Source organism: Actinomycetospora sp. NBC_00405 (assembly GCF_036044095.1).
Classification (GTDB): Bacteria; Actinomycetota; Actinomycetes; order Mycobacteriales; family Pseudonocardiaceae; genus Actinomycetospora; species Actinomycetospora callitridis.
This window is the reverse complement of the sequence record NZ_CP107938.1, coordinates 1758017-1814702: the sequence shown is the minus strand read 5'-3', so window position 1 is coordinate 1814702 and position 56686 is coordinate 1758017. Positions and strand designations below refer to the sequence as shown.

General features: G+C 74.3%; 61 protein-coding genes and 4 tRNA genes (2 of these 65 cut by a window edge). 39 read left to right on the top strand and 26 right to left on the bottom strand.

The genetic code is table 11. The features are described 5' to 3' along the window. Nucleotides 1–416, bottom strand: partial view of a LuxR family transcriptional regulator gene (locus OG774_RS08990; RefSeq protein WP_328308675.1) — the 5' end (the start) only. It extends 2284 nt beyond the left edge of the window; 416 of the gene's 2700 nt are visible here — the first part of the coding sequence; it begins with the start codon at nt 414–416; its stop codon lies beyond the left edge, outside the window. 205 nt (nt 417–621) lie between these two features. Between OG774_RS08990 and OG774_RS08985 the strand changes: the two genes are divergently transcribed. The 4 genes from OG774_RS08985 (at nt 622) to OG774_RS08970 (ending at nt 7166) form a co-directional block, all read left to right on the top strand. Then, nucleotides 622–2607 (top strand): peroxidase family protein, encoded by a 1986-nt coding sequence (locus OG774_RS08985; protein WP_328308673.1) that lies wholly within the window; start codon nt 622–624, stop codon nt 2605–2607. Continuing rightward, nucleotides 2604–4529, top strand: coding sequence for a serine protease (locus tag OG774_RS08980; protein ID WP_328308671.1), 1926 nt, complete (start codon nt 2604–2606; stop codon nt 4527–4529). The genes OG774_RS08985 and OG774_RS08980 overlap by 4 nt, the downstream gene beginning before the upstream one ends. Before the next feature lie 84 nt (nt 4530–4613). After that, complete coding sequence (locus OG774_RS08975) at nt 4614–6638, top strand: galactose oxidase-like domain-containing protein (RefSeq protein ID WP_328308669.1); 2025 nt, start codon at nt 4614–4616, stop codon at nt 6636–6638. 72 nt (nt 6639–6710) lie between these two features. After that, entirely contained in the window at nt 6711–7166 is a 456-nt protein-coding gene (locus OG774_RS08970; RefSeq protein WP_328308667.1) for an SRPBCC family protein, read from the top strand. An 11-nt stretch (nt 7167–7177) separates the two neighbouring features. Here OG774_RS08970 and OG774_RS08965 read toward each other — a convergent pair whose 3' ends face one another. Both OG774_RS08965 and OG774_RS08960 read right to left on the bottom strand, forming a co-directional pair. Further along, the gene (locus OG774_RS08965; protein WP_328308665.1) at nt 7178–7495 is read right to left on the bottom strand and encodes an STAS domain-containing protein; all 318 of its coding nucleotides are present in this window, start codon (nt 7493–7495) and stop codon (nt 7178–7180) included. Next, the gene (locus tag OG774_RS08960) at nt 7492–9093 is read right to left on the bottom strand and encodes an ATP-binding SpoIIE family protein phosphatase (protein WP_328308663.1); all 1602 of its coding nucleotides are present in this window, start codon (nt 9091–9093) and stop codon (nt 7492–7494) included. The genes OG774_RS08965 and OG774_RS08960 overlap by 4 nt, the downstream gene beginning before the upstream one ends. Nucleotides 9094–9184: 91 nt before the next feature. On the opposite strand from OG774_RS08960, the gene OG774_RS08955 reads away from it, so the two are divergent. Beyond that, nucleotides 9185–10027, top strand: a complete 843-nt coding sequence (locus tag OG774_RS08955; protein ID WP_442873962.1) for an exodeoxyribonuclease III — start codon at nt 9185–9187, stop codon at nt 10025–10027. A gap of 5 nt (nt 10028–10032) precedes the next feature. Here the strand turns inward: OG774_RS08955 and OG774_RS08950 are convergent, their stop codons facing one another. Further along, the gene (locus tag OG774_RS08950; RefSeq protein ID WP_328308660.1) at nt 10033–10896 is read right to left on the bottom strand and encodes an NmrA family NAD(P)-binding protein; all 864 of its coding nucleotides are present in this window, start codon (nt 10894–10896) and stop codon (nt 10033–10035) included. A gap of 146 nt (nt 10897–11042) precedes the next feature. Between OG774_RS08950 and OG774_RS08945 the strand changes: the two genes are divergently transcribed. Both OG774_RS08945 and OG774_RS08940 read left to right on the top strand, forming a co-directional pair. Continuing rightward, nucleotides 11043–12023: an AraC family transcriptional regulator gene (locus OG774_RS08945; protein WP_328308658.1), complete on the top strand. Its 981-nt coding sequence runs from the start codon at nt 11043–11045 to the stop codon at nt 12021–12023. 90 nt (nt 12024–12113) lie between these two features. Further along, a complete protein-coding gene (locus tag OG774_RS08940) occupies nt 12114–12455 on the top strand; it encodes a MarR family transcriptional regulator (protein ID WP_328308656.1) in 342 nt (113 codons plus the stop codon). On the opposite strand, the gene OG774_RS08935 is transcribed toward OG774_RS08940, so the two are convergent. Continuing rightward, nucleotides 12456–14981, bottom strand: coding sequence for a DEAD/DEAH box helicase (locus OG774_RS08935; protein WP_328308655.1), 2526 nt, complete (start codon nt 14979–14981; stop codon nt 12456–12458). Nucleotides 14982–15094: 113 nt separating this feature from the next. On the opposite strand from OG774_RS08935, the gene OG774_RS08930 reads away from it, so the two are divergent. Continuing rightward, entirely contained in the window at nt 15095–15742 is a 648-nt protein-coding gene (locus tag OG774_RS08930; protein WP_328308654.1) for a TetR/AcrR family transcriptional regulator, read from the top strand. Here the strand turns inward: OG774_RS08930 and OG774_RS08925 are convergent. Then, nucleotides 15739–16569, bottom strand: coding sequence for an alpha/beta fold hydrolase (locus tag OG774_RS08925; protein WP_328308653.1), 831 nt, complete (start codon nt 16567–16569; stop codon nt 15739–15741). The two genes, OG774_RS08930 and OG774_RS08925, sit on opposite strands and share 4 nt — an antisense overlap. A 115-nt stretch (nt 16570–16684) precedes the next feature. Between OG774_RS08925 and OG774_RS08920 the strand changes: the two genes are divergently transcribed. After that, nucleotides 16685–17083: a hypothetical protein gene (locus OG774_RS08920; RefSeq protein WP_328308652.1), complete on the top strand. Its 399-nt coding sequence runs from the start codon at nt 16685–16687 to the stop codon at nt 17081–17083. On the opposite strand, the gene OG774_RS08915 is transcribed toward OG774_RS08920, so the two are convergent. Beyond that, the gene (locus OG774_RS08915; protein WP_328308651.1) at nt 17062–17313 is read right to left on the bottom strand and encodes a hypothetical protein; all 252 of its coding nucleotides are present in this window, start codon (nt 17311–17313) and stop codon (nt 17062–17064) included. The genes OG774_RS08920 and OG774_RS08915 overlap by 22 nt on opposite strands. Before the next feature lie 128 nt (nt 17314–17441). On the opposite strand from OG774_RS08915, the gene OG774_RS08910 reads away from it, so the two are divergent. The 4 genes from OG774_RS08910 to OG774_RS08895 all read left to right on the top strand — a co-directional run bounded on the left by OG774_RS08910 (nt 17442) and on the right by OG774_RS08895 (nt 20606). After that, complete coding sequence (locus OG774_RS08910) at nt 17442–18065, top strand: class I SAM-dependent methyltransferase (RefSeq protein ID WP_328308650.1); 624 nt, start codon at nt 17442–17444, stop codon at nt 18063–18065. A 68-nt stretch (nt 18066–18133) separates the two neighbouring features. Continuing rightward, entirely contained in the window at nt 18134–19108 is a 975-nt protein-coding gene (locus OG774_RS08905; RefSeq protein ID WP_328308649.1) for an NADPH:quinone oxidoreductase family protein, read from the top strand. 6 nt (nt 19109–19114) lie between these two features. Beyond that, on the top strand, nt 19115–19915 hold the full coding sequence (locus tag OG774_RS08900) for an alpha/beta fold hydrolase (RefSeq protein WP_328308647.1): 801 nt from the start codon (nt 19115–19117) through the stop codon (nt 19913–19915). Nucleotides 19916–19928: 13 nt separating this feature from the next. Then, nucleotides 19929–20606, top strand: coding sequence for an AAA family ATPase (locus OG774_RS08895; protein ID WP_328308645.1), 678 nt, complete (start codon nt 19929–19931; stop codon nt 20604–20606). Nucleotides 20607–20643: 37 nt separating this feature from the next. Here the strand turns inward: OG774_RS08895 and OG774_RS08890 are convergent, their stop codons facing one another. The 6 genes from OG774_RS08890 to OG774_RS08865 all read right to left on the bottom strand — a co-directional run bounded on the left by OG774_RS08890 (nt 20644) and on the right by OG774_RS08865 (nt 22563). Further along, nucleotides 20644–21426: an IclR family transcriptional regulator gene (locus OG774_RS08890; RefSeq protein WP_328308643.1), complete on the bottom strand. Its 783-nt coding sequence runs from the start codon at nt 21424–21426 to the stop codon at nt 20644–20646. A 103-nt stretch (nt 21427–21529) separates the two neighbouring features. Further along, nucleotides 21530–21670, bottom strand: a complete 141-nt coding sequence (locus tag OG774_RS08885) for a hypothetical protein (protein ID WP_328308641.1) — start codon at nt 21668–21670, stop codon at nt 21530–21532. Between the two features lie 98 nt (nt 21671–21768). Then, nucleotides 21769–21840, bottom strand: a tRNA-Val gene (locus OG774_RS08880). A 1-nt stretch (nt 21841) separates the two neighbouring features. Continuing rightward, nucleotides 21842–21913, bottom strand: a tRNA-Cys gene (locus OG774_RS08875). A 57-nt stretch (nt 21914–21970) separates the two neighbouring features. Further along, nucleotides 21971–22043, bottom strand: a tRNA-Gly gene (locus OG774_RS08870). 94 nt (nt 22044–22137) lie between these two features. After that, nucleotides 22138–22563, bottom strand: a complete 426-nt coding sequence (locus tag OG774_RS08865) for an SsgA family sporulation/cell division regulator (protein WP_328308639.1) — start codon at nt 22561–22563, stop codon at nt 22138–22140. A gap of 301 nt (nt 22564–22864) precedes the next feature. On the opposite strand from OG774_RS08865, the gene OG774_RS08860 reads away from it, so the two are divergent. The 6 genes from OG774_RS08860 to OG774_RS08835 all read left to right on the top strand — a co-directional run bounded on the left by OG774_RS08860 (nt 22865) and on the right by OG774_RS08835 (nt 25933). After that, nucleotides 22865–23437, top strand: coding sequence for an RNA polymerase sigma factor (locus tag OG774_RS08860; RefSeq protein WP_328308637.1), 573 nt, complete (start codon nt 22865–22867; stop codon nt 23435–23437). Further along, complete coding sequence (locus tag OG774_RS08855) at nt 23434–24312, top strand: anti-sigma factor domain-containing protein (protein ID WP_328308635.1); 879 nt, start codon at nt 23434–23436, stop codon at nt 24310–24312. Before OG774_RS08860 ends, OG774_RS08855 begins: the two co-directional genes overlap by 4 nt. Continuing rightward, nucleotides 24309–24797 (top strand): TIGR02611 family protein, encoded by a 489-nt coding sequence (locus tag OG774_RS08850; RefSeq protein WP_328308633.1) that lies wholly within the window; start codon nt 24309–24311, stop codon nt 24795–24797. The genes OG774_RS08855 and OG774_RS08850 overlap by 4 nt, the downstream gene beginning before the upstream one ends. A 26-nt stretch (nt 24798–24823) precedes the next feature. Next, nucleotides 24824–24895, top strand: a tRNA-Val gene (locus tag OG774_RS08845). 190 nt (nt 24896–25085) lie between these two features. Continuing rightward, nucleotides 25086–25451, top strand: a complete 366-nt coding sequence (locus OG774_RS08840; RefSeq protein ID WP_328308632.1) for an ArsR/SmtB family transcription factor — start codon at nt 25086–25088, stop codon at nt 25449–25451. Beyond that, entirely contained in the window at nt 25448–25933 is a 486-nt protein-coding gene (locus tag OG774_RS08835; protein WP_328308631.1) for an SRPBCC family protein, read from the top strand. Before OG774_RS08840 ends, OG774_RS08835 begins: the two co-directional genes overlap by 4 nt. Nucleotides 25934–26079: 146 nt before the next feature. Here OG774_RS08835 and OG774_RS08830 read toward each other — a convergent pair whose 3' ends face one another. Beyond that, on the bottom strand, nt 26080–26526 hold the full coding sequence (locus OG774_RS08830) for a winged helix-turn-helix transcriptional regulator (RefSeq protein WP_328308630.1): 447 nt from the start codon (nt 26524–26526) through the stop codon (nt 26080–26082). A 101-nt stretch (nt 26527–26627) separates the two neighbouring features. On the opposite strand from OG774_RS08830, the gene OG774_RS08825 reads away from it, so the two are divergent. The 5 genes from OG774_RS08825 (at nt 26628) to OG774_RS08805 (ending at nt 29329) form a co-directional block, all read left to right on the top strand. Further along, nucleotides 26628–27017, top strand: a complete 390-nt coding sequence (locus OG774_RS08825) for a tautomerase family protein (RefSeq protein WP_328308629.1) — start codon at nt 26628–26630, stop codon at nt 27015–27017. Between the two features lie 41 nt (nt 27018–27058). After that, nucleotides 27059–27349: an ArsR/SmtB family transcription factor gene (locus OG774_RS08820; RefSeq protein WP_328308628.1), complete on the top strand. Its 291-nt coding sequence runs from the start codon at nt 27059–27061 to the stop codon at nt 27347–27349. Further along, on the top strand, nt 27346–27738 hold the full coding sequence (locus OG774_RS08815) for a VOC family protein (protein WP_328308626.1): 393 nt from the start codon (nt 27346–27348) through the stop codon (nt 27736–27738). The genes OG774_RS08820 and OG774_RS08815 overlap by 4 nt, the downstream gene beginning before the upstream one ends. Nucleotides 27739–27794: 56 nt before the next feature. Next, a complete protein-coding gene (locus tag OG774_RS08810; RefSeq protein WP_328308624.1) occupies nt 27795–28166 on the top strand; it encodes a hypothetical protein in 372 nt (123 codons plus the stop codon). A gap of 380 nt (nt 28167–28546) precedes the next feature. Next, complete coding sequence (locus tag OG774_RS08805; protein WP_328308622.1) at nt 28547–29329, top strand: GAF and ANTAR domain-containing protein; 783 nt, start codon at nt 28547–28549, stop codon at nt 29327–29329. Here OG774_RS08805 and OG774_RS08800 read toward each other — a convergent pair. Next, on the bottom strand, nt 29326–29955 hold the full coding sequence (locus OG774_RS08800) for a VOC family protein (RefSeq protein ID WP_328308620.1): 630 nt from the start codon (nt 29953–29955) through the stop codon (nt 29326–29328). The two genes, OG774_RS08805 and OG774_RS08800, sit on opposite strands and share 4 nt — an antisense overlap. A gap of 107 nt (nt 29956–30062) precedes the next feature. Between OG774_RS08800 and OG774_RS08795 the strand changes: the two genes are divergently transcribed. After that, nucleotides 30063–31643, top strand: coding sequence for an MFS transporter (locus OG774_RS08795; RefSeq protein WP_328308619.1), 1581 nt, complete (start codon nt 30063–30065; stop codon nt 31641–31643). 38 nt (nt 31644–31681) lie between these two features. After that, nucleotides 31682–31921 (top strand): hypothetical protein, encoded by a 240-nt coding sequence (locus OG774_RS08790; RefSeq protein ID WP_328308617.1) that lies wholly within the window; start codon nt 31682–31684, stop codon nt 31919–31921. A gap of 10 nt (nt 31922–31931) precedes the next feature. Here OG774_RS08790 and OG774_RS08785 read toward each other — a convergent pair whose 3' ends face one another. From OG774_RS08785 to OG774_RS08750, 8 genes are all read right to left on the bottom strand, one after another. Beyond that, complete coding sequence (locus OG774_RS08785) at nt 31932–32288, bottom strand: MarR family winged helix-turn-helix transcriptional regulator (RefSeq protein ID WP_328308615.1); 357 nt, start codon at nt 32286–32288, stop codon at nt 31932–31934. A gap of 356 nt (nt 32289–32644) precedes the next feature. Beyond that, nucleotides 32645–33484 (bottom strand): hypothetical protein, encoded by an 840-nt coding sequence (locus OG774_RS08780; protein WP_328308613.1) that lies wholly within the window; start codon nt 33482–33484, stop codon nt 32645–32647. 41 nt (nt 33485–33525) lie between these two features. Beyond that, entirely contained in the window at nt 33526–34695 is a 1170-nt protein-coding gene (locus OG774_RS08775; RefSeq protein WP_328308611.1) for a hypothetical protein, read from the bottom strand. Next, the gene (locus tag OG774_RS08770; protein ID WP_328308609.1) at nt 34692–35204 is read right to left on the bottom strand and encodes a CvpA family protein; all 513 of its coding nucleotides are present in this window, start codon (nt 35202–35204) and stop codon (nt 34692–34694) included. The genes OG774_RS08775 and OG774_RS08770 overlap by 4 nt, the downstream gene beginning before the upstream one ends. Before the next feature lie 128 nt (nt 35205–35332). Further along, entirely contained in the window at nt 35333–36808 is a 1476-nt protein-coding gene (locus tag OG774_RS08765) for a lanthionine synthetase LanC family protein (protein ID WP_328308607.1), read from the bottom strand. Continuing rightward, the gene (locus OG774_RS08760) at nt 36805–37635 is read right to left on the bottom strand and encodes a polysaccharide deacetylase family protein (protein WP_328308604.1); all 831 of its coding nucleotides are present in this window, start codon (nt 37633–37635) and stop codon (nt 36805–36807) included. Before OG774_RS08760 ends, OG774_RS08765 begins: the two co-directional genes overlap by 4 nt. Before the next feature lie 12 nt (nt 37636–37647). Next, on the bottom strand, nt 37648–37827 hold the full coding sequence (locus tag OG774_RS08755; protein WP_274197092.1) for a hypothetical protein: 180 nt from the start codon (nt 37825–37827) through the stop codon (nt 37648–37650). 38 nt (nt 37828–37865) lie between these two features. Then, a complete protein-coding gene (locus OG774_RS08750) occupies nt 37866–39212 on the bottom strand; it encodes a glycosyltransferase (RefSeq protein WP_328308599.1) in 1347 nt (448 codons plus the stop codon). A gap of 272 nt (nt 39213–39484) precedes the next feature. Here OG774_RS08750 and OG774_RS08745 point away from each other — a divergent pair, with 272 nt between their 5' ends. Beyond that, on the top strand, nt 39485–40129 hold the full coding sequence (locus OG774_RS08745) for an MOSC domain-containing protein (protein ID WP_328308597.1): 645 nt from the start codon (nt 39485–39487) through the stop codon (nt 40127–40129). A gap of 25 nt (nt 40130–40154) precedes the next feature. Then, nucleotides 40155–41339 carry an MFS transporter gene (locus tag OG774_RS08740; protein WP_328308595.1) on the top strand — a complete coding sequence of 395 codons (1185 nt, stop codon included), beginning with the start codon at nt 40155–40157 and terminating at the stop codon, nt 41337–41339. Nucleotides 41340–41371: 32 nt separating this feature from the next. Here OG774_RS08740 and OG774_RS08735 read toward each other — a convergent pair whose 3' ends face one another. Continuing rightward, nucleotides 41372–42085, bottom strand: coding sequence for an IclR family transcriptional regulator (locus tag OG774_RS08735; RefSeq protein WP_328308593.1), 714 nt, complete (start codon nt 42083–42085; stop codon nt 41372–41374). Next, complete coding sequence (locus OG774_RS08730) at nt 42082–42564, bottom strand: hypothetical protein (protein WP_328308591.1); 483 nt, start codon at nt 42562–42564, stop codon at nt 42082–42084. The genes OG774_RS08735 and OG774_RS08730 overlap by 4 nt, the downstream gene beginning before the upstream one ends. 74 nt (nt 42565–42638) lie before the next feature. Between OG774_RS08730 and OG774_RS08725 the strand changes: the two genes are divergently transcribed. From OG774_RS08725 to OG774_RS08715, 3 genes are all read left to right on the top strand, one after another. Further along, nucleotides 42639–43724, top strand: coding sequence for a mandelate racemase/muconate lactonizing enzyme family protein (locus OG774_RS08725; RefSeq protein ID WP_328308589.1), 1086 nt, complete (start codon nt 42639–42641; stop codon nt 43722–43724). A gap of 105 nt (nt 43725–43829) precedes the next feature. Beyond that, the gene (locus OG774_RS08720; RefSeq protein WP_328308587.1) at nt 43830–45008 is read left to right on the top strand and encodes an iron-containing alcohol dehydrogenase family protein; all 1179 of its coding nucleotides are present in this window, start codon (nt 43830–43832) and stop codon (nt 45006–45008) included. Between the two features lie 323 nt (nt 45009–45331). Continuing rightward, nucleotides 45332–46483 (top strand): fatty acid desaturase family protein, encoded by a 1152-nt coding sequence (locus OG774_RS08715; RefSeq protein ID WP_274192267.1) that lies wholly within the window; start codon nt 45332–45334, stop codon nt 46481–46483. 70 nt (nt 46484–46553) lie between these two features. Here OG774_RS08715 and OG774_RS08710 read toward each other — a convergent pair whose 3' ends face one another. Further along, a complete protein-coding gene (locus OG774_RS08710) occupies nt 46554–47762 on the bottom strand; it encodes a PucR family transcriptional regulator (RefSeq protein WP_328308585.1) in 1209 nt (402 codons plus the stop codon). A gap of 149 nt (nt 47763–47911) precedes the next feature. On the opposite strand from OG774_RS08710, the gene OG774_RS08705 reads away from it, so the two are divergent. From OG774_RS08705 to OG774_RS08670, 8 genes are all read left to right on the top strand, one after another. After that, on the top strand, nt 47912–49177 hold the full coding sequence (locus OG774_RS08705) for an alpha/beta hydrolase (protein WP_328308583.1): 1266 nt from the start codon (nt 47912–47914) through the stop codon (nt 49175–49177). Nucleotides 49178–49196: 19 nt separating this feature from the next. Continuing rightward, a complete protein-coding gene (thrS, locus tag OG774_RS08700; RefSeq protein WP_328308581.1) occupies nt 49197–51317 on the top strand; it encodes a threonine--tRNA ligase in 2121 nt (706 codons plus the stop codon). Further along, nucleotides 51317–51889 carry an HIT family protein gene (locus tag OG774_RS08695; protein WP_328308579.1) on the top strand — a complete coding sequence of 191 codons (573 nt, stop codon included), beginning with the start codon at nt 51317–51319 and terminating at the stop codon, nt 51887–51889. Before thrS ends, OG774_RS08695 begins: the two co-directional genes overlap by 1 nt. Then, nucleotides 51874–52569 (top strand): phosphatidylinositol phosphate synthase, encoded by a 696-nt coding sequence (pgsA, locus tag OG774_RS08690; RefSeq protein WP_442873961.1) that lies wholly within the window; start codon nt 51874–51876, stop codon nt 52567–52569. The genes OG774_RS08695 and pgsA overlap by 16 nt, the downstream gene beginning before the upstream one ends. Continuing rightward, nucleotides 52566–53513, top strand: coding sequence for a phosphatidylinositol mannoside acyltransferase (locus OG774_RS08685; RefSeq protein ID WP_328308577.1), 948 nt, complete (start codon nt 52566–52568; stop codon nt 53511–53513). Before pgsA ends, OG774_RS08685 begins: the two co-directional genes overlap by 4 nt. Nucleotides 53514–53853: 340 nt before the next feature. After that, nucleotides 53854–55059: an ROK family transcriptional regulator gene (locus tag OG774_RS08680; RefSeq protein WP_328308575.1), complete on the top strand. Its 1206-nt coding sequence runs from the start codon at nt 53854–53856 to the stop codon at nt 55057–55059. A 221-nt stretch (nt 55060–55280) separates the two neighbouring features. Next, a complete protein-coding gene (otsB, locus tag OG774_RS08675; protein ID WP_328308573.1) occupies nt 55281–56105 on the top strand; it encodes a trehalose-phosphatase in 825 nt (274 codons plus the stop codon). A gap of 73 nt (nt 56106–56178) precedes the next feature. Continuing rightward, on the top strand, nt 56179–56686 hold the beginning of the coding sequence (locus OG774_RS08670) for a glycoside hydrolase family 65 protein (RefSeq protein ID WP_328308571.1). The gene runs 2210 nt beyond the window's last position; the window shows 508 of its 2718 coding nt (coding positions 1–508); the start codon lies at nt 56179–56181; its stop codon lies beyond the right edge, outside the window.

Sequence of the window (56686 nt, the reverse complement as noted above, 5' to 3'; positions counted from 1 at the left end):
TCGTCGACGACGACGAGCAGCCCCTCGTGCTCGCCGACGGCCTCCAGGAGACCCAGGACTGCCGCGCACACCGCCAAGGGACCCGAGGGACGTCCGGCACGGCGGGCGACGCTCACCTCGAGCGCCTCGCGCTGCACCTCGGGGAGCGCGGGCAACCGGTCCGCCACGGGGTGGACGAGGTCGGCCAGGGTCGCGAACGGGAGGTGCGACTCCTCCTCGCTGCCGGCGACCCGCACCGTCCGGACCGCGGCCCGGGCGGCCACGCGCTCCAGCAGCTCGGTCTTCCCGATCCCCGGCTCGCCGCGCACGACCGCGACCCGCTCCGGCCCCCCCGCGACGAGCCCGCAGAGCGCGTCGAGCTCGGTCTCCCGCCCGACGAAGGGCGGCGCCGCGAGCGCGTCGGTCGCTGCGGTCATCGGCACTCCCCGTAGTGGTGTCAGCGGGGCGGAGGTGGTGGGTGAAACACAGGATGCCGGGGCGGTCGGGAGGTGCAGTGCCGCCTTTCGGGTCGAACCGGGGGCTTTCCCCTGTGCTGGGGAAGGGTTTTCTAGGCCGTTCGCAGGAATGCGCGCGGAGTGGACGACAGTGCGCGATCGAGCGGTCACGCGGTGGCGGAACCGGATGATCGATCCGTCGGGCTACGCCTCTCCCAGGGTGCCCGGAAAGGCGCGGACAGCGACTCCCGTCCTGCGGCGAGGGAGTTTCCCCCGCTGCCGCCGGCGTGCACGGAGAGGAATCGTCGAAGGCGGACAAGAAGGGGGACACGATGTTGATACGTGTGCTGTCCGACTCGAGCCGGAGCGGCCGTGCGCTGCCGTCGGATGCCTCCAGGGCGACGCCGAGAGCCCGGCGCCACGCCCACGCCATCACGAAGGTCCCAGGAGGAAACGCATGAGCGAGCACACCGCGATCCGACGGGTCGTCACGCAGCTGCGGCACGGCGGACACGCGATCGTCGACACGGCACCGGGAGCGACCGAGGCCGTCGACGCCGGGTCGGTTCGACTCAGCGATGTCGCCCAGGAGGCGCAGATCGCCAAGGTCGACCTGGCCACGGCGCTGGCGCTGGCCGGCGTGACCGACTTCGACTACCTGTTCCCGGAACTGGTCACCGATCCCACCAAGCTCCTGCCGGCCGGGACGCCGGAAGTCGCGGCGGTGACGGTCGAGGCGCTGAACGACCTCGGCAACGCCATGATCGAGCAGGGGGCCCCTGCACCGAACACGTCGATACCCCCGATCCACACCTACTGGGGACAGTTCGTCGATCACGACCTCACCGCGGCGACCGACAACGACAAGGTCATCGGGATCGACGTCACCCCGCTCACGCCGATGCCGCCGGAGGGCGTCACCGCGCTCCTCAAGAACCACCGCGATCCCGCGCTGAACCTCGACTCGGTCTACGGGGACGGGCCGTTCGCCCCCCTGAAGCCGGGTGAGGTGGCAGTGCCCTACCAGGAGCAGGACCGGGCCAAACTGAAGCTCGGCACCCTGACGGCGACGAACGGTGCGGCCGGCGTCCTGATCCCGCCGGAGGACGATCTCGATCGCGACCTGTTCCGCGTCAACCGGGTCGCCCAGATCGGCGACGGACGCAACGACGAGAACCTGGTCGTCGCACAGCTGCACGTCGCCTTCCTGCGCTTCCACAACAGCGCCGTCGACTGGGTACGTGCCAACGAGCCCGACCGGGTCCGGGTCGGCGACGTGTTCGCCAGGGCGCGGGAACTCACACGCTGGACGTACCAGTGGCTGTGCGTGAACGACTTTCTCGCCACCGTGCTCGATACGGATGCGGTGGACAGTGTGCTCGCGAGCGAGGACGACCTGCTCGGCCTCGAGGGGCGCGCGCGGCCCTACATGCCGATCGAGTTCTCGGTCGCTGCGTTCCGGTTCGGCCACAGCATGATCCGCGGTGCCTACGACTGGAACCGCAACTTCGGGGACCCCGGCACGAACGTCGCGCCGCGCTCGACGCTCGAGCAGCTCTTCCAGTTCACGGGCACCGGCCAGTTCCTCGGCGCTCCGACCCTGCCGGACAACTGGCCCGCCGAATGGGACCGGTTCGTCAGCATCGACGCCGCCTTCCCGATCCGCTCGGCGCGCCCGATCGACACCTTCCTCGCCGGACCCCTGGCGGACATGGTCAACCAGATCGCCGGCACCTCCGTCACGCCGGACAGCGACCTGGGAAAGCTCCTCAAGCACCTCGCGCGCCGTAACCTCCTGCGCGGGTACCGGCTCAGCGTCCCGACGGGCCAGGCGGTGGCCGGGGCCCTGGGCATTCCGGCGCTCTCGGTGCAGGAACTCACCGACGCCCTCGACCCGGCAATCCGGGCCGCACTCGACAAGGGCGGCTTCGTCGACCGGACCCCCCTGTGGTTCTACATCCTGCGCGAGTCCGAGGTCCGCACCGGCGGGAACGCCCTGGGACCGGTGGGCAGTCGCATCGTCGCGGAGACGATCATCGGACAGCTGAGGAAGGACCAGCGGTCCTACCTCAACCAGACGGCGTGGACACCCGCCGCGGGCGTGAGGCTCCCGGACGGTTCGTCGGTGAACTCGATCGAGAAGTTCCTCCGCTTCGCAGGGGTCCTCGTATGAGCACCCTCCGCGATCAGCAGGAGGCCGCAGCCGCCCGCTTCGCCGACCGGGCACCTGAGAGGGCGGAGACGGAGCGCAAGCAGGAGGCGTTGGGCACGCTCGTCGCCGACGACCCCGACCAGATCGAGGCCCGGGCGGAACGGCTCCTCGGCGACGCCGTCGGGTCGCGGGCGGTGCGGCAGGCCGCCCGGCACGAGGGCGTTCTCGAACGGATCATCGCCGAGAACGACCTGCAGCCGAGCCTCTTCCTCGGCCGCGGGACGGCGACCGCCGAGTCCGTCGGCCGGATATCGCTCGCAGACGGCGGCGCGGGGACCGGTTTCCTCGTCGGCCGGCGGCTCCTGCTGACGAACAACCACGTCCTGCCCGACGCCGCCTCCGCGGCCGGCGCGTTCGTGGAGTTCGACTTCGAGCTGGGGCCGGACGGCAGGCCGGAGGCGCCGGCCGCGTTCGACCTGGACCCCGGCACGCTGTTCCTCACCGACGCCGAGATCGACGCGAGCCTCGTGGCCGTCGCGGCGGCCCGCGGCGTGGTCGCCGGTGACAAGTACGGCTGGAACAAGCTGCTCAAGCAGCAGGGGAAGATCGTCATCGGCGAGGCCGCGAACGTCATCGGTCATCCCTCGGGGCGCCGGAAGGAGATCGCGGTCCGCCACAACCGGCTCCTCGACCAGCTCCCGGACTTCCTCCACTACGAGGCGGACACCGAGCCGGGCAACTCCGGATCGCCGGTGTTCAACGACCAGTGGGAGGTCGTCGCGCTCCACCACTCCGGCGTCCCGCGGACGAACGACGCCGGCCAGTGGCTCACGACCGACGGCGCAGTGTGGGACCGCTCGATGGGCGACGCCGCGGTCGCCTGGGTGGCCAACGAGGGCGCGCGGATCTCGGTGGTGCTCACGCGGCTGCGGGCACTGGCGCGCACGCCCGCGCAGACGGCGCTCCTCGACGAGCTCGGCGCCGAGGCGCTGGTCGGGGCAGGACCGACGGAGGGCGCACTGCGGACGACGAGGACGGCCCGCGAGAGCACCGGCCGCACCGGCATCCGGGCCGTCCCGGAGACCCCACCGCACCTGGTGTTCCTGCACGGCCGGTCCCAGCAGGGCCGTGACCCGCTCGTGCTCCGGGCGGAGTGGGCGGGTGGCCTGGCCCGCGGACTCGGTGCGGTCGGGCGCGCGCCGCTCGACCCGGCGCGGGTCTGGTTCCCCTTCTACGGCGACGTCCTCGCCGAGCTGGCCGGACCGTCCGCGGTCGAGCGGACGGTCATCGAGGACGACGGCGCGCCGGCGGCCGTGCGCGCGGCACCGTCGTCCACGTCGGCCCGCGCCACCTACGCCGCGCTGATCGAGGACGCGGCGGGCCTGGCCGGCTTCCGGGCGCAGCCGTCCGGCGAACGGGAAGGCCTCGGCGACCTGGTCGCCGGACTGCAGCCGGCCCTCTCCTGGCTGGCCGACAAGAGCCGTCTGGACGACCTGTTCATCGCCGTGCGGTTCCGCGACGTGGCGCTCTATCTCGAGGACGACGCGACGCGGAGCCGCATCCTGAGCACGGTGCTCGAGACGTTCCCGGCGTCGGGACCGGTGACGCTGGTGTCCCACAGTCTCGGCACCGTGGTCGCGATGGACCTGCTGACGCGCCTACCGGCAGGTGTCGAGGTCCGGCTGCTCGTCACCGCGGGCAGCCCGCTGGGCATGGACTCGGTGAACAAGAGGCTCCTGCTCGGCGGACCGCGCCGTCCGGACGTCGGGCGCTGGATCAACGCCTGGTGCCCGGCGGACGCCGTCGCGATCGGCGCGCCCCTGGCCCCCGTCTGGGGCGGGGTCGAGGACGTGCAGACGGCGAAGACGGGCGAGAGCGCGCACTCGATCGTCGAGTACCTCGCCGACCTCCGGGTGGCGTCGGCGATCGGCGACGAGGCGTAGGCGATCCACGGCACGTACCGACGAGCACCGGCACGCCGCCACGGTCCGCCGTGGCGGCGTGCCCCTCATCAGGGGAGATTCGCCGTGCCCGACGAGACGGAACAGGGTCGCTGGGATCCGGTCTTCGGGCTGCCGGACGTCGCGATCCACGCCACGGTGCTGCCCACCGGGAAGGTCCTCGCCTGGGGGCGCCGGAAGGACCCGCACGGAGGGATGGATCAACAGGGCTGCGCGCCGTTCGTGTGGGACCCGGCGACCGGGACGACCACGTCCACCGAGGAACCGCGCCGCGGCGACGACACGACGCCGGTCAACCTGTTCTGCTCCGGCCACACCCTCCTCGCCGACGGACGCCTCCTGGTCGCCGGCGGTCACATCACGGATGGCGACGGCCTCGACCAGGCCTGCGTCTACGACGCCACGGACGACTCGTGGACGGCCCTGCCTCCCCTGCGCAGCGGGCGCTGGTACCCGAGCGCCATCACGCTCGCCGACGGGCGGGCGCTGGTCATCTCGGGCAGCCACCAGGCCGGCCCGAACCAGCCCGTCGAGCCCGTCCCCGAGATCTGGGACGGGACGTCCTGGCAACCGACACGGGACTTCATCGGTCTGCCGCTCTATCCACGGGTCCACCTGCTGCCGGACAACCGGATCGCCATGTCCGGCTCGAACCCGTTGACCAAGCTGCTCGACCTGACGGGCCCGGGGGAGTGGACGCCACCCCCCGGACCGGACATCGCCCGTGCGAAGAGCGAACGTCAGTACGGGCCGGCGGTCATGTACTCACCCGGCCTGGTCCTCTATCTGGGCGGCGGCAACGACCTGGCTGACGACCGCCCGACGGCCGACTGCGAGAAGATCGACCTCACGGCGCCGTCCCCGGCGTGGGAACCGGTGGCGAGCATGGCCTTCCGGCGTCGCCACCACAACGCCACGCTGCTGCCCGACGGGACGGTGCTGGTCACCGGAGGCACGGGTGGCCCCGGCTTCAACGACGTCGCCCCCGGTGCGCCGGTGCACAGCGCCGAGCTGTGGGACCCGGTGACGGACACCTGGACGACGCTCGCAGCGGAGGACGTCGACCGCTGCTACCACTCGACGGCGATCCTCCTGCCCGATGCGACGGTGCTCAGCGCGGGCGGCGGAGAGTTCGTGATCGGCGTCCAGCCCAACGACCCGGCGGACACCCACCGCGACGCGCAGATCTTCCACCCGCCCTACCTCTTCCGCGGTCCGCGCCCGGCCATCGACGCCGCTCCCGACGACCTCACCCCCGGGGAGACGTTCACCCTCACCACGACCGGAGCGCCCACCGACACCGTGACCCTCCTGCGGCTCGGGTCGACGACGCACACGCTCGACGCCAATCAGCGGTTCCTCCGACTCGCCTCGTCCGGCGACGGGCAGGAACGTGCCGTCACGGTGCCCGCGAACCCGGCCGAGTGCCCCCCGGGCCACTACGTGCTCTTCGCGCTCAGCGCCGACGGGGTCCCCTCGACGGGCCACATCGTCCGGGTCGGCGTGGTCAGGCCCACCGGTCACCGGGACGAGACTTCGCCTGGGGGACGTCGCGCCCCGCGGGCCGAGAGCGTCAGGACCGGCACCGTCGTGACGGTCGGACTCACGGCGCAGTGCCCCTACGGGCTGGGTCCGTGCTGGGGCGGCGCGTACTCCGCCCTGAGCCACCTGGAGGACGTCGTCCACGTCGATCCCGTGCCGAACCAGACCGACCAGACCGCGCAGGTGTCGCTGGCCCATCAGGGCCTGCCCGACCTGTCCCGCTGGCCGGAGCAGTTCGCGAACTGGGCCAACGCGAGCTACGTCGTGCGGGGCGTCGAGGTGTCGATGACGGGCACGCTCGTCGCGACCACACACCTCGGCGTTCCGGCTCTCGACCAGCCGCTGCCGCTCCGGCCGATGGCCCGCGGGATCCAGCTGGCGTGGGATCTCCGACGCCGGCGACGACGTCCCCTGACGTCCGACGAGCGAGGGGCCTACGCGCGGCTCGTCGACGAGCGCCCCCGCGGCGAGGTCACGGTCACCGGCCCCCTGCGCCTCGTGCGGGGCCGCCCGGTCCTCTCGGTGCGCGTCGTCGACGCCGGGTCGTGAGGCCGGGCAGCAGCGGGGCGATCGTCCGACTACGGTGCGACCGTCCCGCTGCCGCCGTCTGGAGGAACCCCCATGGCCGACGACGTCGTCGTCACCCGCACCGTCGACGCGCCGCCCGAGCGGGTGTGGGAGCTCGTCGGGGACCCGGCGCGGATCGGGGACATCTCGCCGGAGTGCCACCGCGTCGACTGGGTCGGCGGCGCCACCGGGCCGGAGCCGGGCGCGCGGTTCAAGGGCCACAACCGCAAGGGCCTGCTCCGCTGGTCGACCGACGGCACGGTCGTCGAGTACGACCCGCAGCGGGCCATCAGCTGGGACGTCACGCTGCTCGGCCAGCCCGTCGCGCGCTGGGGCTTCCGTCTCGTCCCCGAGGGCGGGCGGACCCGCATCGAGCAGTACTGGCAGGACCGTCGCAGCCCGATCGCCAACGTCGTCGGCCGCGCCCGGGCCTGGGACGTGCCGGGGGCGAACCGCCGCGGCATGGAGCGGACGCTCGACACGGTCCGCCGCTCGGTCGAGACCGGCTGAGCGGGGACGGCTCAGCCGTCGAGCGCCGCCACGCCCTCGAAGCCCGAGAGCTGGAGCACCCGCCGGGTCAGCGAGCCCGGCGGGGCCAGCACGGTCATCTCGATCTGCAGCACCTCGAGCCGGGCACCCAGGGCGAACAGCACGCGCAGGCCCGCGCTGTCGAGGTAGGCGAGGTCGGCCAGGTCGAGCGTGACCCCCGAGGTCTCGTTCGTGATGGCCGCCGTCAGCTGCTCCTCGACCTCCAGCGCGTTCTCGAGGTCGATCTCGCCGCCCATGACGATGCGGACGGCCGAGCCCTCCGGGTGGACGACGACGGACGCGGCGGTCATCGGCTGCTCCCCGTGAGGTGACGTCGGAAGACGACCGTGGTGCCGCCGGGCCCGGCGGTCACGTCCATGTCGTCGCTGCACTGGCGGATCAGCGCGGTGCCCCGCCCGCGTTCCTGCCCGCGTGCCGGGCGCCATCGCCCGTTGTCGCGCACCGTCGCCACGACCGTCGCCCCCTCCAGCTCCATCTGCACGACCAGCGTCCCGCCGGCGGGCCCGTACGCGTGCTCCACGACGTTGGAGCACGCCTCGCCGGTGGCGACGAGGATGTCGGCCGCGTCCTCGGGCGACGCCCCGGCCGCCGCGAGCCACCGGCGGACCGAGGAGCGGACGTCGGACAGGGTGCGCGTCACGGCCGGCACGACGATGCTCAGCGGCACCACCGACGGCGTGCCGAGACGGTGGGCGACGAGCATCGCCACGTCGTCGCCCACCGGGGTGGCGCCGATCATGCGGTGCAGCACCCCGCTGCACACCGACTCGGAATCCTCGGCGCGCACGACCTCGCACAGCGCCTCCAGGCCGGTGTCGAGCGGGCTCCCGCGCCGTTCGACGAGACCGTCGGTGTAGAGGAAGAGCAGGCCGTGGTCCGGGAGATCGATCGTCGTGGTGCGGCGCGGGGGGCCGACGGACACCCCGACCGGCAGGTCGATCGGCAGGTTGAGCAGCGCCGATTGCTCGCCGGGCTGCGCGATGATCGGCGGCAGGTGGCCTGCGCTCGACAGCGACACGCGCTCCAGCGACGGCTCGAAGATCGCGTAGAGGACCGTCGCCATGACGTTCTCCTCGAAGTGCTGAACGTTCCCGTCCAGGCGCTCGAGGACCTCCGCGGGGTCGTCCTCCTCCAGGGCGAACGCGCGCAGGGCGCTGCGCAGGCGGCCCATGATCACGGCGGCCTGCAGCCCGCGCCCCACCACGTCCCCGATGACGACGCCGAGGCGCCCGGAGGGCAGGGAGAAGACGTCGTACCAGTCCCCGCCGAGACCGCCCGCGTCGCCGGGGATGTACCGCGCCGCGAACTCGATCCCGGTGACGCGCGGCAGCGCGCCGGGCATGAGACTGCGCTGGAGGGCCGATGCCGCCGCGCGGTCGAGGTCCGACAGACGTGTGCGCGTGACCAGGGCGATCCGGTCGGCTGCGGTCTGCAGCAGGTCCGCGTCGTCCATCGTGAAGCGCCTCGGTGTGAGGGTGCCGACGTGCAGGACGCCCAGGACCTCGCCCTCGGCCACCAGGGGCACGCCGAGCAGCGAGCGGATGTCCTTCTCCCGCAGGATCGGGTTGAGGACGTTCGAGTGGTCGACCTCATCGATGATCACTGGTCGGCGCTCGGCGGCGATGCGCCCGGCGAACCCCTTCCCGACGGGGATGCGGACGCCCTGGCGCACCTCCTCCTCGATGCCGCGCGCGGCGGTGGCGACCAGGTACGTCGAGGAGGGGTCCAGCAGGAGGACGGCCGAGGTGTCGGCGTCGAGCAGGGCACGTACCCGGTCCAGGAGCTCGTCGAGGAGATCCGCGACGTCCAGGTGGGCGAGCGTGGTGTCGGTGATCTGCTCGATCCGCCGCAGCCGGTCCTCGTTCGTCACGGGGGTGGTCGCGGCCATGCGGGAACGCTAGTACCCCGTCCGACCGCACGGAACGGACACCGTCGGGTTCCCCCGCTCGCCGTCGGGGGGCCCGGCTAGCGTGGCGGGCGTGCGACTGGCCACCTGGAACGTGAACTCCGCCAAGGCCCGGGAGCCCCGGCTGCTGGACTGGCTCGACGAGCGAGCGCCCGACGTGGCCTGCCTGCAGGAGACCAAGCTGTCGGACGAGGCGTTCGCCGAGAGCTTCGCCGCCCCGCTGGCCGAGCGCGGCTACGCCGTCGCCCACCACGGGGAGGGCCGCTGGAACGGCGTGGCACTGCTGTCCCGCGTGGGGCTCGACGACGTCGTGGAGGGCCTGCCCGGCGCCCCCGGCTACCCCCACCAGGAGGCCCGCGCCGTCTCCGCCACCTGCGGCGGGCTGCGGGTCACATCGGTCTACGTGCCCAACGGGCGTGACCCGGACGATCCGCACTACCTCTACAAGCTCGAGTGGCTCGCGGCCCTGCGCGACCTCGTCGAGGCCGGCGACCCGGACGCGACGGTGGTGGCGGGCGACTTCAACATCGCCCCCACCGACGAGGACATCTACTCCGTCGAGGCGTTCGCCGGGTCCACCCACGTCACCCCGCCCGAGCGCGAGGCGCTGGCGACGCTGATGAAGACCGGCCTGCACGACGTCGTCCGCGAGCGCTGGCCCGAGGACCGGGCGTTCAGCTACTGGGACTACCGCGGCGGCGCCTTCCACCAGGACCGCGGCATGCGGATCGACCTCGTGCTCGCGGGCGGCCCGGTCGCCGCCCGCCGGGCCGCCGCCTGGGTGGACCGCAAGGCCCGCAAGGGCACCGGTCCGTCGGATCACGCGCCCGTGATCGTCGACCTCGACGAGGCCCCGAACGGCGACCTCGGGCCGGTCGTCCCGCCGCCGTCGCTGGGGCGCTCCCGCAAGAAGTAGGCCGGTCACGCCACCGGGACGGCGCGGCGGGCCCACTCGTCGATCGTCGTGGGGGTCTCCAGCACACCGACCCCGTGGCGCTGCACGACGCCGCGGTTGAACGCCGCGTTCATCGCGAGGTTCTCCTCGGTGAGGTCCGCGGGCAGTCCTGCCTCGACGAGCACCGCGCGCATGACGTCCTCGGGCGGGCGCTCGTAGCGCAGGCCGGGCCGGCCGATCGCCGCGCCGAGCCGCGCGACGGCCTCGGACACGGTGAGCTCCTCGGGCCCGGGCAGCTCGCGCACGCCGGCGGCGTCCGGGTCGCGCAGCAGCGCCGCGGCGGCGTCGCCGATGTCGGCGGTGGCCACCATCGGCAGCGCGACGTCCGGGTCGATCGTGTCGTGGTGCACGCCCGTCGCGAGCATCGGCGCCAGCGCCGGCAGGAACGACTCGAAGAACAGCCCGGGGCGCAGGAGCACCACGGAGGCGTCGAGCGCGGCGAGCCGCTGCTCCTGCTCGTGGAGGGTCTCGAGGAAGCCGGTGCCGGCGGACAGCTCGGCGCCGAGCGAGCTCAGCGCCACCACGTGGGGGACGGCGGCGTCGGCCAGCGCGCCCGCGATCGCGGTGCCCACCTGCTCCTGCTGGGCGCGGTAGCCCGGCGCGGCGAGGTCGAGGGGCATGAGGACGTAGGCGGCGTCCGCGCCGCGCAGGGCCTGCGTGAGCGCGGCCCGGTCGGTGATGTCGGCGACGTGCGGCTCGGCGCCGCGGGCGACCGCGTCGCCGAGACGGCCGGCGTCGCGCCCGACGGCCCGCACCGCCTCCCCGCTCTCGCGCAGACGACCCACGACGCGTCCGCCGGTGTTCCCGCTGGCCCCCAGGACAGTGATCATGATGACGTCTCCTCCGTGCTCGGTGATCCGGTGCGTCCGACTCTGGGCCGGTCCCGTCGGACGAACCATCGCCGTGGCGCCGGTTCTCCTGCTCGATCGTCCGATCTCGTGGACGGTCAGCTCGCCGATGCCGGAGGCTGGGCACCGTGACCGTCGCCGACCATCCGCCCTGGACCCCGTCCGACGCCGTGGGCGCGGCCCTGCACGTCCTGCGGATGAGCGGGACCTTCTACTGCTCGTCCGACCTGCGCGGGCCCTGGGGCCTGCGGCTGCCCGAGACGCCGGGCTGCCTGTGGTTCCACGTCGTGACCTCGGGGACCGCGACGATCGTCGTCGGCGACGAGGTGGTGACGCTGTCCCCGTCCGATGTCGTGCTCCTGCCGCGCGGCGAGGGGCACGAACTGCGCTCGACCGATCCGCCGCCCCGCTCGCCCGCGCCGAACGTCCTGACGCTGCCGCACACCTGGTACGGCGAGCGCTACGCGACGATCTCCTACGGCGGCGACGGCGCGCCGACCACCATGATCTGCGGCGCCGTCCGGCTCGAGCACCCGATGGCCGAGCGGCTCGTGGCCCTGATGCCGGACATCGTCCACGTGCCGGTCTCGCCGCTCACCGCGCGCCTGCACGACACGTTGCGGCTGATCGCGCTCGAGGTGGAGGAGACCCGGCCCGGCGGCGAGGCCGTGATCACCCGGCTCGCCGACGTCCTCGTCGTGCAGATGCTGCGGGCCTGGCTGTCGCACGACCCGTCGGCCCGCACGGGCTGGCTCGGCGCGCTCGCCGACCCCGACATCGGCCGCGCGCTCGCCCTCGTCCACGCCGACCCCGCCCACGAGTGGACCGTGGCCGGCCTCGCCCGCGAGCTCGCCCTGTCCCGGTCGACCTTCGCCGCCCGCTTCACCGCCCTGGTCGGCGAGCCGGTCATGGCCTACGTGACCCGCTGGCGCATGCTCGTCGCCCACGACCGCCTCCGGGCCGGCGACACCACCGTCGCCGCCGTCGCCGGCGCGATGGGCTACCGCTCCGAGGCCGCGTTCAGCCGCGCCTTCCGCCGCGTCGTCGGCGCCTCGCCGGGCTCGGTGCGGCCGCGGGCCCGCGACGAGGTGGAGCTTCTCGGGGCCTGACCCCCCACTCGGAGACCGTGTCCTGAGGACACGGTTCGTCTTCGTCGGAACCGACCCCGGAGCGAGCCGCGGTCGGCGACGCTGGACGGCGTGCGTCGGGCGGCCGAGGAGGAGGACGCGACGGACGAGCTCGTCACGCTGCTCCTCGACGACCTCGGTCCGGCCCTGCAGTGGTACCGCGACGAGGTGGCCCGGACCCTGGGGCTGTCCCCGAGCGAGGTGCTGTGCCTCGAGGTGTGCCGGCGGCACGGCTCGATGAGCAGCGGGCGCCTCGGCGAGCGACTGGGCCTCACACGCAGTGCGGTCGCCAAGATGCTGCGCCGGCTCGAGGAGGCCGCTCGGGCGATGGCCGACGCGACCATCGAGCGTCGGCTGCTCGCCGAGCGTCGCCGGGCCCGCGAGGCCGGGCCGACGCCGTGGTGGGCCCGCTGACTACACCGTCGACATCGGCCCCGCGGCCGTGACGTGCACGGCGGCCGCGCCCAGCTCGTCGGACGCGTCGAGGTCGACCTCGGCGGTGATGGCCCAGTCGTGGTCGCCCTCGGGGTCGTCGAGGACCTGGCGGACGTGCCAGGTCCGCCCCTGCACGGTGACGCGGTAGAACGCCGGGCCGCGGGCGTCGGGACCGGAGCCGAGGGTCGGGTACTCGGCGAAGTAGGCCTCCATCGCGTCGGCCCACCAGTCGACCGACGGGCCGTCGTCCTCGAGCTCCGCGAGATCGGCGGGGGAGCGCCGGGCGAACAGCTCCACCCGGCGGAACATCTCGTTGCGCACCAGGACACGGAACGCCCGCTCGTTGCGGGTGACCGGCGGCGGGCCCTGGTCGACGGGGCGCGCATCGTCCCCGGCCGCGTCGAGCTCACTCGGGTTGGCCAGGTTCTCCCACTCGTCGAGCAGTGACGAGTCGGTCTGACGCACGAGCTCGCCGAGCCAGGCGACCAGGTCGTCGATGTCCTCGGTGCGCGCGGCCTCGGGGATCGTCTGGCGCAGCGCGCGGAAGGCGTCGGTGAGGTAGCGCAGGACGAGGCCCTCGGACCGGGCGATCTTGTAGTACGAGACGTACTCGGTGAAGTTCATGGCGCGCTCGTAGAGGTCGCGCACCACCGACTTCGGCGAGAGCTCGTGGTCGGCGACCCAGGGGTGCCCCGTGCGGTAGGACTCGTAGGCGGCGCCCAGGAGCTCGGCCAGCGGCTTGGGCCAGGTGACGTCCTCGAGGAGCTCCATGCGCTCCTCGTACTCGATGCCCTCGGCCTTCATCGCCTGCACGGCCTCGCCCCGGGCGGAGTTCTCCTGGGCGCGGAGGATCTGCTTCGGGTCGTCGAGGGTCGACTCGACCACCGAGACCATGTCGAGGGCGTAGGTCGGCGACTCGCGGTCGAGCAGGTCGAACGCGGCGAGCGCGAACGGCGAGAGCGGCTGGTTGAGCGCGAAGTCGACCTGGAGGTCGTCGACGAGCCGAACGGTCCGCCCGGCGGCGTCGGGCTCGGGCAGGCGCTCCACGACGTCGGCCTCGAGCAGGCCGCGGAACAGCGCGATCGCCCGCAGGATCAGGCGGCGCTGGGTGGGGCGGTCGGCGTGGTTGTCCTCGAGCAGGTGGCGCATCGCGGCGAAGAAGTCCCCCGGGCGGGACGCGACCTGCAGGAGCATCGCCGTCGACACCCGGAACTGGCTGGTCAGCGCTTCGGGCTGCGCCTCGATGAGCTTCTCGAGGGTCTTCTCCGACCACGACACGAACCCCTCGGGCGGCTTCGCCCGCACGACGCGCCGCTGCTTCTTGACGTCGTCGCCGGCCTTCGCGAGCCGCTTGGCGTTCTCCACCTCGTGCTCGGGGGCCTGGACGACGACGTAGCCCGCGACGTCGTGCCCCGCCCGTCCCGCGCGCCCGGCGACCTGGTGGAACTCGCGGGCCCGCAGGTGGCGCACCCGCTGGCCGTCGAACTTGGTCAGCGCGGTGAAGAGCACGGTGCGGATCGGGACGTTGATCCCGACGCCGAGGGTGTCGGTGCCGCAGATGAGCTTGAGCAGCCCGGCCTGGGCGAGCGTCTCCACGAGGCGCCGGTACTTCGGCAGCATCCCGGCGTGGTGCACGCCGATGCCGTGGCGCACCAGCCGCGAGAGCGTCTTGCCGAACCCGGCGGTGAAGCGGAAGGCGCCGATGAGCTCGGCGATCCGCTCCTTCTCAGCCTTCGAGGAGACGTTGAGGCTCATCAGGGCCTGCGCCTGCTCGATCGCCGCGGCCTGGGTGGTGTGCACGACGTAGACCGGCGCCTGCTGCCCGGCGAGGAGCTCGGTGATCGTCTCGTGCAGCGGCGTGCGCGCGTAGCGGAACGACAGCGGGACGGGGCGTTCGGTGTGCGCGACGACCGCGGTCTCGCGCCCCGTGCGCCGCGTCAGGTCCTCGGCGAAGAACGAGACGTCGCCGAGCGTCGCCGACATCAGCAGGAACTGCGCCTGCGGCAGCTCGAGGATCGGCACCTGCCAGGCCCAGCCGCGCTCCGGGTCGGCGTAGTAGTGGAACTCGTCCATGACGACCTGGCCGACCTCGGCGCCGGGGCCCTCGCGCAGCGCCCAGTTCGCCAGCACCTCGGCGGTGCAGCAGATGACCGGGGCTTCGGGGTTGACGGCTGCGTCGCCGGTGAGCATCCCGACGTTGGCGTAGCCGAGCTGGGCGCCGAGGGCGAAGAACTTCTCCGAGACCAGCGCCTTGATCGGCGCCGTGTAGACGCTGCGCTCGCCACGGGACATCGCGCTGACGTGGGCGCCGAGCGCGACCAGCGACTTCCCCGAGCCGGTGGGCGTGGAGAGGATCACGTTCGATCCCGAGACCAGCTCGATCAGCGCCTCGGACTGGGCCGGGTAGAGGTCGAGCCCGCGCTCGGAGGCCCAGCCCGCGAACCCCTCGTAGAGCTCGTCGGGGTCCGCGCCGGGAGCGGGCAGGAGCGCCGTCGAGGTGGTCACCGGTCCATTGTCCGCGATCGCACCACGACCCGGTGGACGGCGGCCGGGTTACGATCCGTCACCTCGGGACGGCGACCAGAGGGCCGGCCGTGGGGCGAGGAGGAACGCGGCACGTGACCGAGGGTGGCGAGGTGGCGGCTGCGGCACCCCTCGGGCGACGCGCAGCGACCAAGGCCCGGACCCGGGAGGCGCTCCTCGAGGCCGCGCGCCGGGTGTTCGCCGAACGCGGGTACGGCCCCGCGTCGGTCGAGGAGATCGCGAAGACGGCCGGCGTGTCGGTCGGGTCGGTCTACGTGCACTTCGCGAGCAAGGAAGCGCTGTTCACCGCGCTGGTCGAGGACCAGACCTCGGTGGCGGTCGACCTGAAGTCCACGATCGTGTCGGGCGACCCGCAGGAGACCTTCGCCGCGCTCGACCGCCTCGTCTCCGACGTCGCCGACTCGCGCGAGGAGGCCCTGCTCGACGCCGAGGTCTGGCTCTACGCCGTGCGGCACCCCGAGTTCGCCGACCGTCTCGCGGAGCACGAGGTGCGCCTCGCCCGGTTCGCCACCGACGTGCTCTCCCGCGACTGGGAGAACCTCGACCCGGCCGTGCGCGACGCCGTGCGGGACGACGAGTTCGTCGTCGTCGCGGCCGCGCTCTACCACGGGCTCATCCGGCTGCGGCGCGTCCTCGGCGAGGACGCCGTGCGGGCCGACCTCTTCAGCCGGGCCCTGCGCCTGATGCTGCGGCTCCCGTCCGCCGACGAGTCCCAGCGCTAGCCCGACCCCGGCAGGACCGACCGCAGCACGGGCTCGAAGGCCACCGCGTCCTCGGCGAAGCCGATGTGGTCGCCCGGGAACAGCGTCGGCTCGAGGCCCAGCGCGTCGGCCAGTGCGCGGGAGCTCCGGTCGCAGAGCTGGCCGGCGGAGTCCCGGCCGATCCCCACGACGATCCGCGTGCGCCCGGTGCGCAAGGAGTCGATGTCCGGACGGAAGTGCGTCGTCGGCCGCAGGAGGTGGGCGTTCTGGAAGTCGCCGTCGGCCTGGGCGGCCGGGTCGGGCTCGCCGCCGAAGACCATCTGGATCATCTCCTCGGGCATCTCGATGGCCGCGTTGGCGAGGAACGCCCGCCAGGAGCCGAGGTGGTCGCCCGCGAACCAGCGCTCGATGACGACGTCCTCGCCGGCGTGGCGGTCGTCGCGGTCTTCCAGGAGCTCGACCAGGGGCGGCTCGTGGGCGACGACGGTGTCGACGAGGTCGGGGTGGCCCTGCGCCAGCGCCAGGGCGGTCACGGCACCGCCGCTGGAACCGAGGACGGTGACCGGCCGCCGCGCCCCGTCGGGGTCGACGTGCCGGACGAGGGCCGCGACGTCGTCCGCACGCGTGGCCAGCGTCGGGGTGGCGTCGGGGTCGCCGACCGGGCTGCGGCCGATCCCGCGGGTGTCGGTGGTGAGCACCGTGTGGTCGACGGCGAGCAGGTCGGCGAGGCCCGCGAACGCGTCGGCGCCCATGGGCGTGCCGAGCAGCACCACGAGCGGGCCGTCGCCCCGGACCTCGTGGTGGAGCCGGGCCCCGGGGACGTCGAGGGTGGCGGTGAGGGTGTGCACGGGTGACCTCCGGGGTGCTCGTGGACGGCGGCGTCGGAACGTTCGTGGGGGAGACGGACGCCGCGCCCGGAACTCATCGGCGGGTGCCGATGATCGACGAGGGGTACACGACGCCATGCCCTCCTCCCGCTCGCGACGTTCCCGCGACCTGACCTGGTTCCCCCGCCTGCTCGGCGTGGCCACCGCCGGCTACAGCGTGGCGATCATCGCCCGCCCCGAGCTGTTCACGAAGCCCACCGCGCTGCAGGCCGAGGGGGCGCCGCTGCCGACGGCCACCGCGATCGGGGTGCGTGCCCTCGGCGGGCGCGACCTCGCGTGCGGGCTGGCGATGGCCCTGGCTCCGGCGGGCAGGGCGCTGCGGACCGCCGTGGCCGTGCGCGTCGGGTCCGACGTCGTCGACCTGGTCCTGCTCGGGACATCGCTGCCGGAGCGCACCGCGCGGGCCAAGGCGGCCGGCGTCGCGGGGGCGTGGGGCACGCTGTGCGCCCTGGGCTACCTCGCCGCGGGCGACTGATCGGCCGGCACCTCGCTGAGCCGCAGGTGGTAGACGCCGGCGGAGGGGGTGAGCGGATGCAGGTCGTAGACGTGGACGACCTTCGGGCCGTCGTGGAGGTGGGTGTGCGTCACCGTCGGCAGCGGGGTGCCGTGGCGTGCCTCGCGCACCTCGACGCGTCCGTCGAGCGGACCCCCGACGTAGAGCAGCACGGCGTCCTCGTCGGCCGGCCCACCGGGCGGAACGGTCATGAGGACCTCCTCGGGCGGCGCGTCGGTCGGCGGTGCGGCTGTGACGCCTGTGTCGGCGTGGCGTTCAGGGTAGGGAAAGCACGGCCCCTCGCGCAGCGTCTGCGCGGCGTCACTTTCCGGAGCCAACGATGACCGCCGGTGACGGCATCCGGGAGTGGACGACGCCCGGCCGTCCTCCGCTGGTCCCCGAGGTCACCCTGCTGCTCGCCGAGGACATGCACCGCACGTGGTCGGCGATCGACGAGGAGGCGCCGCCGTTCTGGGCGTTCGCCTGGGTCGGCGGCCAGGCCCTCGCGCGCCACGTCCTCGACCACCCCGACCTCGTCCGGGGCCGCCGGGTACTCGACCTCGCCTCGGGGTCGGGGCTGGTCGCGATCGCCGCCCTGCGCGCGGGGGCCACGGCCGCGATCGCCTCGGACACCGACGCGCGGGCCCGCGCCGCGATCGTGCTCAACGCGCAGGCCAACGACGTCGAGATCGACGTGGTCGGCGACGTGCTGGACGCCGACGAGCCCCTCGACGTCGACGTCGTGCTCGCCGGCGACGTCTTCTACGAGCAGCCCATGGCCCGGCTCGTCGAGCGCTTCTGCGACGAGGCGGTCGCGGCCGGCGTCGACGTCGTCGTCGGCGACCCCGGCCGCGAGTACCTGCCGCGGCGTCGCGTGAGCACGCTCGGGAGCTACGACGTCGTCGGGACCCTCGACCTGGAGGGCGGCGAGATCACCCGCACCACGGTCTACCGCTTCACCTGACATCCCCGCCGCGCTCCTGTAGAACCGTCACGGCTGACGGTCCGGTCGGCCGGGAACGGGAGGTCGCGGTGCGCGCGGTACAGGTCGTCCGGCTCGACGGGCCGGACGCGGTGGAGGTCGCCGAGGTCGACGAGCCCACGGTCGGCGACGGCCAGGTGCTCATCGACGTGGAGGCGGCCGGCGTCGTCTTCCCCGACCTGCTGCTCAGCCGCGGCGAGTACCAGATGAAGCCCGACCTGCCCTTCCTGCTCGGCAGCGAGGTCGCGGGCACGGTGCGCGAGGCGCCGGACGGCTCCGGCTTCAGCGCCGGCGACCGCGTCGCCGCGATGCCGGTGCTCGGCGGGTTCGCCACGACCGTCGCCGCCTCGACCGAGCTGGTCTTCCCGCTGCCCGACGCGGTGTCCTTCGACATCGGCGCCGGCCTGCCGATGAACTACCTGACCGCGCACTTCGTGCTCGAGACCCGCTGCCACCTCGCCGAGGGCGAGACCGTGCTCGTGCACGGCGCCGCCGGCGGTGTGGGCGTCGCCTGCATCCAGTTCGCCAAGGCGCGCGGGGCGACGGTGCTCGCCGTCGTGTCCTCCGAGGGCAAGGCCGAGGTCGCCCGGGCCGCCGGGGCCGACCACGCGGTGCTCGTCGACGGGTTCAAGGACGCCGCCAAGGAGATCACCGGGGGCGCGGGCGTCGACGTCGTCGTCGACCCCGTCGGCGGCGACCGGTTCACCGACTCGTTGCGCTCCCTCGGCGACGACGGCCGTCTCGCGGTCGTCGGCTTCACCGCGGGCGACATCCCCACCGTCAAGGTCAACCGGCTGCTGCTGAACAACATCTCGGTGGTCGGTGCCGGCTGGGGGGCGTACGCCTCCAAGCGGACGGGTTTCATGCGCCGGCAGTGGGACGCGATGCTCGACGACATCGCGAAGGGCCGCCTCGCCCCGCCGATCAGCGCGACCTACCCGCTGGCCGAGGCCGCGTCGGCGATCAACGAGCTGGCCGAGCGGCGTGTCACCGGCAAGGTGATCGTCCACCCGCGGGAGCACTGAGGCGCCGTGGAGCTCGCGCACACCCGCACCGGGACCGGGGAGCCCGTGCTGCTCCTGCACGGGATCACGCACCGGCGCCAGGGCTGGGACCGCGTGGTGCCGCTGCTCGCGCAGGAACGGGAGCTCTGGGCGGTCGACCTGCCCTCCCACGGGGACTCGCCCGACCTGCCCGGCGACTACCGCGGCGACATCGCCCCGCTCGCCGACGCGGTGGAGGCGTTCTGCACCGCCCAGGGCCTCGACCGTCCCCACGCCGTCGGGAACTCAATGGGCGGCCTGGTCGCCCTCGAGCTCGCCGCCCGGGGCACGGTGCGGTCGGCGACCGCGCTCTCGCCCGCCGGGTTCTGGTCGCGGGCCGAGCGCGTGTACGCCCGCGCGATCCTCGGCGGGGCCCACGCCGCGCTGGCCGTGATCCCCTCGCAGCGCCTCGAGCGGATGCTCGCCACGCCGATCCTGCGCACCGCGCTGCTCGGCCTGCTGCTGGCCCACCCGTCGCGGATCGACCCCGCGGAGGTCGGCGCCGACCTCCGGGGCCTGAGCCACCCCCGCTCGTCGTTCGCGACGATGCTCGCCCACTTCGACACCTGGATCGCGCCGGCCCGTTCGGCGGTGCCGACGACGGTCGGCTGGGGCTCGCGGGACATGCTGCTGCCCCGCTGGCAGTCCGGGCGGCTGCGCCGCGCCCTGCCCGACGCCGCGGTCTACGTCCTGCCGGGCTGTGGGCACGTCCCGATGGGCGACGACCCCGCGCTCGTCGCGGACTTCATCCTCGCCGCGACGCGCCCGCGGGCGAGCCGCGCCGCCTGACGGGCCCCACGGTGTGCCGACCCTCTACCTGACCCGCGGGCTCCCGGCGTCGGGCAAGACGACCTGGGCGCGGGCTCTCGTCGCGTCGCGGCGCCCGGGGCGGATCGTGCGGGTCAACCGCGACGACCTGCGACGCAGCATGGTCGACCCCGACTACGCCGCTCCGGTCGACGCGGTCGAGCGGGTGATCTCCGCCGCGGAGCGTCGGCTCGTGCAGGGCATGCTGCAGGACGGGGTCGACGTCGTCGTCGACTCCACGAACCTGCGCGCGGCGGTGGCGCGGAGCTGGCTGGCGCTGGCCGAGGAGTGCGGGGCGGAGTGGCACGTCGAGGACGTCGTCGCCGACCTCGAGGACTGCGTGCGCCGCGACGCCGCCCGTCCGGAGCGCGAGCGCGTGGGGGAGGAGCGGCTGCGCGACCTGCACGCCCGCTTCGTGGATCCCACGACGGGGCGCCCGGCCCCGCTCGCCCCGCCGCGTCGTCCCCTCCCCGAGGCCGAACCGTGCCAGCATGGACCCGTGGCCCACGAGAACGAGTGGTACTTCTGCCTCAAGCACCATCAGGTGGAGCCGTGGGACGGCTGCCGCGCCGCCGATCGCCTCGGTCCCTATCCGGACAAGGAGACCGCCGCGCACGCGCTCGAGATCGCCGAGCAGCGCAACAAGGCGGCCGACAAGTACGACGAGAGCTGACACACCCCAGCGCCGGTCACCACGGCGCCGGTACGGGCTACCGGTACCAGCCCCGGTGGGCGACGCGGGCGACGTCGGTGACGTCCGCCGCGAGCCGGTCGAGCTCGTCGCGCAGGCGCGTGGCGGGCAGCGCCACCGCGATCGCGGCGCTCACCCGGCCGCCGGGATCGGCGATCGGGGCGCACACGCACGCGAATCCCGTGGCGTACTCCTCGCGGTCGACCGCGAATCCGTCGCGCCGCACGCACGCGAGCTCGGCGTCGTAGGCGTCGGGCGAGGTGATCGTGGCGGGGGTGTAGGCCCGCCAGCGGCGCGGGTCGAGGCGGGCCCGGCGCCCCGGCCGGTGCGCCACGAGGACCTTGCTGGCCGCCAGGGCGTGCGCCATCGACGGCGGGACCCGCGGCGGCAGCTCGGGGACGCGACCGAGACCCTGGTGCCCGCGGATGTCGACGACGTCGATGTGGTCGTCGTCGGCCCACTCGACGAGATAGGTCCAGGCGCGGGTGCGCCGGTAGAGATCGCTGACGGCGTCCGAGAGGACCTCGGGCAGCTCCCGCCGCGGCACGGTCGGGACGGGCCGCAGGCGGTAGCCGCCGGAGGCGGTGCGTTCCACGTGGCCGGCCCGGAGCAGTCCCTGGACGACCGGGGTGCTCGACCGGCCGAGGTGGCCGTTCAGATCGGCCAGACCGACACCTTCGGGGTGAGCGGCCAGCATGCGCAGGACACGGAGCGTGCCGGGCGCGACGAGACCGGAGGTCCCGGTGGCGGGCCGTTCGGTCGGCATGTCGCCCGACCGGGGGAGCGGCACATCGATCGTCACGTCGAGTGATATTAGTGAATCGGACATCGAGAAGGAACCGAGCTTTCCTGAGGGAAGCCTGGCACGTCCCGAGCCGGTCGACCTCGGGCTGGTCGGTCCCGAGCTAGTCGACCTCGAGCTGGGCGCCGCAGGACGGGCACCGCGTGGGTGGGTCCTCGTCGGCCAGCCGCCCGCACTCGCCGCACACCCGGTGCATCCAGCAGGCCGGGTCGCCGCCCAGGTCGTCGTCGGGCACATCGGTCACAGCGGCCTCCCGGACATCGGCCTCCCGGACATCGGCCCCGGACATTCAGAAAGCCCTGGCCGTCGACCATTCCAGGTCGCTGACCAGGGCTTCTGGGGTGGGCGATACTGGGATTGAACCAGTGACCCCTACCGTGTCAAGGTAGTGCTCTCCCACTGAGCTAATCGCCCGAGGCGCAGGCGGGAATCGAACCCGCGTACAGGGCTTTGCAGGCCCTTGCCTAAGCCACTCGGCCACTGCGCCAGGCATCCGGAGGTCGTCCGGCTCACCCTGGAGAAGTTGATGCCGAGGAGCCTCCCGAGCGGACGACGGGACTCGAACCCGCGACCCTCACCTTGGCAAGGTGATGCGCTACCAGCTGCGCTACGTCCGCGTGTGGCCGGCGGGATTCGGGGTTCCGACCCGCCGTTGCCGACGAAGAGAACACTACTGCACCGTGCGCCCCCCGCTTCCCGCGGGGGGGTCTGTCAGCTCGGATCGCTCGAGAGCAGCAGGCCCAGCGCGTGCTCCAGATCCAGCCAGTCGTCCTCGGCACCCGGGGCGACGATCTCGTGGGTGCGGGTGAGGAACTCCGACACCTCACGGCTCGCGGCACGGAAGGTGGCGTGGCCCGAGGGGGAGCTGAGCTCGATCTCGATCGACTCGGCATCACCGTCGGAGGGGCGGATTCGGACGTCTCCCGCGCCCGAGGCGCCGAGCAGTCCCTCGGTGAGGAGGTCCCGCGAGAACACCCACTCCACCCATCCGGCGCGGCCGGTGCGGAACGCGGCCTGCACGGCGTACGGGTCGCGAGTGTCGTAACGCATCTCGACCTGGACGGGCACGGGCGGGTTCGGCGGACCGACGAGGTCGAAGACCGCCGTCGAGCGGATCGTCGTGTGGTCGTTGAGCATGTGGCTGCCTTTCGCACGCTGCTGTCGTTCGGGGAAACGACTGGCAAGCGACCCTGTGACGGCGGTTCACCCGGCTCACGCATGCATCACACCGGACGGGCAACCACAGGGTGACTTACCCGGTTCGGTTCCGTAACGAACCACCCACCCCGGCCGGGCGTCGGTGCCTGCCCCGGGAGCACTAGCCTGACGCCTGTCTGACCCGGACATACACACCCGAGGAGAGGGTCGACCAGTGACGGACGCGTCGCGAGGAGTCCCAGAGGCGGCTCCGGAGCGTGACGACGACGGTCTTGCTGGTGTGACCGATGCCACATTGCTCGAACAGATCGGCGAGCGCAGTGCGGAAGCCCTCGCGCAGCTCTACGACCGGTTCGGGCGCCCCGCGTACTCCCTGGCCCGCCGTATCTGTGTCGACGAGTCGCTGGCGGAGGACGTGGTGCAGGAGGCGTTCCTCGTGGTGTGGCGGGACCCCGGACGGTTCGACCCGGACCGCGGCGCGGTCTCGAGCTGGCTGCTGACCCTCGTGCACCACCGCGCCGTCGACGCGGTGCGGCGCGAGGCGACCCGTCGCAAGCGGACCGTGCCACCGAGCCCCGACGGCGAGGAGTGGAACGTCCCGCCCGGGCCGGGAGCCGACCAGGCGGCCCTCGGGGCGGTCGTCGCCGGGAAGGTGCGTGACGCGCTCGGTCAGCTGCCCGCCGACCAGCGCGAGGCGCTCGCCCTGGCGTACTTCGGCGGCTACACCCAGCGCGAGGTGGCGAGCCTCGTCGGGATACCCCTGGGGACGGTGAAGTCCCGGATGTTCGCCGGGACCCAGAAGCTGCGAGCCCTCCTGGGCCCGCACGTCGAGGTGGACGAGGAGGGACGATGAGCGACCGGGCCGTCCCCGACTCCCACACCGGTGCCCACGACGCCCTTGCGGTGGGCTGGGCGCTGCACACCCTCGATCACGACGAGGAAGCGGACTTCGCCGCCCACCTCGAGACCTGCCCGACCTGCCGGCAGACGGTCGACGAGACGCTGGAGACGCTCGGCGAGCTCGCCGAGGCCGTCGTCCCGGTCAGCCCGCCGCGCCACCTGCGCCGCCGGCTGCTCGACGCCGCGGCGGCCGAGTCGGCGGCGACGGGCGAGGGCGTCGATCTGCCCGAGCTGACCGGAGCCCCGGTGGCGGAGCCGGCGGCTCCCGAGCCCGCGCCCGCGCCCGCCGTCGAGGAGCGGGACGCGACCGTCGTGCCGCTCTCGCCCCGGCGGCGGGCCTCCCGCTGGCTCGCGGTGGCCGCGGTGGCCCTGGTCGTCGCGGCGGTCGGGGGCCTCGCCGTGGCCAACCAGTCCCTGCGCACCGAGCGCGACAACGCCGCCGCGGCGGCGGCCCAGGCCGAGCGCGACGCCTCCGTGGTCGACGTGCTCCGGGACGCGGGCACCCCCGGCGTCACGCACGTGACGCTGGCCAGTCCCGACGGCGCACTCGTCGGGCTCGTCGTCGACGACGGCAGCGGCGCCCGCGTGCTCACCAGCGGGCTCGGCGCCAACGGGGCCGACGAGATCTACGTGCTCTGGGGCCTCGCCGACGGGACACCGCGGCCGCTGGGGACCTTCGACGTCACCCAGCAGACCCCGGCCGTGAGTTCCGTACCCTCGACGACGGCGGCGGTCCCGTTCGCCGGTTTCGCGGTGTCGATCGAGCCGGGCCGGACGGCGCCCGCCACGCCGACCCGAGTCGTCGCGAGTGGACAGGTGGGAACGTGAGCGAACCGGCCGAGCAGTCGACCGCCACCGCTGACAAGGCGCCCACCGAGGGTCCGACCACCGTCACCGCGCCGCCCCGGCACCGCACCCTCCGCGCGCGACTGCGGCACTTCCGCGCCCGCGTGCGCGGCAACCCGCGCGCCAACCTGATCTGGCGCATCGTCGTCGGCGTCCTCGGCGGCCTGGTCCTCGTCGCGGGCATCGTCGCGATCCCGTACCCGGGCCCCGGCTGGCTGATCGTGTTCGCCGGCCTCGGCCTCCTCGCCACCGAGTTCACCTGGGCCGGCCGGGTGCTGCGCTTCGCCCGGCACCACTACGACCGCTGGATGGAGTGGGTCGGACGGCAGAGCATCGTCGTCAAGTGCCTGCTCGGCCTGCTCACCTGCGCCATCGTCCTGGCGACCCTCTGGCTGCTCGGCGCCCCGTACCTCGTCGCCAAGCTGGTGGGTCTCGGCCACTGGACCTGGCTGCAGAGCCCGCTCTGATGATGGTCTAGGCTCGTCGAGGCCGCGGGCGATTAGCTCAGGGGTAGAGCGCTTCGTTCACACCGAAGAGGTCACTGGTTCGATACCAGTATCGCCCACGCACCAAGGCCCTGGTCACAGGCTCGCGAGAGCCGCCGACCAGGGCCTTCGTCATGCCCGGCGAAGATCGAGGCAGCGTCCGGGCAGCAGGGGCAGTCACGGTGTTGCTCCTCCGTCGTCGCTGAGGGCGGCGAGGATGCGGCCGGCCGAGGCTCGACATCCTCATCGGTTCGTCGTAGCTTACGGTTCGTGACAGCTTACGGAGATGCGGGACTCGGGTTGCTGGGCGACCCGATGCGTCGCGCGATCTTCGAGACGCTGGCACGCCGGCCCAGCTCGGTCGGCGATCTCGCCGAGCGGCTCCCGATCAGCCGGCCGGCCGTGTCCCAGCACCTCAAGGCGCTCAAGGACGGCGGTCTGGTCGTCTCGCACGCCGAGGGCACGCGGCGCATCTACCGCCTCGACCCGGTGGGTGTGGCCGCGATGCGGAGCTGGCTCGACGGCGTCTGGGAGCACGCTCTCGCCGACTTCCACAAGTTCGCCGAGCAAGCCGCCGCCGACGAAGCGGCCGGCGCCCATCACTCCGCCGAACACCCCACCGAGGAGCAACCATGACCACACCGATCCCGGCGATCGAGGGCAAGACCACCGTCAACGTCAGCCGTGAGAAGGCGTTCGCGCTGTTCACCGGTCACTTCGGCGCGTGGTGGCCGCGGCAGTACCACATCGGATCGTCCGAGGTCGCCGACGTGATCCTGGAGCCCCACGAGGGCGGACGGTGGTTCGAGCGCGGGGTCGATGGCTCCGAGTGCGACTGGGGCCGGGTGCTGGCCTGGGAGCCCACGGAGCGGGTGGTGTTCACCTGGCAGATCGGCGGGGACTGGCAGTTCGACCCCGACCCCTCGCACGCCAGCGAGATCGAGGTCCGCTTCCACGCCGACGGTCCCGAGCAGACCACCGTCGAGGTCGAGCACCGCCACTTCGAGCGTCTCGTCGGCGGCGAAGGTGTCCACGGCGCCATCGAGCACGGCGGCGGTGGCTGGGTCGCGCTGCTCGCTGCCTACGCGCAGACGGTGGCCGGGGAAGGGACGTCGTGACGGGTGCCGACCCGATGCGCGTCGCGCACGGCGAGGGCCTGCTGCGCTGAGCCGTTCGACGTCGCCTGCGTCGGTCGGCATCGCTGAGCCCGGGTCAGCGACCCACGCGACGACGTCGACGCGATCCACCTGGCAGGGACGCTCGTCTACCAAGCACCGGGCTCGAACTCCGCGGTCATCTCCCGCCAGGCGATGGGCTCCGCGCAGTGGCTGCAGGTCACGCGCGCCTCGGCCGGGTGTCCGCAGGTGCGGTGGATCAGGCGCACCGGCGCGACGTCGTTCTTGTACGTGTCGCCCCAGCTCATCAGCGTCACGAGGACGGGGTAGAGGTCCGCGCCCTTGCGGGTGAGGCGGTACTCGTGGCGCGGCGGGCTGTCCTGGTAGGGGACGCGGTCCAGGACGCCCTCGGCGGTGAGCAGCCGGAGCCGGTCGTTGAGGACGTTGCTGCCGATGCCCAGCTTGTCGCGGAAGTGGTCGTAGCGACGCTCGCCCCGGAAGCACTCGCGCAGGATCATCATCGTCCAGCGCTCGCCGATCACCGACCACGTGCGGGCCACCGAGCAGTAGACGTCCTGCAGATCGTCGTGCTTCACGAGCGCCAGGGTAGGACACGTTTCGAGTCCCAGCAGGTTGCGCGCCCGTCGGACCTCTGTCACGGTCCGACTCGAATCGAGTCCGACCCGTGGAGGATGACGTGCCCTTCTACCAGTTCACCGTGCCCACCGGCGGAGCGACGCTGGACCACAAGGCCGAGGTGGCCGCCGCGATGACGAAGGTCCACGCCGAGGTCACCGGCGCCCCGGGGACCTACGTGCAGTGCTCGTTCACCGAGGTCGCGCCGGGCAGCGTGTTCGTCGCGGGCGAGGCGGTGGAGGGGCCCCGGATGGTCGGGCTGATCCGGTCCGGGCGCTCGCCCGAGGTGCGCGCCAGGCTCATCAACGGTCTCGCCGACGCCTGGTGCGCGACCACGGGCGACGCCAAGGAGGACCTCGGCATCTTCATCGTCGAGATCCCGGGCGCGAACGTGATGGAGGCCGGCGTGATCCTCCCCGAGAGCAGCGAGGACGTCGGCGCCATCCTCTGAGTCCTTGACAGGCAAGTCGCGACTTGCCTAATGTTCTCGCCGTGGGCGACGTCTTCAAGGCCCTGGCCGACCCCACCCGGCGCACGATCCTCGACGAGCTGACCGACCGGAACGGTCAGACGCTCTTCGAGCTCTGTGGCCGCCTGACGATGAAGCACGGGCTCAGCTCGACGCGGCAGGCGATCTCGCAGCACCTCGACGTGCTGGAGGCCGCCGGCCTCGTCGAGACCACGCGCGAGGGCCGGTACAAGTTCCACCACATCAACACCGGGCCGTTGCGGACGATCGTCGAGCGCTGGCTCGCGGGGGACAGGGGAGAGGAACCGACGTGAGGATCCACATCGCGAGCGTCTTCGTCGACGACCAGGAGAAGGCGCTGCGGTTCTACGTCGACGTCCTGGGGTTCACGACGAAGCACGACATCCCGCTGGGCGGCGAGGACCGCTGGCTCACCGTGGTGTCCCCGGAGGACCCCGACGGCACCGAGCTGCTGCTGGAGCCCGGCGGGCACCCGGCGGTGCAGCCCTTCAAGGACGCGCTCGTCGCCGACGGCATCCCCTTCACGCAGTTCGCCGTCGACGACGTCAAGGTCGAGTACGACCGGCTGCGCGCGCTCGGCGTCACCTTCACCCAGGAGCCCGTCGACATGGGCCCGGTGACCACCGCCGTGCTCGACGACACCTGCGGCAACCTCATCCAGATCGTCCACCAGTCGGGCTGAGTCACCCGGGAATCCGCTCGTCCGCCCGGGCGTGCACTGCCACCCTCGGCGGGTCGATGGACATCGACTGGAACGCCGAGATCGCGGCGCAGCTGCGGACGCACTGGTCGCGACAGCTGCGCCCTCGGCTCGACGGGCTGACCGACGCCGAGTACTTCCGGGAGCCCGTCGCCGGGGCGTGGACGGTGCGGTGGAGTCGTGACGACGCCCGGTTCGTGAGCGACGTCGTGATCCCGCCGCCCGAACCCCCGCCGGTGACGACGATCGCCTGGCGGCTCGCCCACGTCAGCGCGCTCCTCGAGATGGGGCTCGAGAGGTTCGGTGGTCCCGCCGTCGCCTGGACCGCGGTCACCCCGCCGGCCCGCCCGGAAGTCCCTTCGAGGGGTGGACCACCGCCGCCATCGTCCTGCACACCCAGCGCGAAGTGATCCACCACGGCGCGGAGATCGCCCTGCTGCGCGACCTGTACGGGGCCGCGTGACGGCGCTCGTCGTCCGGGCCGGGCGTTCGGGAAGCAGTCCCACGATCGGACGCACGGCGCGGACGAGGTCGGCGGACGTCACGCCGGCGTCCCAGGGTGACCGTCACTCGCTGTACCAGTAAAGTAGCGGCGCCGCGGTCGAGCAGACGGCCGCTTCGTGGATCGGGGCGCAGGCGAGGCCGGCGCTTGCCAGGTCTCTCCGCGCCGACGGTCCCCGGTACCCCGCCCGGGACGGGTCGTCGGCGCGCGCGTCCGAGACCGGCAGTGCGGTACGTCGTCCGGTTGCCGCCCCGCCTCTCGTAGCGACCGCAAAGGTGGGGCAGCACGGTGTACCCGGGGCAGGCTGATCAGCTCGTCGTCGCTCTGCGCAGAGCAGCCCGGACCCTCCTGGACCGACGCAGCATCCGGGATCTCCAACAGACGCTGTCGGAGATCGTCTCGGCGGCCGTGGAGACGGTGCCCGGCGCGACCGCCGGCGGCCTGTCGGTGACGGAGGACGGGATCGTCGACTCCCGCAACCCGACCAGCCGCGGCATCTCCGAGCTGGACCGGCTGCAGGGCGAGCTCCACGAGGGTCCCTGCGTCACCGCCCTCGAGTCCCCGGCCGAGGACGGCGCGGTGATCGCGGAGGACCTCGCCGGGGTCGACGCGCAGCGGTGGCCCCGGTTCGCACCCGCGGCGGTGGCGGCGGGCTACCGCTCGATGCTCTCCACCCAGCTCACGACGAACGGGCGGATGCGCGTCGCGCTCAACCTCTACGCCGCCGAGCCGGGCGTTTTCGACTCCGAGGCGCGGCTGCTGGCGGGCCTGTTCGGTGTCCAGGCCGCGATGCTCCTGCACGGCAGCGAGCAGGCCGTCCACCTCGGCCGGGCCGTCGACAGCCGGGACGTCATCGGCCAGGCCAAGGGCGTCCTGATGGAACGCTTCGGGGTCGACGAGACCGAGGCGTTCCAGATGCTCGTGGAGTCGTCCCAGAGCACCAACCTCAAGCTCATCGACGTCGCGCGCTGGCTCCTCAGCGAGGTCGCGCGCCGCGGCACCCGCCGGGTGTCCGCGGACTCCGCCGGCCTCGACGCCTCGTCGGTCGGGCAGCACCCGTCGGGTGGCTAACTCTCCAGCACCACGGGGCCGTCGGGCGTCCGGATCTCGGCGCGCAGGAGCGGCGGTCCGTCGGCGACGGTGACGCAGCCCGAGAGCCCGAGACCCGCGAGCCGGCGGCGCAGCGCGGGAGCGTCGGGCGTCACGAGGACCAGGCGCTCGAGACGGACGCCGGCGTCGGGGATCCCGTCGGTGGGGTGGGCCCCGTCCCAGGCGATGAGGCTCGGGACCAGCCCACCGCCGGGGATCTCGCCGTCGGCCGGCACCGTCAGCGTCCACGACAGCGCGTCGCGGGAGAGCCGGAGGCGTTCGCCGTGGTCGTCGGGGCCGGGCGGGAGGACGGCGGGGCGGGCGACCCAGTGCAGCAGCCGCGGGCCGTCGGCGAGGCGCGCCCGCACGGCAGGGTCGTCCAGCCCGAACCACCGGGGCCGACCCGGCGCGGGGGCGTCGGGATCGACGGCGATCAGCTCGAGATAGGTGCTCCCGCCGAGGCCGAGCAGGGCGTTGTGGGTGCCGAAGCCGGCGTGCCGACCGCCCGCTCCGAGCCGGACCCCGAGCTGCTCCTCGAGGGCCGGCACGCCGTGGGCGAGGTCGGAGGCGGCCACGACGAGGTGGTCGACGACGGGTGTGGCGGGCACGGGGGCGACGGTACGGCCGCCGATCTAGTATCTCTACAGTACGGTGTGGTTGTTTTCTAGGATCAGACGCTGCTACGTCCTCCCCGTTCCCACCCGAGGAGGACCCGATGGCCCCGCCCGCGACGACCGGACGCCGAGCCTGGATCGGGCTCGCCGTCCTGGCGCTGCCGACGCTGCTGCTCTCGCTCGACATGAGCGTGCTCTACCTGGCGCTGCCCGCCCTGTCCGCCGACCTCGGCCTCGGGCCGACCGCACAGCTCTGGGCGATGGACGTCTACGGCTTCATGATCGCGGGCTTCCTCGTCACGATGGGCACGCTCGGCGACCGCATCGGGCGTCGCCGGCTGCTGCTCCTCGGGGCGGCGGCCTTCGGCGTCGCCTCGGTGATCGCCGCGTTCTCGAACGGCCCCGCGATGCTGATCGCGACGCGCGCACTGCTCGGGATCGCCGGGGCCACGCTCATGCCCTCGACGCTCGGGCTGATCCGGACGATGTTCCCCGACCCGCGGGCCCGGGGGACGGCGATCGCGATCTGGATGAGCTGCTTCATGGGCGGCATGACCATCGGTCCGCTGATCGGCGGCGTGCTGCTGGAGGCGTTCTGGTGGGGCGCGGCCTTCCTCATGGGCGTGCCGGTGATGGCGCTGCTGCTCGTCCTCGGGCCGGTGCTCCTGCCCGAGTCGCGCGACACGGGCGCCGGGCGCCTCGACCTCGTCAGCGTCGCGCTCTCGCTCGGCGCCGTGCTGGCCGTCGTCCACGGGCTCAAGTCGCTGGCGGCGACGGGCCCGGAGCTCGGGGCGCTCGCGTCGCTGGTGGTCGGCCTCGTGGTCGGCGCCCTGTTCGTCCGCCGTCAGCTCCGCCTCGACGACCCGCTGCTCGACCTGCGGCTGTTCCGCCACCGCGCGCCGGCGGGCGTGCTGGGCATCGGGCTCGGTGGCGGCGTGGTCATGGCCGGCACGTTCCTGCTGCTCACGTTGTACCTCCAGCTCGTCGCGGGCCTCTCGGTGCTCACCGTCGGCCTGGTGCTCGCGCCGCTGCAGGCGGCCATGGTCGTGGCCTCGCTGCTCGCGCCGCGGCTGGCGCGGTCGATCCGCCCGGCGCGGGTGATGGCGGGCGGCCTGCTGATCGGCGCCGTCGGCCTGGCCGTCGTGGGGCTGCTCGGTGCCGGGGAGGGCGGCGGCACCGTGGTCCTGCTCGGCGGCTTCCTGCTCGCCTCGGTGGGGATCGCGCTGCCCACGGCGCTGGGCACGGATCTCCTCGTCGGCTCGGTGCCCGAGGAGAAGGCCGGCTCGGCCGGCGCGCTGTCCGAGACCAGTGGCGAGCTCGGCATCGCTCTCGGCGTCGCGACGCTCGGCAGCCTGGCGACGGGGGTGTACCGCGACGACCTGGTGGTCCCGCCCGGGACGCCGGCGCCGCTCGCGGACGCCGCACGGACGGGCATCACCGAGGCGATCGCCGCGGGCCCGACCCCCGAGCTGTTCGACGCGGTGGGGACGGCCTTCACCGCCGGCCTCGGGTGGGCGGCCACCGGCGGGGCGCTGGTGTTCGCCGGTCTGGCGGGGCTCGCCCTGGTCGCGTTCCACGAGGTGCCGGTGACCGCGGCCCCGGACGTCGAGGCCCAGAAGACCCAGAAGACCCAGGAGGCCCAGGAGGCCCAGGAGGCCCCCGCGCTCGCGCCGGCGGCCTGAGCGGGGTGCGGTCGGGAGCGCCGCGTACGGTGCTGCGCATGCCGGGCATCGCGTGGCCGCCGAACGACACCGACCGAAACCGGTTCCTGTGTCGCCTGCAGATCGCGGTCTACGCCGCGGCCGCCCTGTACTTCGGGGCGTTCGCCCTGGCCACCGGGGCCTTCGTGCCCTGGGCGATCTTCACGGTCGCGCTGGCCGCGGCGCTCGTGGCGGGCGCGGCGATCCTGCTGATGAGGGCGCAGCGCCAGGACGGTCAGCGCCAGGGTCCGGGGCGCTGAGCCGGGCGGATCAGCCGGACGGCCCCGCGGAGGCGACGGTCTCCCATCGCCGGGACAGGGCGTCCAGGTGGACGAGGAGCTGATCGACGTCCATGGCGTGCTCCGCCATCAGCTCCTGCTCGAGCTCGCGTGCCCGGCGGTGCACCCGGGCCAAGGCCTCCCGTCCGTCGTCGGTGAGCCCGAGCAGCTTGCGCCGCCCGTCCGCAGGCGCCTGCGTGCGCGCGATGAGTCCGCGGTCCTCGAGCCGCCGGCACACGTCCGCCATGGTGGAGCGGTCGAGCGCGACGGTGTGGGCCAGAGAGCCCTGATCGAGTTCCGGGTGGGCGTCCACCGTGATGAGCACGGCGTACTGAGGTCCGGTGAGCACCGGATCGACCCTGCGGGCCCAAGCGGCGGTGTAGGCCTGGTGGAGGCGCCGGGCGAGATAGCCCGGCGCGTGGCGTATGGCGTCAGGGGTGGCTGGGCCACCCTCCGGAATCGTCCCGTCCCCCTCGCGTGACATTCGTCCACTCTGACACAACCGAGTGACACACAACTCGGTATGACGTGCGAGGAGGGCGACGAACGGTCGACCGATTCAGTTCACCGGACGTTCGGTAGGTTTTCCTCGACACGCTCGGTGGCCCCGGGGGTGAGGGTCCCATCCCGTGGACGGCATCGCGGAATGGACCCGCTCGGTCCGCTGCCGGACCAGCGACCTCACCGAGTAGCGCACCGAGTCGCTCAGCGGATGGTCCGCGGTGCCTGGCTGGGGAACAGCAGGCGCACGTCGTCGATCGTCACCAGTCGCAGGTGGATGACCTGCTCGACGACCGCGATGCGCCAGCCGCGCGTCTTGTCGTTGAGCCGCAGACCGCGCAGCCAGCGCTGGGCGTGCCGGAACGCCTCGCTCTGCGTCTTGGGACTCGGCGCGGGACGGCCCTCGGCGCGGTGCCACTCCGCGATCTGGTCGGCGTCGCCGTGCACCTCGCGCGACGCGTTGCCCGCCCCGGCGGTGGCGGCGGCGATCAGCGTCGGCCCGCAGGCCGCGACCAGCACCGACCACCACGTCTCGGCGGTGGGCAGCGAGGTGTCGATGGTGCGGCCACCGGCGAGGCCCCCGCTGGTGGTGACGCCCGCGGCCGCGGTGGGGGCGAAGCGCAACAACGCGAGGGTCAGCTCCTGGCCGTCCGGGAACCACAGGCCCAGCGAGGAACGGTCGTCGCGGACGAGCAGGCCGTTGCCGGTGCGGATGCGGTCCTTGCCGGGGACGCCGGGCACGAACAGGGTCAGCAGGCCACCGTGCCGCTGCCGGTTGATGATCAGGTAGGCGTCGTCGCGGACCTCGATCTCGACGGCCAGGCGTGACACGCGGTCGTCGGGCACGGCGACGTGCCGCGCGGCGCCCGCGCCCTCGTCGCGCCGTCGACCGGTGCCGTCGCCGCGCCCGATGGTGACCCGCTCGCCCCACGGGACCGACTGGGCGCGCTCGGTGCGGACGTCGAGCACGGTGAGCCCGCCGAGGGCCATGCGCGGGGTCCCCGGAGAGGGGGCCTGCGGAGCGCGGGCGACCGGTCGAGTCACGACACCTCCCGTCCACCGTGGGCGGGAGGGCCGTGCTGCCCCTAGCCGCCCCCGTCGCGGCGGGGATCCGCCGGCCGACCCCAGGATACGCGGGGACGGGCGCGGGTCTCCTCGTCGCGGGGACCGCCGACCGGGGTCGGGGCGCGGCCGCGCGCGGCGTCCCGGGCGGCGTCGCGGGCCATGCCCGCGACCCGCTGCACGAGCGTCGCCCCGGGCCGGGATCCGGGCCGGGGACCCGCGGTCGGGGTGACCACGGTCGTCCGTGTCCCGGGCTCGCCGGTGTGCTTCTCGGTGTGCCCCTCGGCGTGCCCCTCGGCGTGCGGGGAGCGGGCACCGCCTGCTCCCCGGGACCCCCCGACGGTGTCCCGGGGAGCCCCGGCCGGCCCCCGCGCCTGAGCCGGCCGAGGTGGGGGCGGAAGAGCCCGCCCGGGCCGGCCGCCTGCCCGCGGCACGGCCGGGCGAGGCCCGGGTGAGGACGGCGGACGGCCGGAGCCGTCGGCCGCGACGGGGGGCGGCGCGATGGCTGCCGCCGGCGGGGACGACAGCGACGACGGGGTCGGGTCCACCGCCGAGGCCGTCGCCACGGGTGTCGCGGCGGGGCGCGAGAAGGCCGCGGTGACGAGCACGCGCCCGACCGGGACGTCGGCCCCCGCGAGCAGGTGCAGGAAGGTGCGCTCGGCGAGGCGGCGCGCGTCGGTGTCGCGGGCGTGCTCGAGGTAGCCCGAGAGCAGCTCGTCGGCGAGCACCTCGAGCGGCCAGCGGGAGGCCACGTCGGCGAGGTCGTCGGGGTGGAACTCCACCCACAGGTGCGGGGCCGCGACGCGCTGGCCGCGGGGCGTCCACACCAGCGACTCCTCGGACGCGAGCCGGCGGGCGGCCGCGCGGATCAGCCCGTCGCCGTGCACCCAGGGCCGGCCGAGCAGCCCGCGCACGGCGCGACGCACCCGGGCCGAGGCCGTGGGCGGGGCGAGGTCCGTCGTCGGCAGCGCCTCGAGCACCGGGGACGAGCCGTCGCCGCCGCGCGGGCCGCGCCCGGTGGAGGACACGACCATCCACCCCAGCCCGGCGGTGCCGGCGACGAGGACGAGCACGAGCAGGGCCATGACGAACGAGCCGGAGGCGAGCCAGGTCAGGAGCAGGAGGCCGACGGCGGCCGCGCCGACGAGGCGGGGCCAGGTGAGGGTGGAGCGGGCCGTGGTCTTCGAGGTCATCGCGCACCCCCGTCGGCGAGCGTGGCGTTCCCGGAGGGGAGCAGCGTGAGCGGGTTCGGCAGGTGCTGCGCGGCGGCGCCGAGCAGGGAGCTGTCGCGGGCCGCATCGCCCAGCCCGGTGGGGCCGAACGCGGACACGACACCGACGGCCAGCACGAGCAGCATGAGCGCGAGGGCGCCGTGGGCGACGACGCCGAGGGCGCGGTCCGGCAGACCGGGCCGGCGGAACCCGCCGCCGCGACGTGCGGCGAGGGTCTCGCCGAGACGGCGACCCACACCCCAGCCGACGAGGGCGCCGACGAGCGCGGCGCCGATGATGATCGCCCCGCGCGAGACCGTCGCGTCGGGCGCGACGAGCAGCGGGACCAGCCAGCGGGCGAGCGCGCCGGCGATGAGCACGCCGGCCACGGCGCCGGCGGCGCGCAGGACGAGTCCGGTGCCGCCACGGCGCCAGCCGCGCAGCGCGGCGATCAGGACCACCGCGAGCACCACCAGGTCCACGACGGTCACGGGAGCCTCCTCGATGTCGGTGCACGTCCCGGGGTCGCACACACGACTCCGGCTGACATCGAGTCAACCCCCGCGGACACCGGCCCGGCGGCGGACGATCGGGAACTAATTTCCCGCCGCGGGCCCGCCTATCCGGTGGCCGGGCCCTCCAGCGGCACGAGGACCTCCTGCATCCCGGGGCTGTCGACGGGACCGCCGGCGAGCCGGCTCAGGAAGCCGATCACCCCCGCGGAGCCCCAGTGCCACGAGGGCTCGCGGGCCAGGGTCCAGGTCCCGTCCTGACGGGTCGCACCCCAGTGCCCGTCGGGGGTGGCGACGGCGAGCAGCCAGGCGCGGGCGTCGCGCGCCGCCGCGATGAACTCGCCGTCGCGGGTCACGCGGCCCAGGGAGTCGAGGAACCAGCCGGTGCCCGCGGCGCCGCTGTTCGTCGAGGCGTGGACGGTCCGGCTGCCCTCGTACTCGGCCCACGCGAGGCCGACCGGCTCGTCCAGGGCGACACTGACGAGCCACCGGCCCGCGCCGCGCGCCCGCTCGAGGTGGCGGGGGTCGCCGAGGATCGCGTGGGCCTGCAGCGACACCCAGCCGATCCCGGCCGCGCCCTCCTCCATGCCCGTGGCCCTGTTCGGGTTGTCCGGCGTCAGCGCGGCCGACCCGGCGCCGAGCAGTATCGGCCAGGTGAGGCCTCCGCCGGCGGGTTGCGCGGTGCGGTCGAGGAAGCCGAGCGCGGCCTCCGCGTCCCGGCGCCAGCGTTCGTCGCCCGTCGCCTGGTACATCCGCAGGAAGACGAACGCCGCGCCGGCGGTGCCCGAGAGGAACCCGGTGTTGCGCCGCGGCTCGTCGGCGCGCTCGGGCAGCCCGCCGTCGTCGTCGAGGCGGCTGGACAGGTACGCCGCGCCCCCCGCGGCGTGGGCGGCGAGCTCCGGGTCGCCGGTGCGCTCGGCCATCACCGACAGCGCGTAGACGATGCCGGCCTGGCCCTCGCCCATGCCGTGGCGGTAGGAGGGCGGCTCGCTCCCGCCGTCGACCCAGGCCCACCGGCACATCTGCGGGCACGGCAGGCCGTCGACGCCCTCGGCGCGGTCGAGCACCCAGCGCAGCGAGTCCCGGGCGCCCGCGCGGTAGCGGTCGTCGCCGGTGGCGTCGCCCAGGCGCCACAGCACCTCGGCGACGCCGGCCGCGCCGTCGTCGAAGGAGGTGTAGGCGCGGGCCGCCGGCCCGTCGGGGTTGACGTAGTCGGGCACCCGGCCGCCGCGCGAGGCGCCCAGCAGGAAGTCGCCCGCGGACCGGGCCCCGGCGAGGTGGCGCTCGCGGGCCGCCGGGTCGGGAGTGGCCGCGGCGAGGGCGAGCAGCCCGTGCGCGATCCCGGCCGCGCCGACGTCGCGGTCGGTCTGGCGGTTGGGTGCCTGGATGGCGCTGGTCCACGCGAGGGCGTCGGGCGGCCCGCCGGCGCCGAACGGGTCCGGCACACCGTCGGCGACGAGCCGGTCGGCGAACGCGTCGGGGAGCGGCGACGGCGTGGGCGCGGACGTCCTCTGGCTGGCAGGGGCCTGCGCGCACGACACGGCGAACAGGGCGGCGGCGAGCAGGATCAGCAGTGCCCTCACCGGGGGACCACCGCGGCGAGCGAGCCCCGGTTGACCGCGGAGGGCACCGGCGACGGAGCGACCACGCCGAACGTGAAGCCCCGGGCGCGCAGCTCGTCGATGGCCTGCGGCAGGTACTCGAGCTGGTTCGGCGGGCACTCGAGCGTGTCGCCCGCGTCGTGGAGCAGGATCATCGCCTGGTCGGTGGCCTCGGTGACCAGGAGGTCGACGAGGGCCTGCGGCCCCGGGCACTCGAAGTCGCCGGGCCGGTCGGAGGTCCACTTCCAGTGCACCCCGCCACCGAGACCGAGCCGGGCCAGGGCGGCGTCACCGGCGGCCGAGCCCTGACCGAACGGGTACCGGAACAGGTTCGGCCGCTGGCCGGTGATCTCGGTGAGCACCTCGTTGGTCCGCACGATCTCGCTCTCGGCCTCCTCGGGGGTCAGGTCCGGGAAGTAGGCGTGGTCCCAGCCGTGGTTGGCGACGACGTGGCCCTCCGCCTGCACGCGGCGCACCAGATCGGGGTACCGCTCGGACTGGTCGCCCTGCAGGAAGAAGGTGGCGGGCACCCGCTTCGCGGCCAGGACGTCGAGGACGTACGGGGTCAGCTGCGGCGACGGGCCGTCGTCGAAGGTGAGCGCGACCCGGGGCCCGGCTGCCGTCCCGGTCGTCGGCGGCAGCGCCCGGTCGAGCGCCGTCGGGACGTAGCGGGGGCCGACGAGCGCCCTCTCGCGCTCGGAGCTCGTCGCGACGACCGACGAGGCCACCGAGATCACCACGGTGCCGAGCAGCGCGAGGAGGAAGAACAGCAGCGAGCGGACGTTGCGACGCCGGTCGTCGAAGGACACGCCTGCGCGACCTCAGCGGAACGGACGCAGGCTGCGGCGCACGATCCGCACCACCAGCAGCAGCGTGAACAGCACGGTCACCGCCATGAGCACCGCCGCGATCGCGTTGATGCCCGTGGCCGCGGCCAGCGCGAAGCCGGTGGTGCCGCCACCGACCGCGCTCGTGAGGTACATCGAGTGCTCGCCGTACATCCGTCCTCTTCCCGATTCTCTCGACGATCCCGATCCGACTACCAGGCCTGGCGGCGGGCGTTCAGACACCGCCACGCCGAGACCACCGCGCACAGCTCCAGGAAGAACCCGTAGAAGTCCTCGACCACCAGCACCGCGCACAGCACGACGTCGCGCCACCCGCGGTCGGGGACCCGCCACATGGACGTCATCCGCTCCAGCCACATCACGCCGAGCGGGATGAGCCCGATCAGCGCGTACCGGAACGGCACCGCGTAAATGATCATCAGCGCGAGCATCGTCAGGAACAGCACGCGGAAGAACACGCTGAAGCCGAACAGGATGTAGGACAGGCAGTCCAGCCGCGTCGAGGTGGACCAGCCGCGCTTGAGGCACTCGTCCATCCCGCCGCGTCCCCACCGCATGCGCTGCACCCAGAGCTCGCGGAACGAGGCGGGCGGGGTGGTGTAGACGTGCGCCTGGCGAGCGGCGGCAACGCGGAAGCCGCGCGCCTTGAGCTCCAGGGTGAGCGCGTAGTCCTCGATCAGCGACGTGCCGTCCCACGGCTCGCCGGCCTCGCGGTGGGCGGCGACGGCCTCGAGCGCGACGTTGCGGTACATCGCCGCGGCGCCGCTGGCGACCGAGACCCTCCAGCGGCGCAGGTCGCGCAGGTCGTCGTACCGGGTGTACTCGAGGCGCTGCAGCCGCCAGACCAGGCCACGGCCCGGCGTCGCCCAGTACCGGGCGCAGACCGCGCCGAGCACGGCGTTGCCGCGCAGCTCGTCGGCCATCGCCGCCACCGTGTCCGTCAGCAGCACGGTGTCCGCGTCCATCGTCAGCACGAGGTCGGCGCCGCGCGCGGTCTCGCGCCAGCCGTGGTTGAGCGCGCCGGCCTTCTTGTCCGGGTTGTGCGCCATCTCCACGACCGTCACCGGGTAGCGGCGGGCGATCTCGGCCGTGCGGTCGGTGCAGTTGTTGGCCACCACGACGACCTCGGCGATGTGCAGCCACTCGGGGACGTCCTGCGCGAGCAGGCCCTCCACCGTGGCCGCGATGCCCGCCTCCTCGTTGTGGGCCGGCACCAGGACGCTGACGGTGGTGACCGCCGTGGCGGCGGCCGTCGCGCGGCGGCTGCTGCGGCCGGTGCGGGGCGAGGGGGGAGCGGCCGTCGCCTTCGCCTTCGGTGCCTCGGCCTTCGCCCTGGGTGCTGCGGCGGGCGTGGGGGAGGGCGCGGGCGCCGGCGCGATGGTGGTGCGCAGCGTGATGGTGGCCGCGTCGTGGTCCGAGGAGCGGCGAGCCGGGCGGGTGCGGAGACCCACGGGACGGGTCACCGGGTCGGCGGGGTCGGAGGTGCGCGGCGACGTCGCGCCCGCTGGTCCGATCCGTACGGCCTGGTTGCTCGCCACGTCACCTCACTCGCGTCACCGTGTACCCACGTCCGTGGTCGCTGCTCACCCGATCGGTGGGCGACCTGTCAGAGATACCGTACACAGACGGGATTTCGTTACACCATCGTGAGAAATTGGATGTCGCTTTGACGCCGGAGTGTCACTCACCTGCGCTTTCGTCGCCTCGATCAGCAGACGGCTGAGAGCCGGTTCCGGCGTTCGGCACAGCGACGGCGGCCGGGCCGGCGGGCGTGAGCCGCCCCACCCCGGTCCGGCCTACCGTGGGCGCGGTGATCGGCATCGAGATCGTCGGCTTCGTCGTCTCGAGCGGCCACGCGTACGAGGGGCGCCCGGGCGACGGCCCCGTGGCGGTGCCGACCAGCACGCCCGAGGTCATCGAGGTCCGCGCGGGGTTCGGGGTGGTGGGCGACCGCTACGCGGGGCAGGCCGCGCACCGGGACGCCGCGGTCACCGTGCTCGCCATCGAGGCGCTCGATGCCGTCGCCGCCGAGCTCGGCGTCCCGCCGTTCGATCCCGTCGCGGCCCGCCGCACGATCCTCACCCGCGGGCTGGACGTCGAGGCCCTGCGCGCCCGCGAGTTCGCCCTCGACTCGGGCGACGGGCCGGTGCGCCTCGGCGGGGGCCGTCCCGCGGCGCCGTGCGCCTGGATGGACGTGGTGCTCGCCCCGGGCGCGCACGCCGCCCTCCGCGGGCGCGCCGGGGTGCGGTGCGCCGCGCTGGGCTCGGGGACGTTGCGGGTGGGGCCGGCGACCGTGACCGTCACGGACGGCGACGGCGACCGGGAGGACGACGACGTGCTCGACGCCGCCCGCGCCGGCCTCCCGCGTCGGGTGCGACGGCCGGCCGCGAACCGGACGTGCCGTGACGGTCCGGACACGACGACGGTGGGATCGGTCTCGACCACGGGTCCGTGATCGCGTCCTGCGGCACGGTCGTGCGGTGAGCGCCGACGTCTCGACCGCCGAATCCACCACTGGGATCGGGCGCGCCCGCACGCTGCTGCTCGCCGTGGTGTGCGGCGCCGCGGTGGCGAACATCTACTACGCGCAGCCCCTGCTCCACACGATCGGCGGGGAGTTCGGCGTCGGCAACGGCACCGCCGCGCTGCTCGTCACGGCCTCCCAGGTGGGGTACGCGCTCGCGCTCGCCTTCGTCGTCCCGCTCGGTGACCTGCTGGAGCGCCGGCGGCTGGTGAGCCTGCTGCTGCTCGGGTGCGCCGTGGTGCTCGGGCTGGCCGCGGCGGCGCCCGGGTTCGCGCTGCTCGCCACGGCCGTCGCGCTGGTCGGGGTGACCTCGGCCGTCGCGCAGGTCGCGGTGCCGCTCGCGGCGCAGCTGGCCGGCGACCACGAGCGCGGTCGCGTCGTCGGCACCGTGATGAGCGGCCTGCTGATCGGCATCCTCGGGGCACGGACGGTCGCGGGGTTCGTGGCCGAGGCCGGCGGGTGGCGCTGGGTCTTCGCGCTCGCCGCCGGCGTCATGGTGGTGCTGGCCGTGGTGGTGCGCCTGATGCTGCCGGTCGTCCCGCCCACCGAGTCGACGAGCTACCCGCGCCTGCTGGACTCGGTGCTCGGCCTCGTGCGCCACGAGCCGGAGCTGCGCCGGCGCATGCTGCTGGGCGCGGTCGGCATGGGGTGCTTCACGATCCTGTGGACCTCGGCCGACTTCCTGCTCTCCGCGCCGCCCTACGGCTTCGGCCCGGCGGTCGTCGGCCTGTTCGGCCTCGCGGGCCTGGCGGGGGCGGCGATGGCGCCGCTCGCGGGCCGGCTCGCCGACCGCGGCCACGGGCGGCTCGTCGTCACCCTGGGGCTGGTGGTGCTCGTGGCCAGCTGGGCGCTGCTCGGGCTCGGCGGGGCGTCGATCGTGGCGCTGATCGCGGGCGTCGTCGTGCTCGACCTCGCCCAGCAGAGCCTGCAGATCAGCCACCAGAGCGTGATCTACGCGCTCGCCCCGCAGGCCCGCAGCCGCATCACCACCGCGTACATGACCTCGGTGTTCATCGGCGGCACGCTGGCCTCGGCGGCGACGTCGGTCGTCTACCCCGCGGGCGGCTGGATCGGCGTGTGCGTCCTCGGCGGCGCCGTCGCCCTCGTCGGCCTCGGCGTCTGGTTCCTGCCCCGTACGTGAGCGGAGTTCCCGGCCATGGCCGGGAACTCCGCTCACGGGGAAGAGAGGTGCGCGGAGAGGTCGCTCGCGGCCGCGGCGGTGGCGGCGGCGTGGGCGGCGAGGTGGGGGCGCAGGCGCGGCGCCGGGCCGGAGACGGTCAGCGCAGCGACGATCCCGCCGTGGAACCCGCGCACCGGGGCAGCCGCGCCGGCGAGCGTGGGGTCGAACTCGCCGTCCACCACGGCGTGACCCGCGGCGCGCACCCGCGCGAGGACCTCGGGATCGGCGCCGACCGCCCGGGCGGCCGCCTCGTCGCGCTCGGAGAGCAGTACCCGGCCCGTCGACGTCGTCGCCGCCGGGATGTCGTCGACGTCGAAGCGCGCCCGCGCGGGCCCACCGGCGGCGTCGGCGGTCAGCAGCGTGGCCACCCGGGCCCCGTGCAGGCGGCAGAGCGACGCCTGCTCGCCGGTGCGCGCGGCGAGGGCGATCAGCGCGGGGCGGGCCAGCGCGACCAGGCGGGCCTCGGTGGTGCGGGCGGCGAAGGCGTAGAGCCGCCAGCCGAGGGCGTAGCGCCGGCTCGCCGGGTCGCGCTCGACGAGGCCCTCCTCCTCGAGGGCGGCGAGGGCCCGCGACACCTGGCTGGGCTGGCGACCGGTCTCCTCGGCCACCCGGGCCACGCCGAGCCCGGCCGTCAGGGCCTCGGGCGAGGACAGCACGTCGAGCAGCTCCATGTCGCGGCGCAGCCCCGCCGAGCGGGGGCGGGTCATGACGCCGGTCCCAGCGACGCCGACCCCAGCATCACCAGCGCCACGACCCCGCCGAGCGTCCAGGCCGCGGTGCGCCACCGGTTGGTGCGCGTGAGCCGGGCGTGCACCGTCGGGTCCCACCCCTGCGCCAGCCGCCGGTGGCACGGCACCGAGACGGCAACGGTCACGCCGACCGTGGCGGCCCCGCACAGCCCCGCCGCGAGCGCGAGCACGAACGGGACGCCGGGCGGCTGCCACACGAGCAGCACCGCGCACGTCAGCCCCTGCACCGCCCAGGGGCCGCTGACCAGCAGACCCATGATCCGCGTGTGCCGGTCGTGCACCGCCACCCAGTCGCCCCCGACCATGTCGGCGAACCCGGGGTAGACGAGCAGCTGGATCACCCAGACCAGCCCGACGCAGAACCAGACGGCGGCGAGGTGCAGACCCAGCACGGCCATCCCCAGCAGGCCCGTCCCCAGCAGCGGAGTTGCGCTCACCGCACGGATTCTTGCTCCACCCGTCGGCGGCTCCTCTACTGACCCGCGCCGGACCGCGAGGGGGACAGGCCGACGTGAAGATCACCGACATTCGTCTCGAGCACCGCGAGACCGTCCTCGACCCGCCCTGCCACGCCGCCTGGGACCCCGAGCCCCGCACCCGGTTCGACGCGACGATCGTCCGCGTCGAGACCGACGAGGGCGTCGTCGGCGTCGGCTCGGGCGACACCATGGCGGGGTTCGACGGCTACCGCGAGCTCTTCCTCGGCACCGACCCGCTCGCCACCGAGCTGCAGGTGCGCCGCATCGAGTCGATCGGCTTCCACGCCGGCCGGTTCTGGCCGCTCGAGTCCGCGATCTGGGACATCGTCGGGCAGGTCGCCGGCCTCCCCGTCGCGACGCTCTTCGGCGGCGTCACCGACCGCGTGCCCGTCTACGCGTCCTGGTGCTCCGAGCAGCCGCCCGGGCGCCGGGCGGAGGACGCCCACCGGCTGGTGGAGGACGGCATCCGCGCGGTCAAGATCCGGGCTCACCCGCAGCGCCTGCGCCAGGGCGTCGCCGCCGTCGCCGCCGTCCGCGAGGCCGTCGGCGACCGGCTCGACATCATGGTCGACCTCAACCAGGCCTGGCGGATGGGCGGCGACGTCACCGAGCCGCTCGAGCTCGCCGAGGTCCGCCGCATCGTGCGCCGCCTCGCCGAGTACGACGTCGCCTGGGTCGAGGAGCCGCTGCCCTACGCCGACGTCGACGGCCACCGCCTGCTGCGCGCGGACAACCCGGGCGTGCGGATCGCGGCGGGGGAGATGCTGGACTCGCTGCCGCAGACCCTGGCGCTCCTCGAGGCCGACGCGCTGGACGTCTACCAGGCCGACGTCGTGCTCGCCCTCGGGATGACGCGGTCCCGCCAGCTCGCCGAGGCCGCCCGCGCGCGGCACCGCCGCTTCACCCCGCACACCTGGACCAACGGCCTGGGCCTGCTCGCGAACCTGCACGTCGCCGCGGGCGTCGGTGCCGGTCCCTACCTGGAGTTCCCCGACGACCCGGCCGGCGGCTGGACCCCGGAGCGCCGCGACTTCCTGCTCGCCGAGCCGCTGCGCCCCGACCCCGACGGCATGCTCGTCGTGCCCGAGGTGCCCGGGCTGGGCGCCGTGCTCGCCTGACGGGCACCCCCGAGACGGCGGTCCCGGCTCCGACCCCCCCGCGGAGCCGGGATCGCCACCCACAGACAGAAACCCCGCGACACCGCCACCCGCACGAGGAGTCCCGTGACCGGCACGGCCGACCGCACCGACATCCACGCCCCCTGCGCCGGCGTCGCCGCCGGCACCGCGTTCCTGTCCGGCCCCGGGCCGGTCGTCGACTTCGGGCCCGGCGCGGTGGCCCGGATCCCCGGGCACCTCGCCGCGCTGTCCGCGCGGCGGGTGCTCGTGGTCACCGACCCCGGCCTGCGCGCCGCCGGGGTCGTGGACGCCGTCGTCGGGCCGCTCGCCGCGACCGGCGCGGTCGTCGAGGTGTTCGACGCGGTGCGCGGCAACCCGACGGTCGCCGTCGTCGAGGACGGCGCCGAGCACGCGCGGGCCCTGGGCCTCGACGCGGTGCTCGCGCTCGGGGGCGGGTCGAGCCTCGACGCCGCCAAGGGCATCGCGCTTCTCGCGCCGTCGCCCGGCGCCCGGGCCGACGGCAGCGGGGTGACGCCCGCGGCGGGGCTCCCGCTCGTGGCCGTCCCGACCACCGCGGGCACGGGGGCCGAGACGAACGGCTTCGGGGTGCTCGAGGACCCCGCGAACCGGCAGAAGGTCTACTGCGGCGACGCGAGCGTCGTGCCCCGGGTCGCCGTGCTCGACCCGGAGCTCACGCTCGGCCTGCCCGCGGCGGCCACCGCCGCGACCGGCGTCGACGCGCTGGTGCACGGCATCGAGTCGCTGGCCTCGCGGGGCCGGGACCCGATGTCCGAGGCCTTCGCCGCCGAGGCCGTCCGCCGGGCGTGGGTGTGGCTGCCCGTGGCGGTGGCCGACGGGAGCGACCCGCGGGGGCGCGCCGAGATGCTCGTGGCGGCGCACCTGGCCGGGCAGGCGCTCACGCGCAGCGGGCTGGGCCTGGTGCACGGGCTCGCGCACGCCCTGAGCCTGCACACCGGCGCGGTGCACGGGCCGGCCCTGGCCGCCGTGCTGCCCGAGGTCGTCGCCTGGTCGCTCGACGCCGACCCCGCGGGGTGGGGGCGCGCCGCCGAAGCCGCAGGCCTGCCCGGGCCCGCCGCCCTGCCCGACGCACTGGGAGGACTGCTCGAGCAGGTCGACACGCGGGTCTCGGTGGCCGACCTGGGGGCGGCCCCCGACGACCGCGAGGCCCTGGCGCGCACGGCGCTGGCCGACCCGGTCAGCCGCAACGCGCCGCGGCACCCGGCGTCGGTGGCGGAGCTCGTGGAGCTGCTCGGACGCTGCTGAGACGCGGCCGGGAGACCGCCCGGACGTGGGCGAGGTCACGGATCCGGCGGCCCGGCAGCGGTGTAAGGCCCGGCTTTGAGGTCATGCAACAGGTTTCGCCCCGGAGTCCTCACTCCTCGCGTAGCCCGTGCGTCGGCGCGGTCCCTACCGTCGGGGACGTGATCAGCAGCGGGCCGACGGGCGCTCGCCCAGCTCCCCCCGGACTCCCGTAGGACAGAGGAGGCCTCGTGACCACCCTCGAGACCATTCCCGAGCACATCACCCGCATCAACCAGGCCAAGACGCCGATGGGTCCCGGCCGCCCCGGGGCCAGCACGGCGCACATCACGCCGTCGACCGAGCACCTGTCGACCGAGGACATCGAACGCCTCGGTGCCGAGCTCGAGGTCCTGCGTGACCAGGTCATGTCGTCGCTCGGCGACGACGACGCGCGGTACATCCGCCGCGTCATCCGTACCCAGCGTGGCCTCGAGGCGGCGGGACGCGTCCTGCTGCTCGGCGCGCTGTTCCCGCCGGCGTTCCTGGTCGGCACCGCGTCGCTGGCCCTGGCCAAGATCCTCGAGAACATGGAGATCGGCCACAACGTCCTGCACGGCCAGTGGGACTGGATGCGCGACCCGGAGATCAACTCCACCACCTGGGAGTGGGACCACGTCTCCACGGCCCGGAGCTGGCAGCAGACGCACAACTACCTGCACCACACGTACACCAACGTGCACGGCAAGGACCGGGACATCGGCTACAACGTGCTGCGGGTCGACCCCGACCAGCCGTGGGAGCCCATCTACCTGTTCCAGACCTTCACCAACGCCGGCCTCGCCATGATCTTCGAGTGGGGCATCGCGGCCTTCGACCTCGAGATCGACCAGGTCCAGCGCGGTGAGAAGACCTGGGCCGAGAAGATGCCCGAGCTCAAGGCGATGGGCCGCAAGGCCGGCAAGCAGGCCCTCAAGGACTTCGTGGTCTTCCCCGCGCTGTCCGGGCCCTCGTTCGTCCCGGCGCTGGTCGGCGGCCTGCTCGCCAACCTCGTCCGCAACGTCTGGTCCCACGCGGTGATCTTCTGCGGTCACTTCCCCGTCGAGGTGGAGACCTTCGACGAGGAGCGGCTCGAGAACGAGACGCAGGCCGAGTGGTACGTCCGGCAGATGCTGGGCTCGGCCAACATCGAGGGCTCGAAGCTCCTGCACATCATGACCGGGAACCTCTCGCACCAGATCGAGCACCACCTGTTCCCCGACATGCCCTCGAACCGCTACGGCACCATCGCGCCGCAGGTCCGCGACCTGTGCCGCCGCTACGGGCTGCCCTACCACGCGGGACCGATGTGGAAGCAGTACGGCGGCGTGCTCGCCAAGATCGCCCGCCTGTCGTTCCCCGGCGGCCACAAGGGCCTCGCCAAGCGGCGCCTGCGGGCGCTGCCGTTCGGCCGCCGGCGCGCTGAGTCGCTCGACGCCGCCGCCCCGGCCGCGGCCTGACGGTCTGGTTGCAGCGAACGCGCTGTTCGCTGCTTCTATGCGAGCAAACGCCCCGTTCGCGCCGGGTGGCTCAGCCCTCCGCGAGGGCGGGCCCCCCGGCGCGCAGGGCGAGGGCGACCTCGAGGCGGCCCACCGGGTCGTCCAGCACCCCGGCGAACGCCTCCTTGAGGCGCGCGAGCCGGTAGCGCACGGTCTGCGGGTGCACGTGCAGGCGCGTCGCGGCCTCGCCGACGTCGCCGTGTGCGTCGAGCCAGGCCGTCAGCGTGGTCACCGCGCGGTCGCGGGCCGCCGACGTCATGCGCCGCAGGGGCTCGAGGCGCTGCGCCACGAGGTCGGCGGTGAGCGTGACGTCCGCGTGCAGGAGCAGGGCGAGCATGTGGTCCTCGGAGCGCACGAGGCCCTCGTCGCCCAGGTGGCCCTCGAGGTGCAGGGCCCAGGTGGCGCGGGCGCGGGTGACGGTGCGCGGCACCTGGTCGGGCTCCACCGTGGGCCCGAGCACCGCCGTGGTGCCGCGCAGCGCGTCGGCCACGACCTCGAGCCGCCCCGGTCCCTCGGGATCGGGCAGGAAGACCACGCCCAGGCGGTCGACGACCGACCCCGCGACGTCCGGGGGCAGGCGCCGGCACACCAGCGGCAGTGACTCCTCGCTGGTCACCAGCGCGGCGACCGTCTTCGGCGTCGACCAGCCCGCCTCGCGGGCGAGCGCCTCGAGCTCCGCGCCGTCGGGGGCGGGCGTCCGGCACAGGCGCTCGACCAGGGCGTGCTGCCGCGCCTGGCGTGACCCCGCGGCCAGCGACTGCTCGTAGGCGTAGCCCGAGACGGACGCCGCGGCGAGCTGCTCGATGTAGGCGAAGAGCGCCTCGGCGAGGCGGAAGATCGACTCGGCCTCGAGCCCGTGCTCGCCGCTCGTGCCCGCGATGCGGCGCCACAGCACCCGCGAGCCGATGCGGTAGGCGCTCTGCAGGGCGTCCATGGTGCGGCCGTGGCGGTGCTCGACGCGGCCGAGCTCGAAGTAGACCGTGGTGTCCGGCAGGGCGGCGTCGGTGCCGAGCAGGTCGAGGAACTGGTCGAGCGCCACGGAGACCCCGAGCCGGATGCGGCGGCCGAACTCGCCGTTCATCGACAGCGCGTACTCGGCGACCTCGGCGCGCACCTCGGCGATGATCTCGTCGCCGGTGCCGAGGACCACGGGGCGCAGCCGGTCGCGGGCCGTGTCGGGGACGTCGGCCCAGGGGTGCCGTCGCGGGGCGTCCGACGCCGCGCACACACCGTCGCTCACGCGCCCAGTGTCGCAGGATCGGGCGAAGACGCCAGGAGGGACGATGGCGGGCCCCGTCACCTTCTCTTCCGCCTCGTGCCTGCCGTGTCCTGCGCGACTCGCCCGGGCCGTGGCGCGGGCCCCGTCGGGCGGAGGGCCAGGATGGTGGGGTGCACCGGTCCGCGCAGGCGCTCCTCGCGGCGCTCCGGGCGCCCGGCGCCCGGCCGGCGCTCGCGGTCGGCGCGGTCGCCGCCCTGATCGCGGGCGCGGGCCTGGGGCCGCTGACCCGGCGCTGGCCGGCCGCGGTCCTGGGCAGCCTGCTGTCCTCGACCGCCACCGAGACCCCACGCGCCACGGCCGTGCTCCTCGGCTCGGCGGCGGCCGTCGCCGCCCGGCGCGGGGCGCTGTGGAACCCGGCGGGGCAGGCGGGGCTCGCCGTGACCGCGGGCGCGGTCGGGGTGCTGCTCACCCTGGACCGCCGGGCGCACGCCGACTCCGAGGTCCTCGCCGAGGCGCTGCGCGCCGAGATCGGCCCGGTGGAGCTCCCGGCGCGGGCCGGCGTCGTGCGCTCCGTGCTCGCGCGCCACTGGTACGCGACGGCCCGCGACGTCGCCTACGGCCCGGACCCGGTGGCGAACCTGCTCGACGTCTGGCGCGACCCGCTGCTGCCCGCCGACGCCCGGGCGCCGGTGCTGCTGCAGATCCACGGTGGGGCGTGGTCGTCGGGCAGCAAGGCCGCCGACGCCCACCCGCTGATGGCGCACATGGTCGAGCGCGGCTGGGTGTGCGTCAGCGTCGACTACCGCCTCGGGCCCGCCGAGCGCTGGCCCGCGCAGATCGTCGACGTCAAGCGCGCGCTGGCCTGGACCCGCGCCCACATCGCCGACCACGGCGGCGACCCGGCCCGCATCGCGATCACGGGCGGGTCGTCCGGCGCCCACCTCGCCGCGCTCGCCGCGCTCACCCCCGGGGCCTGGCAGCCCGGGTTCCCGGACGCCGACACGTCGGTCGCCGCCGCCGTGTGCCTCTACGGCATCTACGACCTGACCAACGACGACGGCAGCGGCACCCTCGACGAGCTGCTGGCCGAGACGATGATGCCCACCGCGCTGGTCGACGACGCCCACCCGTACGTGGCCGCCTCCCCGGCGGCGCGCGTGCACCCCGACGCCCCGCCGTTCATGGTGCTGCACGGCTCCGCCGACGCGATCGTCGTGCCCGCGCAGAGCCGCGCGTTCGTCAGCCGGCTGCGGGCGGTGTCGACGGCGCCGGTGGTGCACGCCGAGCTCGCGCACGCCCAGCACGGCTTCGACCTCGTGCCCACCCCCCGCACCCTCGCCGCCGTGCGGGCGATCGCGGCCTTCCTGGAGGCGGTGGTGGGGCGGGGGACGCCCCGCTCGGGCCGGGCGGACACGGTGCTCGCGGGCGCTCGATAAGCTCGACGGACCACCCTCGATGTTTCGGAGATCCGCCGTGTCCTCGCCCGCCCCGCCCCGCCCCGCCGTCGTCGACAGCGTCCGGGTGACGGCGGGCACCACCGCCGGCCAGGCCGTCCGCGACGCCGGGCTGCCGCTCGCCGGGCACGAGGCCGTGATCGTCGTCCGGGCCCCCGACGGTGTGCTCAAGGACCTCGCCTGGGCGCCCGAGGAGGACGTGGACGTCGACCCGGTGCCCGCCGACACCGAGGACGGCCGCGCCGTGATCCGCCACTCGGCGGCGCACGTGCTGGCCCAGGCGGTGCAGCAGCTCTTCCCGGACGCCAAGCTCGGCATCGGGCCGCCGATCACTGACGGCTTCTACTACGACTTCGCGGTCGAGCGCCCGTTCACGCCCGAGGACCTCGAGGCCCTCGAGAAGGCGATGCGCAAGATCGTCAAGGCCAAGCAGCGGTTCGTGCGCCGCGAGTATGCCTCGCTCGACGCCGCCCGCGAGGAGCTGGCGGGCGAGCCGTTCAAGCTCGAGCTGGTCGATCTCAAGGGCACGTCCTCGGAGGAGGACCCCGTGGAATCGTCGGAGATCATGGAGGTCGGCGCCGGCGAGCTCACCGCCTACGACAACGTGCACGCCCACACCGGCGAGCGCGTGTGGGGCGACCTGTGCCGGGGCCCGCACATCCCGACCACCGGGTACATCCCGGCGTTCAAGGTGCTGCGCTCCGCGGCGGCCTACTGGCGCGGCGACCAGCGCAACGCCCAGCTGCAGCGCATCTACGGGACGGCGTGGGAGTCGCAGGAGGCGCAGGACGCCTACCTGGAGCGCGTCGCGGAGGCCGAGCGCCGCGACCACCGCCGCCTCGGCGCCGAGCTCGACCTGTTCAGCTTCCCCGACGAGATCGGCTCCGGGCTCGCGGTGTTCCACCCCAAGGGCGGGATCATCCGCAAGGAGCTGGAGGACTACTCCCGCCAGCGCCACACCGAGGCCGGCTACGAGTTCGTCAACACCCCGCACGCCACCAAGGGCGAGCTGTTCCAGACGTCGGGTCACCTCGACTGGTACCGCGAGGGCATGTTCCCGGCGATGCACCTCGACGAGGAGCGCGCCGAGGACGGCACGGTCAAGCGCCAGGGCATCGACTACTACCTCAAGCCGATGAACTGCCCGATGCACAACCTGATCTACCGGGCGCGCGGGCGGTCCTACCGCGAGCTGCCGCTGCGCCTGTTCGAGTTCGGCACGGTCTACCGCTACGAGAAGTCCGGCGTGGTCCACGGCCTGACCCGCGCGCGGGGCTTCACCCAGGACGATGCGCACATCTACTGCACCCGCGAGCAGATGGCCGGCGAGATCACCTCGCTGCTGACGTTCGTCCTCGACCTGCTGCGCGACTACGGCCTCGAGGACTTCTACCTCGAGCTCTCCACCCGCAACCCGGAGAAGTCGATCGGGACCGACCAGGAGTGGGAGGACGCCACCGACGCGCTGCGCGAGGCGGCCTCGAGCTTCGGGCTCGACCTCGTCGACGACCCGGGCGGTGCCGCGTTCTACGCGCCGAAGATCAGCGTGCAGGCCCGTGACGCCATCGGGCGCTACTGGCAGATGTCGACGATCCAGGTCGACCTGATGCTGCCCGATCGCTTCGAGCTCGAGTACACCGCGAGCGACGGGTCGCGCCAGCGGCCGGTGATGATCCACCGCGCGCTGTTCGGGTCGATCGAGCGCTTCTTCGGGGTGCTCACCGAGCACTACGCGGGCGCGTTCCCGGCCTGGCTGGCGCCGGTGCAGGTCGTCGGCATCCCGGTGTCCGGCGACCAGGCGGAGTACGTCGCGCAGATCGCCGAGCGCCTGCGCGCCGAGGGCCTGCGCGTCGACGTCGACGACTCCGACGACCGGATGCAGAAGAAGATCCGGAACCACACGCTGCTGAAGGTGCCGTTCCTGCTCCTCGCCGGGGGCAAGGACGCCGACGCTTCGGGCGAGCGAAGCGACGGGACCAGATGGGATGGCGCGGTCTCGTTCCGGTTCCGCGACGGGTCGCAGCGCAACGGGGTGCCGGTCGACGACGCGGTCGCCGCCGTCGTCGACTGGGTCCGCCGGCGCGAGAACGCCTCACCCGACGCGGAGAAGTTCCTGCCCTGATGAGCGGTGACGGAGGGCCGGAGATCGCGGAGTCCGAGGATCTCGACGAGCTCCGGGGTGCCGGGACCCCCGACGGGTTCCGGCGCCTCTGGGCGCCGCACCGGATGGCCTACATCGCGGGCGCGGCCGGCACCGGCGAGGAGTCCGGGCAGTGCCCGCTGTGCCGGATCCCGACCCTCGACGACGGCGACGGCCTGGTGCTCCACCGCGGCGAGCGCGTCTACGCCGTGCTCAACCTGCACCCGTACAACCCCGGGCACCTCATGGTCGTGCCGTACCGCCACGTCGCGGGCCTCGACGAGCTGGACCTCGAGGAGTCGGCCGAACTCGTCGCGGTCACGCAGCAGGCGGTGCGGGCCCTGCGCACGGTGGCGGCCCCGCACGGGTTCAACGTCGGGATCAACCTCGGGCACGTGGCGGGCGGCTCGCTGGCCGACCACCTGCACCAGCACGTCGTCCCGCGCTGGGGTGGCGACGCCAACTTCATCACCGTCATCGGCCAGACGAAGGTGATCCCGCAGCTGCTCGCCGAGACACGGTCCGTCCTCGCCGCGGCGTGGCCCTCGCCATGATCAACCAGTGGGCCCGCGCCGCGATCAAGGGCGGGGTCGAGCCCACCGCGGCCTGGCTGGTCCGGCGCGGCGTGCACCCCGACGCGGTCACCGTCTTCGGCACCGTGGCCTCCACCGCCTCGGCCCTGTGGCTCATCCCGACCGGGCACCTCCTCGCGGCGTCGCTCGTCGTGGCCGTGTTCGCGCTGCTCGACGTCCTCGACGGCGCGATGGCCCGGGCGCGCGGGGTGACGAGTCCCTTCGGGGGCGTGCTCGACTCCGTCGGCGACCGCCTCGTCGACGGCGCGGTCTTCGCCGGGATCACGTGGTGGGCGTTCGCCCAGGACCGGCCCCTGCTCGCGGGCCTCGCGCTGGCCTGCCTCATCACCGGCCAGCTGATCTCCTACATCAAGGCCCGCGCCGAGGCCGCGGGCCTGCGGGCCGACGGCGGCCTGGTGGAACGTGCCGAGCGCCTGATCCTCGGGCTCGCCGGTGTCGGGCTCACCGGGATCGGCGTGCCCTACGCGCTCGACGTGGCGCTGTGGCTGCTCACGATCGGCTCGGTGATCACCGTCGGGCAGCGCATCGTGGCCGTGTGGCACAGCGCGCGCGAGCAGTACGGCGCGGCGACGGGCGTCACCGACCACGCCGACCGTCCCGAGAACTCCGACCGTCCCGAGAACTCCGGGGGGACCGCGTGACCGACTCGGCGACCGACAGGGCGAAGGACGGGGCGACCGGCGACGCCCCGTCCCTCGTCACCCCCGCGCAGCGCGCCGCCGAGCTGGGCTACGCGGCGGGGTGGGGGCTGGTGCGCGCGGTGCCCGAGCCGGTGGCGCGGTGGGCGTTCGCGGCGGGCGCCGACCTGGCCGCGCGCCGCGACGGGCCGGGGGTGCGGCGGCTGCGGTCGAACCTCGCGCGGGTCCGTCCCGACGCCGGCCCCGACGAGCTCGACGCGCTCACCGCGGCGGGCCTGCGTTCCTACGCGCGGTACTGGCGCGAGGCGTTCCGGCTGCCGGGGATGGACCACGAGGCGCTGGTCCGGCGGCCGGTGGTGTACGGCCAGGAGCACCTCGACGCCGCGCTCGCGACCGGGCGGGGAGCGGTCGTGGCGCTGACCCACTCCGGCAACTGGGACATGGCGGGCCTCTGGCTCGTCGCGCACTCCGGGCGCTTCACCACCGTCGCCGAGCGCCTGCGTCCCGAGTCGCTCTACGAGCGCTTCGTCGCCTACCGCGAGTCCCTCGGCATGGAGATCCTGCCGATGACCGGCGGCGACTCCCCGGTGCGCGGGCTCGTGCGGGCGCTGCGCGAGGGACGGGTCGTCTGCCTCGTCGCCGACCGCGACCTGTCCGCCCACGGCGTGCCGGTGACGTTCTTCGGCGGGCGGGCGACGATGCCGCCCGGCCCGGCGGCGCTCGCCGCGAGCACCGGCGCGGCGCTGCTGCCGGTGGGGCTGTGGTTCACCGAGGACCCGGGGGACGGGTCGGGGGAAGGGTGGGGGTTCCGCATCCACCCGCCGGTGCCGGTCCCCGCCCGCAGCGCCGTCCCGGCCGCGACCCAGGCCGTCGCCGACCACTTCGCCGCCGACATCGCCGAGCACCCCGCCGACTGGCACATGCTCCAGCGCGTCTGGCGCGACTGAGACCCGCGAACCCATGCGTGCGGCGCCTCGCGGTGTGGAGCGAGGGACGCCCCGACTGCGCTGGACGCAGCGAGGGACGCCCTCGCTCACCCGGAGCCCGCCGCGATGGCCGGAGCGAGGGACGCCCGGAGTGCGCTGGACGCAGCGAGGGACGCCCTCGCTCGCCCGCCGACCCGCCGACCCGCCGACCCGCCGACCCGCCGACCCGCCGCCCCGCCGACCAGCCGCCCCAGGGGCCCCGCCCGACCCCTCCGCCCCACCGGTGCACTCGGTAGCGTTCGCTGCTCCGTTCGCAGGAAGCGTGACATGGAGCACACGCTCGCGGTTTATCGTTCATCTCATGAACACAGCGCCGCGACCCGGATCGCCGACCGGTCTGCGCGACGCGAACCGCCGTCGCGTGGTGGACGCCGTCCGCGCCGGCGGTGCGCCGACGCAGGCGGAGATCGCCGTCGCCACGGGGCTCGCGCCGGCCACGGTGTCGAACATCGTGCGGGACCTCGGCGCCGCGGGTCTGCTGACGGCGGGTGACGAGGTGCGTGCGGGGAGGCGCGTCCGGGCGGTCCGGCTCGTCCGCGGGGCAGGGGTGGTCGCCGGCATCGACGTCGGGCACCGGCACCTGCGCGTCGCCCTGGCCGACGTCGCCGACCCGTCCGCGGCCGCCGGGCACCCGGAGCCGCCCGGGCGCTCCGAGCTGCGGGCGGACCTGCCCGACTACCACGGTGTCGCCGAGGGCCTGGCGACCGCGGCGAGCCTGATCGACGAGGCGCTCGCGCAGGCGGGCATCCGGCGCGAGGCGCTGCGCGGCGCGGTGGTCGGGCTGCCGGCGCCCGTCGACCGCGCCACGGGTGCGGTGGGGGCCTCCGGCGTGCTCCCGGGGTGGATCGGGGTGCCGGTGGCGGGCCGTGTGTCCGAGCACCTCGGGGTCCCGAGCTGGGTCGACAACGACGCCACGCTCGGCACCCTCGCCGAGCAGCGCTGGGGCGCGTTGCGCGAGGTCCGGGACGGGGTGTTCCTCAAACTCTCGGACGGTGTCGGGGCCGGGCTGGTGCTCGACGGGCGCCTCTACCGGGGCCCGGACGGCACCGCGGGCGAGATCGGCCACGTCGCCGTCGACCCGGGTGACCGCCACGCCGCGGTGTGCCGGTGCGGGCACCGCGGGTGCCTCGAGACGGTGGTGTCGACGCGCACCGTCACGGCGCTGCTCGAGCCCCTCGTCGGTGCCCCGCTGACCGTCGCCGAAATGGTGGCGCTCGCCCGCGACGGCGACGCCCCCGCCCGCCGCGTCCTCGCCGACACCGGGCACCACGTCGGGGTCGCCCTCGCCGGCTTCTGCACCGTGCTCACGCCGCGGCGCATCGTGGTCGGCGGCGAGCTCGCCCAGGCCGGGGACTTCCTGCTCGCCCCCCTCCACGCCGCGCTCGAGGCCGCCGCGCTCCCCGGGACCACCCGCACCGCGGACGTCGTCGTCGCCGAGCTCGCCGAGCACGCCCCGGTCCTCGGCGCCCTGGCCCTCGCCCTCGACCGGGCCACGACGGCGCCCTGAGGAGCGGGGTCCACCACCCCCCTGCGCGCGACCCGGTCACAGCCCGACACCCGGTGGTGCGGTCGTGTCGACTCCACCTGGCGCGAGCCCGTCGCGTCCGCAAAGATCGCGCCGCTGTGTTCATCCGTTGACGACGTCATGGACGCCGCCCTAGCCTTGTGGTTCGCATCACATGACAACGGCGCCCGGAGATGCGGAGGCCCCTGGTGACGGTGCCCCCCGTGACCACGACGGCGGATCGGTTACCGCACGCGCTGGACGCCCCCGAGGTGGCCGAGCGCCTGGACGGTCGCCGACCCGCGGTCTTCCTCGACTACGACGGCGTGCTGACGCCGATCGTGCCGCGTCCCGAGGACGCGATCATGAGCGACGACATGCGCGACATCGTGCGGGCGCTCGCGCGGCGCTGCTCGGTGTGCGTGGTGTCCGGACGGGACCGCGCGGTGGTGTCCGAGCTGATGGGCGTCGACGACCTGATCGTCGCCGGCAGCCACGGCTTCGACATCGACGACCCGGCCCGCGGGCCGATCGTCCACGAGGCGTCCCAGGGCTGGGAGGGCCTCGTCGCCGAGGTCACCGAGCGGGTCCGCACCGCGGCGGACGACATCCCGGGGACCCTCGTGGAGCCCAAGCACGCGTCGGTGGCGCTGCACGACCGCCACGTCGCCGACGCCGACCGTCCGCGGGTCGCCGCGCTGGTCGAGGCCGTGCTGGCCGAGCACCCGGGCGAGCTGCGGGTGACGCCCGGCAAGTTCGTCCACGAGATCCAGCCGAAGATCGACTGGAACAAGGGCAAGGCCGTCGAGCACCTCCTGGACGTCCTCGACCTCGATCACCCCGACATCGTCCCGATCTACCTCGGCGACGACGTCACCGACGAGGACGCCTTCCGTGCGCTCGTCGCCCGCGCCGACGCCGGGCGTCCGGCGGGCGTCGGCATCCTGGTGATCGACCCGGAGGACGCCCCGTCCCGCGACACGTCGGCGACCGCCGCCCTCGCCACGGTCGACGAGGTCGGCCGCTTCCTCGACGGCCTGGCTCGATGAGCCCGATGAGCCCGATGAGCGAGACGATCCCGATGATCACCCCGCTGCCCGCTCCCGGAGTACGGAGACGATCGTGACCACGACCGACCAGACGCCCTCGACCACCGAGACCACGGGGAGCGCCCGCACGACCCCGACCGGCGAGGTCCTGCCCGGCGGGGCGGTCGCCGACGACTTCACGATCACCTGGACCGGCGTCGAACCCGACGACGAGGGTCTGCGCGAGGCCCTGACCAGCACCGGCAACGGCTACTTCTGCACCCGCGGTGCCGCGGAGTGGGAGGACACCGACGCCCCGGTGCACTACGCGGGCACCTACGCGCACGGCGGCTTCAACCGCGAGACGACGATCCTCGGCGGCCGCCCGGTCCTCAACGAGGACCTCGTCAACCTCCCGAACTGGCTCGTCCTCAAGCTGCGCATCGAGGGCGAGGAGGCGATCAACCTCTCCAACGTCGAGGTGCTCGAGTACACGCACACCTACGACGTGCGCACCGCGACGGTCGGTCGCGTGTTCCGGTTCCGCGACCGCAACGGCCGCGAGACCACCCTGCGCAGCCGCCGGTTCGTCTCGATGGCCC

Bases quoted from the DNA above. Each gene is read 5' to 3' on its own strand.
- OG774_RS08985 (WP_328308673.1), top strand. From the start codon at position 622: ATGATCGATCCGTCGGGCTACGCCTCTCCCAGGGTGCCCGGAAAGGCG.
- OG774_RS08980 (WP_328308671.1), top strand. From the start codon at position 2,604: ATGAGCACCCTCCGCGATCAGCAGGAGGCCGCAGCCGCCCGCTTCGCC.
- OG774_RS08970 (WP_328308667.1), top strand. From the start codon at position 6,711: ATGGCCGACGACGTCGTCGTCACCCGCACCGTCGACGCGCCGCCCGAG.
- OG774_RS08965 (WP_328308665.1), bottom strand. From the start codon at position 7,495: ATGACCGCCGCGTCCGTCGTCGTCCACCCGGAGGGCTCGGCCGTCCGC.
- OG774_RS08960 (WP_328308663.1), bottom strand. From the start codon at position 9,093: ATGGCCGCGACCACCCCCGTGACGAACGAGGACCGGCTGCGGCGGATC.
- OG774_RS08950 (WP_328308660.1), bottom strand. From the start codon at position 10,896: ATGATCACTGTCCTGGGGGCCAGCGGGAACACCGGCGGACGCGTCGTG.
- OG774_RS08920 (WP_328308652.1), top strand. From the start codon at position 16,685: ATGCCCTCCTCCCGCTCGCGACGTTCCCGCGACCTGACCTGGTTCCCC.
- OG774_RS08915 (WP_328308651.1), bottom strand. From the start codon at position 17,313: ATGACCGTTCCGCCCGGTGGGCCGGCCGACGAGGACGCCGTGCTGCTC.
- OG774_RS08910 (WP_328308650.1), top strand. From the start codon at position 17,442: ATGACCGCCGGTGACGGCATCCGGGAGTGGACGACGCCCGGCCGTCCT.
- OG774_RS08865 (WP_328308639.1), bottom strand. From the start codon at position 22,563: ATGCTCAACGACCACACGACGATCCGCTCGACGGCGGTCTTCGACCTC.
- OG774_RS08855 (WP_328308635.1), top strand. From the start codon at position 23,434: ATGAGCGACCGGGCCGTCCCCGACTCCCACACCGGTGCCCACGACGCC.
- OG774_RS08835 (WP_328308631.1), top strand. From the start codon at position 25,448: ATGACCACACCGATCCCGGCGATCGAGGGCAAGACCACCGTCAACGTC.
- OG774_RS08810 (WP_328308624.1), top strand. From the start codon at position 27,795: ATGGACATCGACTGGAACGCCGAGATCGCGGCGCAGCTGCGGACGCAC.
- OG774_RS08795 (WP_328308619.1), top strand. From the start codon at position 30,063: ATGGCCCCGCCCGCGACGACCGGACGCCGAGCCTGGATCGGGCTCGCC.
- OG774_RS08790 (WP_328308617.1), top strand. From the start codon at position 31,682: ATGCCGGGCATCGCGTGGCCGCCGAACGACACCGACCGAAACCGGTTC.
- OG774_RS08775 (WP_328308611.1), bottom strand. From the start codon at position 34,695: ATGACCTCGAAGACCACGGCCCGCTCCACCCTCACCTGGCCCCGCCTC.
- OG774_RS08755 (WP_274197092.1), bottom strand. From the start codon at position 37,827: ATGTACGGCGAGCACTCGATGTACCTCACGAGCGCGGTCGGTGGCGGC.
- OG774_RS08735 (WP_328308593.1), bottom strand. From the start codon at position 42,085: ATGACCCGCCCCCGCTCGGCGGGGCTGCGCCGCGACATGGAGCTGCTC.
- thrS (WP_328308581.1), top strand. From the start codon at position 49,197: ATGTTTCGGAGATCCGCCGTGTCCTCGCCCGCCCCGCCCCGCCCCGCC.
- OG774_RS08695 (WP_328308579.1), top strand. From the start codon at position 51,317: ATGAGCGGTGACGGAGGGCCGGAGATCGCGGAGTCCGAGGATCTCGAC.
- OG774_RS08680 (WP_328308575.1), top strand. From the start codon at position 53,854: ATGAACACAGCGCCGCGACCCGGATCGCCGACCGGTCTGCGCGACGCG.